This is a genomic window from Klebsiella sp. OBRC7, assembly GCF_000293135.1.
In the GTDB taxonomy this organism is placed as follows: domain Bacteria; phylum Pseudomonadota; class Gammaproteobacteria; order Enterobacterales; family Enterobacteriaceae; genus Klebsiella; species Klebsiella michiganensis.
Genome location: NZ_ALNJ01000138.1, coordinates 1 through 48675, shown reverse-complemented (window position 1 = coordinate 48675; position 48675 = coordinate 1). Strand labels below are relative to the sequence as shown.

Below are 48675 nucleotides of genomic sequence, written 5' to 3'. Positions count from 1 at the left end.
GTCGCCCCGCTCGCTTTGGCGAAGGTGTTGTCCGCCTGGGCGACTTTCGCCGGCTCGGCGGAGGTCTGATACGCCACGGTAACGTTGACCGCCTGGGCCTGGAACGCCGCGAGCGCCAGCGCGGCAATGAGTGTGATACGCGATGAAAAAACCATGTTGTCTGCTCCCCTGTCTTGTTATGGGGGCAGTATTTCGTTGCGCCTGAATTTGATAAAGGAATTAAAACATCTTGCTAAGAACAAAGCGTTTTTAGAAAAAAAGCGGCAATGCTTATACACAAAATCATTCATGCTGCATCGAGGCGGCAAGGTTGTTCGTCCCCGGGAGCTGACATAAGTCAGTGACCGGGGCGGGCAAACGAAGCCAACAAAGAGGCAGCTTGAAGGATGAAGTGTATTGCGATTTTGTTACATTCGTTGCATAACTGCGCCTGATTGATTGCCAGCGTAGCGGCGGCAGGCATCATAGAACCATGATGCGCAGAGAGAGAAGAAACATGATTCGAGTGGTGCTGGTCGATGACCATGTGGTGGTGCGTTCAGGCTTTGCGCAGTTACTCAGCCTCGAAGAGGATCTCGAGGTGGCTGGCCAGTTCAGCCGCGCGGCGGAAGCCTGGCCGGTGCTGCTGCGCGACGACGTCGACGTGGCGGTCATGGATATCGCCATGCCGGATGAGAACGGCCTGAGCCTGCTAAAGCGCCTGCGCGCGCAAAAGCCGCAGTTTCGCGCCATTATTCTCAGCATTTACGACACCCCAACCTTCGTGCAGAGCGCCCTTGATGCCGGCGCCAGCGGCTATCTGACCAAACGCTGCGGCCCGGAAGAGTTGGTCCAGGCGGTGCGTTCCGTCGGTATGGGTGGACACTACCTGTGCGCCGATGCGCTGCGGGCGCTGCGCGGCGGAGAACAACCGGCGCAGGTGCTGGAAGTGCTGACCCCGCGTGAACGCGAAGTGTTTGATTTGCTGGTTAAAGGCGACAGCGTCAAGGAGATCGCCTTTAAGCTCGAGCTCAGCCACAAGACGGTACACGTCCATCGCGCCAACGTGCTGGGCAAACTGCAGTGTCACAGCACCATTGATCTGGTCCATTTCGCCCTCGACCACCAGTTGCTGGCGGGTCATTAATGCCGCGCAGCCTTCGCCACGGGGTGATTTCGCTGTTCATCGTGCTGGCCTGGGGAAGCGGCTGGCTGATGCTGTGGACGCTCGGGTTTTACCTGACCCATAACGGCCAGCAGGCGGCGCTGTTCCTGCCGCACGGCGTCTATCTGGCGCTGCTGATCCTGCTTTCGCGCCGCTACTGGCCCGCGCTGGTGCTGCCTCCGGTGCTGATGCTGCTCTGGCTGCACGGCGAACAGCTGCTGAACGGCTATCTTCTGCTGGCTGCGCCCTTGATCGGCCTGCTCCCCGCCGGCATCGCCCAGCAGTTCTGGCATCGCTTTCCCCTTTACTGGCAGCGGCTGACGCTGCTGCTGGCGACGGTTACCGCCAGCGCATTGCTCAACACCGCCCTGCTGTCGCCGTTTGTGAAAAGCCCGGCGATGATGCTCGGCCTGGCCTCGTTTACCGGCGGGGTGCTGCTGACGCCGTTTGTCTATCTGATTTTTGAATTCCTGCGCCAGCAGCACCGCTACCATCTGCTGGGGCTGGATACCAACAATCCGCCGCTGCGCACCTCATTGATCATCTGGTGCAGCCTGTTCTTTATCATCGGCATCGGCACCCAGATGGTACTGTCGCCGGAAATCGAGCGCCTGCTGTTAATTGTGGTGTTTCTGCCCAACGTGGTGATGGCGTGGAAGTTCGGCTGGCAGGGCGGCGTCCTCTCCGGCCTGCTGGGCAGCATGATGATCACCATCGCCCGCCAGGTTGGCGTTGGATTCAGCAATTTGGTGGAGCTGGAGATTTTTCTGGCCACCCAGGCGCTGCTCGGCATCGGGCTGGGCATTGCCATCAGCCGCCAGCAGCACCTGGCGCAAAACCTGCACCACTACCGCCAGCGGCTGGAAACGGAGCTGGCGGCGCGGCGGGCGCTGGCCGAAAAGCTGATCCATACCGAAGAGGATACGCGCAAAAGCCTGGCGCGCGAGCTGCACGACGAAATCGGCCAGAACATCACCGCCATTCAGATCCAGTCGCAGCTGGTGAAGCGGGCGCGCGATCCGGCGCAAACCCAGGCCGCCGCCAGCCAGATTAACGATCTCGCCCGGCGTATTCACCACTCCACCCGCCAGCTGCTGCGCCAGCTACGCCCTCCGGCCCTCGATGAGCTGTCGTTTAAAGAGGCGCTGCACCATCTGCTCAATGAGTTTGCCTTTGCCGAGCGCGGTATCCGCTGCCGCTTTGACTACCGGCTCACCGCCACGCCGGAGAGCGAAACGGTGCGCTTCACTCTCTATCGGCTGCTGCAGGAGCTGCTTAACAACGTCTGTAAGCACGCCGACGCCAGCGAGGTCGCCATTGCCCTGTTTCAGCAGGGCGCGCTGCTGCGCCTGGAGGTAAAAGACAACGGCATCGGCCTTCGCGCCGACCAAATGGCCGGCTTCGGCATTCAGGGCATGCGCGAACGGGTCAGCGCCCTCGGCGGAGAGCTGACGCTGGAGTCGCAGCGCGGCACACGCGTAATTGTTAACTTGCCCACAAATTTGCAACAAACAGCCGGCTAACCAGGAAAAAGTCTTAGTCACTCCGGACTTTCTCTCATCCCCTTTCGATTTCACTTTCCTATAGTCAGCAAAACGGAGACGGCTATGCACGCACGCTCAGCAACCGACATTAATCACCATTACCGAACGCTGCGTCCGCAGCTGCTGATGTACATGGTCATCGGGTATGCGGCGTTTTACCTGACGCGCAAAAGCGTCAACTACGTTCTGCCGGCGCTGCAAACGGATCTGGGTCTGGATAAAGGCGACATCGGCCTGCTGGGGTCGCTGTTTTATCTGACCTACGGCCTGTCAAAGTTTGCCGCCGGACTGTGGCACGACAGCCACGGACAGCGCTGGTTTATGGGCGCGGGCCTGTTCGCCACCGGTCTGCTGAACGTGGTGTTCGCCTTCGGCGAGTCGCTGACGCTGCTGCTGGCGGTCTGGACGCTGAACGGATTTTTTCAGGGCTGGGGCTGGCCTCCCTGCGCCCGCCTGCTAACCCACTGGTACTCGCGCAACGAACGCGGCTTCTGGTGGGGCTGCTGGAATATGTCGATCAACATCGGCGGGGCGATTATCCCGCTGATTAGCGCCTTTGCCGCCCACTGGTGGGGCTGGCAGGCGGCGATGCTGGCACCGGGGATAATCAGCATGGCATCAGGCATCTGGTTAACGCTACAGCTGAAAGGAACGCCCCGCGAAGAGGGATTGCCGTCGGTGGGCGCCTGGCGTAACGACCCGCTGGAGCTGCGCCAGGAGCGGCAAAGCCCGCCGATGGGGCTGTGGCAGATGCTGCGCACCACGATGCTGAAGAACCCGATGATCTGGCTGCTGGGCGTCTCTTATGTGCTGGTCTACCTGATCCGCATCGCGCTCAACGACTGGGGCAACATCTGGCTGACGGAGAGCCACGGCGTCAATCTGCTCAGCGCCAACGCCACGGTGATGCTGTTTGAAGCGGGCGGTCTGCTCGGGGCGCTGTTCGCCGGATGGGGCTCGGATCTGCTGTTCAGTGGCCAGCGGGCGCCGATGATTTTACTGTTCACGCTGGGGCTGATGGTCTCGGTCGCCGCGCTCTGGCTGGCGCCGGTGCACCACTACGCGCTGCTGGCGGTTTGTTTCTTTACGGTGGGCTTCTTCGTTTTTGGCCCGCAAATGCTGATTGGCCTCGCGGCGGTGGAGTGCGGACACAAAGCGGCGGCGGGGTCAATCAGCGGATTTCTCGGCCTGTTCGCCTATCTGGGGGCAGCGCTGGCGGGCTGGCCTCTGTCGCTGGTCATTGAACGCTACGGCTGGTCGGGGATGTTCAGTTTACTCTCCGTCGCCGCGGTACTGATGGGTTTATTACTAATGCCGCTGCTGATGGCGAGCATTACTACCTCTGCTGCTCAAAGGATAAAATAATGAAAAAAACGCTGGTCACTACCCTGATTGCTTCCGGCATTGCGCTGGCGACGTTAAGCGGCGCGGCGCACGCCAAAGGTCGTCTGGTGGTCTATTGCAGCGCCACCAACGAAATGTGTGAGGCGGAAACTAAAGCCTTCGGCGAAAAATATGACGTAAAAACCTCGTTTATTCGCAACGGCTCCGGCAGCACGCTGGCGAAGGTCGATGCCGAGAAGAAAAACCCGCAGGCGGATGTCTGGTACGGCGGCACCCTCGACCCGCAGTCCCAGGCCGGCGAAATGGGCCTGCTGCAGCCCTATAAATCGCCCAATCTTACGCAGGTGATGGAGCAGTTCCGCGATCCGGCGAAGCTGAAAGGCAACTACTCCTCGGCGGTGTACGTCGGCATTCTCGGCTTCGGCGTGAACACCCAGCGCCTGAAAGAGAAAAATCTGCCGGTGCCAAAATGCTGGAAGGATTTGACCAAACCGGAATACAAAGGCGAAATCCAGATCGCCGACCCGCAGAGTTCCGGCACCGCCTACACCGCGCTGGCGACCTTCGCCCAGCTGTGGGGAGACGATCAGGCTTTCGATTATCTTAAACAGCTCAACGCTAACGTCTCCCAGTACACGAAATCCGGGATCGCCCCGGCGCGCAACGCCGCCCGCGGCGAAACGGCCATCGGTATCGGCTTCCTGCACGACTATTCGCTGGAAAAAGAACAGGGCGCGCCGCTGGAGCTGATCTCGCCGTGCGAAGGCACCGGCTACGAAATTGGTGGCGTGAGCATTCTGAAGGGCGCACGCAACCTCGACAACGCCAAACTGTTTGTCGACTGGGTGCTGTCGAAAGAGGCCCAGGAGCTGGCGTGGAAGAAAGGCAAGTCTTATCAGATCCTGACCAACACCACCGCCGAAACTTCGCCGAACTCGCTGAAGCTCGACGACCTGAAGCTTATCAACTACGACATGGACAAATACGGCTCAACGGACGTGCGTAAAGCGCTCATCAATAAATGGGTTAGCGAAGTGAAGATGGGTAAATAAGCCCACATTTTGCGGTTAATGCCCGGTGGCGCTCACGCTTACCGGGCCTACATACAACACCGGAAAACTTATGTCACACACACTTGCACTCCATCCCGTGAAAAAGCGGGATGCGATATTCCTTTGGGTTTTATTTGGCTGGCTGGCGTTCGCCCTGCTGCCGAGCTGGAGCCTGGATTACGGTCTGCTGGAGTCCACGCGCGATGAAATTCTCGCGGCCTACGGCTGGTCACAGTTCAATATCAGCTGGCTGTGGTATCTCCTGCCGAGCCTGCTGCTGATTCGTCCATGGCAGGAAGCCAGACGAGAGCAGCGCAGCCGCCACTACCTCGACGCCGGCTGGGCATTTTTATGTATGGCGTTTATTGTCGTCAGCGCCACCCTGGAAGGCCGTGGGTTAGGCTACGCCACCCTCGTGCTGTTTGTCGCGCTGGGCGCCATCATGACCCTGGCGCTCACCCGCCTGGAATGGCTGGGCGGCGACCGCTTTGTGATTGGTTCGCTGGTCACCATCGTGGCGTTAATCGGCGTCTTTATCGTCTGGCCGAGCATCGCCATTTTTATCCCGATGTTCACCAACGACGCCGGCGAGTTTGCCCCGCTGGCGTTTATGGCCGTGCTGTCGCAGGCGCATATTGTCCAGGTGATCCTCAACTCCATCGCCCTGTCGATTGCGGTAGGCATCGGCTGCACTTTCTTTGGTCTGGTGCTGGCGATTTACACCACCCGCATCGCGAAGCGCAGCGCGATTATCGGCCGCATTTTCTCGATTCTGCCGATCGTCACCCCGCCCTTTGTCGTCGGCCTCGGCGTTACCCTGATGATGGGCCGTTCCGGCTACGTCACCGAACTGATGGTCGACTGGTTCGGCTTAACCAACACTAACTGGCTGTACGGATTTACCGGCATCTGGCTGGCGCAGGTGCTGGCGTTCACCCCGATGGCGTTTATGATCCTCGACGGCGCGATTAAGACCATTCATCCGTCGCTGGAGGAGGCGTCGTACACCCTGCGCGCCAGCCGCTGGCAGACCTTCAATGGCGTCTTCGTCCCGCTGCTGAAACCGGCGCTGGCGAACGCGTTTTTAATCGTCATCGTTCAGTCGCTGGCCGACTTCAGCAACCCGCTGGTGCTCGGCGGCAACTTCGACGTGCTGGCGACGCAAATCTACTTCTATATCACCGGTTCGCAGCTTGATTATCAGGCCGCCAGTACCCTCGGCGCATTCCTGCTGCTGTTCTCGCTGCTGGTGTTCTGCATTCAGTATATGTGGATTGGCAAGCGCTCTTACGTCACGGTTTCCGGCAAGTCTTATCGCGGCGACGTGCAGCCGCTGCCGGTGACCCTGGTGTGGAGCGTGATCGCCATTCTGGCGGTGTGGATCGCCTTTAACGCCCTGCTCTACGGCAGCATTTTCTACGGCAGCTTTACCGTTAACTGGGGCGTGGACTACACCCTGACGCTGGATAACTTCATCAAGCTGTTCGGCCAGGGGATGAGCGACGGGGCGTGGCCTTCACTGCTTGATACCCTGCTGTATGCCGGGATCGCCGCGCCGATCACCGCCGCCTTCGGCCTGCTGATCGCCTGGATCGTGGTGCGTCAGCAGTTTAAAGGCAAAAAGACCATCGAGTTCACCACCATGCTGTGCTTCGCGGTGCCGGGCACCGTGGCGGGCGTCTCCTATATTCTCGCCTTTAACAGCGCGCCGGTGTACCTCACCGGAACGGCGGCGATAGTGATTATCTCGATGGTGATGCGTAACGTGCCGGTGGGCATTCGGGCAGGCATTGCCGGTTTAGGCCAGATCGACAAATCGCTCGACGAAGCCTCGCTCAGCCTGCGCGCGGGTTCCCTGCGCACCATCACGCACATTCTGCTGCCGCTGCTGCGCCCGGCGATCCTCTCGGCGCTGATCTACAGCTTTGTACGCGCCATTACCACCGTCAGCGCCATTGTGTTCCTCGTGACGCCGGACACCCGCGTCGCTACCGCCTATATCCTCAACCGGGTGGAAGACGGCGAATATGGCGTGGCGATCGCCTACGGATCGATTCTGATCGTAGTGATGCTGGCGATTATTTTCATCTTTGACTGGCTGATCGGGGAAGCGCGTATCTCCCGGTCAAAAGCCAAAAACCAGGCGTAATGGAGCGCTCTATGAGTCAGAAAAATTTTGTTGAGCTGCGCAACGTCACCAAGCGATTCGGCAGCAACATGGTTATCGACAATATCAATCTCACCATCCCGCAGGGGCAAATGGTGACGCTGCTCGGCCCTTCCGGCTGCGGCAAGACCACCATCCTGCGCCTGGTCGCCGGGCTGGAAAAACCGAGCGAAGGGCAGATTTACATTGACGGTGAAGACGTCACCCATCGCTCCATTCAGCAGCGCGATATTTGTATGGTGTTTCAGTCGTATGCTCTGTTCCCGCATATGTCGCTGGGGGACAACGTCGGCTACGGACTGAAGATGCTCGGCGTGCCGCGCGGCGACGTCAAAGCGCGGGTGAAAGAGGCGTTGGCGATGGTGGATCTGGAAGGATTCGAAGACCGCTATGTCGATCAGATCTCCGGCGGCCAGCAGCAGCGCGTGGCGCTGGCGCGCGCCCTGATCCTCAAGCCGAAGGTGCTGCTGTTTGATGAGCCGTTAAGTAACCTCGACGCCAACCTGCGGCGCAGCATGCGCGATAAGATCCGCGAACTGCAAAAGCAGTTTGATATTACCTCGCTGTACGTGACCCACGATCAAAGCGAAGCCTTTGCGGTTTCCGATACCGTGCTGGTGATGAATAAGGGGCATATCATGCAGATCGGCTCGCCGCAGGATCTTTACCGCCAGCCCGCGTCGCGCTTTATGGCGAGCTTTATGGGCGATGCCAACCTGTTCCCGGCCGCCTTCAGCGAGGGTTTCGTCGATATTTATGGCTATCGGCTGCCGAGGCCGCCGCATTTTGCCGCCCACGGCGAGGGCAGCGTCGGCGTCCGCCCGGAGGCGATCACCCTGAGCGATCGCGGCGATGAGAGCCAGCGCTGCACGATCCGTCACGTGGCCTATATGGGGCCGCAGTACGAGGTGACGGTAGAGTGGCACGGGCAGGAAATTTTGCTGCAGGTGAATGCGACGCGGCTGCAGCCGGACGTCGGCGAGCATTACTATCTCGAAATCCACCCGTACGGGATGTTTGTGTTAGCGGATGCCGGATGATTGATGCCGGGTAGCGCTTGCGCTTACCCGGCCTACGATTCGTGCACGTTGTCCGCCGGGTAAGGCATCAGCCGCCACCCGGCGTAAACTCAACGCCGCGCGTTCAGTTCGGCAATATCCTGCGGCGTCGTGCGGCAGCAGCCGCCAATCAGCTTCGCCCCCGCCGCCAGCCACTGGGGTAAATATTCCGCCAGCGTTGCACAGGCTTCGCCGTGGTGATGCCAGGACTTGGATACCGGGTCATAGTGCTCCCCGGAATTAGGATAAACCACCAGCGGCAGCGCCGTCAGGCTATGCAGATGCGCCAGCGCGGCGGTGGTGTTCTCCAGCGCGATACAGTTAATGCCCAGCGCCACCACCTGCGGATAGTTTGCCAGCACCCCAACCACTTCCCGCAGCGGCGTGCCGTCACTGAGATGCTGCGCATCGCGGAGGGTAAACGAGAACCACGCCCGCGCGCGCGGATAGGCGGTCAGTAGCTCCGCCAGCGCCTTCATCTCGGCGAAGTTGGGCATCGTTTCGCAGGCCAGCAGATCGGCCCCGGCATCGAGCAGCGCTTCCACGCGCGGACGATGAAACGCCTGAAATTCCTCATCGCTGCGGAGATAATCGCCGCGATACTCCGAGCCGTCCGCCAGGAAGGCGCCGTACGGCCCGACTGAGCCGGCAACCAGCAGCGCGCCCGCCAGCGGGTTTTCCGCCAGATACGCCTCCCGCGCCTTGCGGGCCAGCTCAACGCTTTTGCCGATCAGCGTTTTCGACTGCGCTTCATCAAGGCCGCGGGCGGCAAAACCTGCCGGAGTGGCCTGATAGCTGGCGGTGATCGCCACCTGCGCGCCGGCGCGGAAATAGTCGAGGTGAACTTCGCGGATAAGCTCCGGGTTGTCGACCAGCACTTTCGCCGACCACAGGCTGTCGGCAAGATTGCAGCCGCGCGCTTCCAGCTCCGTCGCCATCGCGCCGTCCAGCAGGATAAAGGGCTTTGCCTCAAGGAGGGCGGTTAACGGATTATTCTGCGACATGTTGAGGCTCCTGGGTGAATTTCCGTGAACGAGTCAGATAATACGCACCATAACACAGTGCCACGAACGGGATCCCGCACCACAGCGCAATCCTCTGACTCGGGTCAAACGCCAGACCCACACAAGCCACCAGGCAAAGCACAAATCCCAGCGCCGGCACCAGCGGATACCACGGCGCGCGGTAGTGCAGTTCGCTTAGCGCCTTCCCCTGCTGCAGATGACGGCGGCGGAACATAAAGTGCGAGGCGCAGATGCTCAGCCATACCGCCACCACCGCGAAGCCGGAAATCGCCGACAGCGCAACAAACACCGTATCCGGGGCCACGACGCTGGAGAAGAGCGCCAGCACGCCGCCGAGCATGCTCACCGAAATCGCCGTCAGCGGCACGCCGTTTTTAGTTAATTTAGTAAAACAGGCCGGCAGCGTTTTTTCATTGGAGAGCGACCACAGCATCCGCCCGGAGGCGTAGAGGCCAGAGTTGGCCGCCGACAGAATCGCCGTCAGGATCACAAAGTTAAAGATATCCGCCGCGTAAGGGATCCCCACCTTTTCGAACACCAGCACAAACGGGCTTTTCTCGACTCCCGCCTGCTGCATCGGGATCAGCGCCGCCAGCACGAAGACGGTACCGATAAAAAAGATAATCAGCCGGGCGATGGTGGTGCGAATGGCCACCGGAATGACTTTGTGCGGATTCTCCGTTTCCCCCGCCGCGATGCCGATAAGCTCGGTGCCGGAGAAAGCGAAGTTAACCGCCACCATGGTCATCAGGATCGGCAGACCGCCGTGCGGGAACCAGCCTTCGGCGGTGAGATTGCGCAGCCCCGGCGCCGGGGAGCCATCCTGCATCGGAATGATGCCGAAGATCGCCGCCCCGCCGAGAATAATAAAGGCAATAATAGTGACCACCTTCACCAGCGAGAACCAGAATTCACCTTCGGCAAAGAAGCGGGTGGAGATAACGTTGAGGGCGAAAATCACCGCGCAGAACACCACGCACCAGACCCATACCGGCACCTGCGGGAACCAGTACTGCATGCAGAATCCGGCGGCGGTGAAGCTTGAGCCAAGCGCCACGGTCCAGGTCAGCCAGTAAAGCCAGGCGACGGTGTACCCGGTCGCCGGGCCGAGATAGCGCGCGGCGTAGACGTGGAACGCCCCGGTTTCCGGCATCGCCACCGAGAGTTCGCCCAGACACTGCATCACCAGCCAGACCACCAGCGCGCCAATCAGATAGGCCAGCAGCGTACCCGCCGCTCCGGTGGTGGAGATGATATAGCCGGTATTAAAAAATAGCCCTGTGCCAATAACGCCACCCAACGACAGCATGATCAGGTGGCGGGTCTTCATGGTGCGCTTAAGCTGCCCACCTTGTTGTTGTGTTGTTTGCATTTGACCTCATGGGCGTATAGACATCTAAACATCCAGATAAGAGATTCCTTATACCCCGCCTGTCGCCAAATTGCAAAGCGGCCTGGCGCGATGGCGCAAAAAAGAAGCTGGCGCCAGTAACGCCACATTTGCGGGCAGCTGCACCACGGCGACTCTCCCGCCGGGCGCGGTCTGCACCTTTTTTGATCCTCGTTGGCGTAAACCGCCGCGTTTATCGGTGGTATGCCCTGGCATTCTCTTTGCAACCCTCCCGATATCTTTATCGGGCGAGGCAACGAACATGACAGAGCAAACCACAACGCTAAAAAGAACGCTCGGCAGTTTCCGCTTATGGGGGATCGCCGTTGGACTGGTTATTTCCGGAGAGTATTTTGGCTGGAGCTACGGCTGGTCCCAGGCCGGGACGCTGGGCTTTATGATCGTCGCGCTGGCCATCGCCGCGATGTACTGCGCCTTTATTTTTAGCTTTACCGAGCTGACCACCGCCATTCCGCATGCGGGCGGGCCTTTTGCCTACGCCTACCGCGCCTTTGGCCCGACCGGCGGATTTATCGCCGGCTTCGCGACCCTGATTGAATTCGTCTTCGCCCCGCCCGCCATCGCCATGGCCATCGGCGCCTATCTTAACGTGCAGTTTCCGGCGCTCGACCCCAAATGGGTGGCCTGCGGCGCCTACATCATCTTTATGACGCTGAATATTCTCGGCGTGGGTATCGCCGCGACCTTTGAGCTGGTGGTGACGTTATTAGCGATTTTCGAACTGCTGGTGTTTATGGGCGTTGTCGCGCCGGGCTTCTCCTGGAGCCACTTTACCGCTAACGGCTGGGCGGGCGCGGAGAGCTTCAGCGGCCTGGCGCTGCCGGGGATGTTTGCCGCCATCCCGTTCGCTATCTGGTTCTTTCTGGCGATTGAAGGCGCATCGATGGCCGCCGAAGAGGCGAAGGATCCGCAGCGCACCATTCCCCGGGCGCTGGGCGGCGGCATCCTGACCCTGACCGTGCTGGCGATTGGCGTGATGATTTTTGCCGGCGGCGTGGGCGACTGGCGAACCCTGGCCAATATTAACGACCCGCTGCCGCAGGCGATGAAAATGGTGGTCGGCAACAGCAGCGGCTGGCTGCATATGCTGGTGTGGCTGGGGCTCTTCGGCCTGGTGGCCTCATTCCACGGGATTATCATGGGCTACTCGCGGCAGATTTACTCGCTGGCGCGCGCGGGCTATCTCCCCGCCAGCCTGGCGACGCTGAACCGCCGCACCCGCACGCCGCATCTGGCGATCCTCGCCGGGGGCGTGGTGGGCATCGCCGCCATTTTCTCCGATTCGCTGATCACCATTAGCGGGATGCCGCTGACCGCCTGTATCGTCACGATGTCGGTATTTGGCGCTATTGTTATGTATATCACCTCGATGGCGGCGCTGTTTAAACTGCGCCGCAGCGAGCCGAAGCTGATTCGACCGTTCCGCGCGCCGCTCTATCCGTGGGCTCCGGCCTTCGCGCTGGCCATGGCGGTACTCTGCCTGGTGGCGATGGTCTGGTATAACACCCTGCTGGCGCTGATTTTCGCCGCCATGATGCTCGGCGGCTACCTGTGGTTTCGCAAGACCGCAGCGGCCCGCCAGCGCGCGGCGGTGGATCCGCAGCTGCGTACGGTCTCCTGAGGAGGCGACACATGTATAAAACCACGCTATCGGGCCAGGTATGGCGTTTTGATAGTCTGAAAACCTTGATGGCGAAGGCCTCTCCTGCGCGTTCCGGCGACGCGCTGGCGGGCGTTATCGCCGGCTCCGCTGAAGAGCGGATGGCGGCAAAAATGGCGCTGGCGGAGGTTCCTCTCACGGAGATTCTCGATAATCCGCTGATTCCCTACGAGCAGGATGAGGTGACCCGGCTGATCCTCGATACCCACGACGCCCGGGGCTTCGCAGCGATTCGCCATCTTACGGTCGGCGATTTTCGCGACTGGCTGCTCGACGACGCCACCGATGAAGCGGCGCTGCGCCAGGTCGCCCGCGCGATAACCCCGGAGATGGCCGCCGCGGTCAGCAAGCTGATGCGCAATCAGGATCTGATCCTCGCCGCCAGCAAATGCCGGGTCGTCACCCGTTTTCGCAACACTATCGGCCTGCCGGGGCGCCTGAGCGTGCGCCTGCAGCCCAATCATCCGACCGATGATATGAAAGGCATCGCCGCCAGCATGCTCGACGGCCTGCTGTACGGCGCCGGGGACGCGGTGATCGGCATCAATCCGGCCAGCGACAGCTTGCCGGTGCTGGCGCAGCTGAACCATATGCTTGACGATATTATTCAGCGCTTCGCCATCCCCACCCAGTCGTGCATTTTGACCCACGTCACCAACACCCTGCAGCTGATTGAGCGCCGCGCGCCGGTGGATCTGGTGTTCCAGTCGGTGGCCGGTACCGAAGCCGCCAACAGCGGTTTCGGCATTAATCTGGCGCTGCTGCAGGAAGCGCGGGAAGCGGCGCTTAGCCTGAACCGCGGCACGCTGGGCAACAACGTGATGTATTTTGAAACCGGCCAGGGCAGCTGTCTTTCCGCCAACGCCCACCACGGCGTTGATCAGCAGACCTGCGAAGCCCGGGCCTATGCCGTCGCCCGCCATTTTGAGCCGCTGCTGGTCAATACGGTGGTGGGCTTTATCGGCCCGGAGTATCTGTACGATGGTAAGCAGATTATCCGCGCCGGGCTGGAAGATCACTTCTGCGGCAAACTGATGGGGCTGCCCATCGGCTGCGACGTTTGCTACACCAATCACGCCGAAGCGGATCAGGACGATATGGATACCCTGCTGACGCTGCTCTGCGCGGCCGGGCTGACCTTTTTGATCGGCGTTCCGGGGGCTGACGATATTATGCTTAACTACCAAAGCACCTCGTTCCATGATGCCCTTTACGCCCGCCGTCTGCTGGGCTTGCAGCATGCGCCTGAGTTCGCCGACTGGCTGACGAAGATGCAAATTATTGACCGCCACGGCGCGCTGCGTCTGACCGATGCCCGCCATCCGCTGCTTTCCGTCCTGCCGCAAGGAGAACCGGTATGAATCCTCCCGACGCCTGGAACCCGCTGCGTGAATTTACCGATGCGCGGATTGCGCTGGGGCGCAGCGGCGCCAGCCTGCCGACCCGCGAAGTGCTGAATTTCGGCCTCGCCCACGCCCGGGCGCGCGATGCCATTCACCAGCCTTTCGCCAGCGACCAGTTAGTCCAGCCGCTGGCGGAGCTGGGGCTGTCGACGCTGACCGTGCGCAGCGCCGCCAGCGATCGCCATGTCTATCTGAATCGCCCGGATCTTGGGCGACAGCTGAACGAAGAGAGCCGCGCCGACCTCGCCGCCAGCGGCGCGCGTCCCGCCGACCTGCTGCTGGTGATTGGCGACGGGCTGTCGTCGTACGCCGTGCAGCGCCAGGCGGTGCCGCTGATTAGCGCCCTGCTGCCCTATCTAAAAACCCTCGGCCTGAGCCTGGCCCCGGTGGTGCTGGCGCACCAGTCGCGGGTCGCGCTGGGCGATGATATCGGCGAAACGCTGAAGGCCAGAGCGGTGGCGATATTGATTGGCGAAAGGCCCGGGCTCTCCTCGCCGGATAGCCTCGGGGTGTATTTAACCTGGCAGCCGCATCGACAGCGGCTGGAGTCGGAGCGCAACTGTATTTCTAATATCCGTCCGGAAGGGCTGAGCTTTGATGCCGCCGCATTTAAGCTGGCCTGGCTACTGGAGCAGGCCTTTTTGCGGCGGCTTACCGGAGTGCGCCTGAAAGATGAAAGCGATAATCCGGCGCTGCATGGAAAAATAAAACCGTTGAGCCAGTTAAAATAATAATTCACGCGGGCAGCAGAATAGATTTTTAATATTATCGGGCGCACCTGGATATTATATTCGGGCGCGCGCTGAAATTGCGGGTTTTCCAGGCCGGGTAAGGCGTCAGCCGCCACCTGGCAAAATGCGTTCACCGTATCAAAAACAGTATTTTCATCAGCCTTATGCCCTTTCCTGCAGGTAATAAGAATATTGCATGAGTAAAAACGAAACGGACGTTGTAAGGTAATTCTGCGCATTAAATATATCTCGTTATCTATTCAACATAACAGCCAATAATTCGCCGGATATCCTGGTGAATTATGTCTCAATGTTATGCAGTCATTGATAGTTAAAGATATACCCAAAATAATTCGAGTTGCAGGAAGGCGGCGACGCAGTGAATCCCCAGGAGCTTACTGAAGTAAGTGACTGGGGTGAGCGAGGAAAGCCAACGCACAAGCAACTTGAAGTATGAAGGGTATAAATAATCGACCGACGGTGAGGTAACAATGAACAAGTTTTCCGGGAAAGCGTCTTTAATGGCCACGCTGGTTGCCGCGTGGGTCGGTGCCAGCAGCGCGCAGGCGGCTGAAATTAAAATCGGCGTGGTATTGCCACTGAGCGGCGCGCTGAGCGGCTACGGTCAGCCGTCGCAAAAAGGACTGGATATTATCCAGAGCATTACGCCGACGTTAAAAAACGGCGACACCGTGAAGCTTATCGTGATTGACGATAAGAGCGACAAGGTCGAAGCCGCTAACGCCATGCAGCGCCTGGTCTCCAGCGATAAAGTCGACGCGGTGATCGGCGAAGTCACCTCCTCCAATACCCTGGCGATGACCAAAATCGCCGACGACAGCAAAACGCCGCTGGTCTCCTCAACCGCCACCAACGACCGCGTCACCCGCAACCATCCTTACGTCAGCCGGGTCTGCTTCTCCGACAGCTTCCAGGGCGTGGTCGGCGCTAACCTCGCCTCGCGCGATCTGAAGGCCAAAACCGCCGCCATCGTTTTCGACAGCAGCAACGACTACTCCGTCGGTCTGGCGAAGGCCTTCCGCACGCAGTTCCTGAAAAACGGCGGCACCATACCTATCGAAGTTCAGGCCCCCGGCGGCAGCAAAGACTTTAAGGCCCAGCTGGCCAGCGTGAAGGCGAAGAACGTCGACATGATCTACATGCCGATCTACTACACCGAAGGGGCGCTGATCGCCGTACAGGCGAAGCAGCTGGGGCTGAGCAAGCCGGTGGTCGGCGGCGACGGGCTGGCGGCAGATCAGGTCTTTTTTGACGTCGGCAAAGACGCGGTCAACGGCTATATGACCACCGACTACTACTCGCCGAATGCTAAAGAGCAAACGCCGGCGGGCGAGGTGTTTATCAAAGCCTGGGAAGCCAAATACCAGCAGCCGACCCACACCTGGGGCGCGATGGCGGCGGACGCCTATAACGTCATTATCAACGCCATGAACCAGTGCAGCGACCCGCACGACCGGGTTTGCGTTAACGAAAAAATTCGCGCCACTAAGGACTTCCAGGGCGTAACCGGCACGCTGACGTTACAAAACGGCGACGCTATCCGCAGCGCGGTCATCAACGAAGTGAAGGATGGCAAGCTGGCGTTTCGTACCGTGGTTAATCCTTAACCCCGTCATACTTCAAGTTGCATGTGCGCTGGCTGTGTTACTCGGCTCATCCATGAGCCTCGCTCCTATAGGGCCAGCGCAAGCGCTGTTCAAAACGGTTAACCGTTTTGTCCTGCAACTCGAATTATTTAGGGAAAATAAGAGAGATATCAGATGGATGGTGCCATTTTTCTCCAGCAAGTGGTCAATGGAATGAGCCTTGGGGGCATGTACGCCCTGATTGCCATCGGTTATACGATGGTTTATGGGGTGCTGCGCCTGATCAACTTCGCCCATGCGGACGTAATGATGGTCGGGGCGTTTACCACCCTGTTTTTGTTTTCTTCCATTGGGCTACCCTTCGGGGTAGCCGTTTTCCTGACCCTCGCGCTGTGCGGCCTGTTCGGCATGCTGATCGACCGGGTGGCCTATCGCCCGCTGCGTCAGGCATCAAAAATCTCCATGCTGATCACCGCCATCGGCGTCAGCTTCTTCCTCGAAAACCTGTTCAACGTGCTGTTTGGCGGCAGTTCGCGCTTCTTTTCCGCACCGGAATTTTTCAACAACACCCGCGCCTTTGGTGACGTGATTATCACCAACGTGGCGTGGATCGTGCCGCTGATCACCGTCCTGCTGCTGCTGGCGATCCTCTGGCTGCTGTACCGCACCCGCTACGGGATGGCGATCCGCGCGGTAGCCTTCGACGTTAATACCGTGCGCCTGATGGGCATCGACGCCAACCGCATTATCTCGCTGGTATTCGCCCTCGGCAGCAGCCTCGCGGCGCTGGGCGGGGTGTTCTACTCCATCAGCTACCCGACCATCGACCCGCTGATGGGCGTGCTGATCGGCCTGAAGGCCTTCGCCGCCGCGGTGCTCGGCGGAATCGGCAGCGTCACCGGCGCGGTGCTCGGCGGCTTTATTCTCGGCTTTACCGAGGTGGTGGCGGTCGCTCTGTTTCCCGAGCTGGGCGGTTACAAAGACGCCTTTGCCTTTATGTTCTTGATTCTGGTCCTCTTGTTCCGCCCGGTTGGCATTATGGGCGATGAACGTCTGGAAAGGAGCCGTTTCTGATGCTCAACGCTACGACTACCGCCGGGGCGCAGCTGCGCAACCTGGTCATTATTGCTCTCTGCGTCGCGCTGCTGGCCGGGATCAACGTCGTCTTCAACGACTACATTATTCGCGTCATCAGCACCATTTTCGTCTTTATGATCCTCGCGGTCAGCTATAACCTGATCAACGGCGTGACCGGCCAGCTGTCGCTGGAGCCCAACGGCTTTGTGGCGGTCGGCGCTTACGTCACCGCCCTGCTGATCCTCCCCAGCGACAGCAAGCTGGATATGTTTGAGATGGCCGCCCCCAGTCCGTGGATCCTCGTGCTGCACGCCGGGTTCCTGCCCGCGCTGCTCATTAGCGGCCTGTGCGCGGCGGCGCTGGCGGTTTGCCTTGCCCTGCCGGTCTTCCGCGTGCGCGGCGACTACCTGGCGATTGTGACCCTCGGCTTCGGCTTTATCATTAAAATCCTCGCTATCAACAATCCGCAGATCACCAACGGCGCGATTGGCCTCAACGATATTCCGCAGCAGCCGCATCTCCTGTTCTGGTGCGGGCTGTTCGCCCTGCTGGCGACCGGGATGATTTTGCAGCTGGTGTGGTCGAAGTACGGGCGAATGATGAAAGCGGTGCGCGACGACGAAGACGCCGCTATCGCCATGGGCGTGAACACGTTTCGCATTAAAACCTGCGCCTTCGCCACCAGCGCCTTCTTCGAAGGGATCGGCGGCGGCCTGCTGGCCTCGCTGCTGACCACCATCTCGCCGGGCCTTTTCGACTTTATGCTCACCTTCCAGCTGCTGATTATTATCGTGCTCGGCGGCCTGGGCAGCACCACCGGCGCGCTGCTCGGCACCGTACTGGTGGTCGGCAGCGGCGAGTGGCTGCGCTTTCTCGACCAGCCGCTCCAGTTCTTCGGTCACGATCTCGGCGCGTATCCGGGCCTGCGGATGGTGGTGTTCTCGCTACTGCTGCTGATCATCATGCTGTTCGCCCGCGAAGGTCTGCTGGGCAAAAAAGAGATTTGGCAAGTGGGTAAAAGGGGCCGCGGCTATGGCGCAAAATAAGGTCATTTTACAGGTGCAGGACGTGACCATGCAGTTCGGCGGCCTGCGGGCCATCGACAGCGTCAGTTTCCACGTCGACGAGGCGGAAATTTTTGGCCTGATTGGCCCCAACGGCGCGGGCAAAACCACAATGTTCAACGTCATCACCGCCAACTATAAGCCGACCAGCGGCAGCGTGACCCTGGCGGGAAAGTCGCTGAAGGGGCTGAAGCCGAACCGGGTGGTCAACGCCGGGATCGCCCGCACCTTTCAGAATATCCGCCTGTTCAACTCGATGACGGTATTAGAAAACGTGATGGTCGGCCTCGACAGCGCCAGCCGCTATTCGCTGCTGGAAGCGGCGCTGCATATTGGCCGCTACTTCCCCGCCGAGCGGGCAGCAAAGGCCAAAGCGATGGCGATTCTGGACGATATCGGTATCGCCCATTTCGCCAACGTGCAGGCCACCAACCTCAGCTACGGTAACCAGCGCAAGGTGGAGATCGCCCGCGCGCTGGCGACGTCGCCAAAATTGCTGCTGCTCGACGAGCCCGCCGCCGGGATGAACCCGAAAGAGACGGAGGATCTGGCGGATCTGATCTTCCGCATGCGTAACGACTATCAGCTCAGCGTACTGCTGATCGAGCACGATATGCCGTTCGTCAACAAGCTGTGCGAGCGGGTGATGGTGCTGGAGTACGGCAAACCGCTGTTTAGCGGCCTGATGTCCGAAGCCATTCAGGATCCGGACGTGATTTCCGCCTACCTGGGGGACGTTCGTTATGCTTAGCGCGCGCGAGTTAAAAGTGTTTTACGGCGTGATTCAGGGGCTGAAAGGGGTGGATATTGATATTCACGACCGGGAGATTGTGACCCTTATCGGCAGCAACGGTGCCGGGAAAACCTCCACCCTCAACGGGATCGTCAACCTGGTGCGTTCCACGGGGCGGGTCAATTTTCTCAACGAGGATATTTCCCGCAGCCAGACGCATCAGATTGTGCGTAAGGGGCTGGCGCTGGTGCCAGAAGGACGGCGCATCTTTACCAACCTGACCATCGAAGAAAATCTGCGCATGGGGGCCTACAACAATCTCGCCGGCTTTACCCGCCTGCGCGATCGCATGTACAGCCTGTTTCCCCGGCTGAAAGAGCGGCGCAGCCAGATGGCGGGAACCATGAGCGGCGGCGAGCAGCAGATGCTGGCGATCGCCAGAGCGTTGATGAGCGAGCCGGTACTGCTGATGCTCGATGAGCCAAGCCTCGGCCTGGCGCCGAAAATTGTCGGGGAGCTGTTTGCGACGATTAAGCAGCTGCGGGAAGAGAATATTACCGTGCTGCTGGTAGAGCAGAACGCCACGGCGGCGTTGACCATCGCCGATCGCGCCTATGTGCTGGAGAATGGGAAGATTATGCTCTCTGGTCCGGCGCCGGAGGTGCTGGCGAATCCGGAAATCAAACGGATGTATCTGGGGGGATAAAGCTGTTCAGGGCTGCGGCTTCGCTTCCTGCGTCGCCGCAACCGCAAACAGCCTCGCGCTACACAAAGCACACCTCGTTCCAGTAGGCTTCACGCGTCCTGCGCCGCTCAGTATGTTTTATCATGGCGAAACCACCTTGTTTCAACGTTGCCGAGCTCAATTCCGTAGAGACTGGCGACCGGTAATATTGCCTCCATGATGCGTTGGGTATCCTGCTGACCGGCTTCACCGCCGGATCCAGATAAAGAAGCCAGCCAGCCCGTTATGCGTTGCCACAGCGCCACTTTCATTTTTCTCCTCCGTCGGGAAGCATTTTTGCCTGTGTCTATTTCAACCACAGTTGACGGCGGCCGGGAAATATCAATTCCGGATTTGTAATTCTGTGGGATGCATATTGGGGCCTTTCCCGGATTGCGACGTAAACGTCTTATCCGGGCTACTTTTCCTCGGTTTGGTAGCCCGGACAGGCGCGTCAAGCGCCGCCTCCGGGAAAGCGTGCAGGGGTTCCGTTCACTATTATTCCGCAGAAAATGTCTCAACGTGGTAGGTGAACGGGTAAAGGGGGAGAAAACCGTCTCCCCCTTTACAATCCCCGCGGTCCCGCAAAGAAATCGGTGCTGCGCACTGCGCTCACCTCCCGGTCCTCAGCCTGCGGTCGGCTCAACTCGACATCGCTGTCTCGATTCGCCTCTGGCCGCCATCCCTGGCGGCCAGCCCTTGTCTTCCGACCTCCGGTTCGCCGATTTCAGCGGGCACCAGGGCATCGCTGCGAGTCTTGTAGTTTCAGAAAGACACCAATAGCTGACGGAATGTCTCCCAGTTTGGTAGCACAAAGCCAGGTAAACAATATCCACAACTTTGTTAAGTTCTTTTTCGTTATAGATAAGAACTTTTTCTTCTTTGCCGCCGACGGGCGATTTGTGGGAGCGTGATAAACACAAAACAAAACAGGGATTCAGGGGAATAACAATGCGCATTGCAAAAACAAAAATCGCGCTGGCGCTGGGCATGCTGGTGCTCGCCGCGCAGGCTCAGGCCGATCAATTAGCCGATATCAAAGCCGCCGGCGTGGTCAAAGTCGCCACCTTCGACGCCAACCCGCCGTTCGGCTCGGTAGACCCGAAAACGCATAAAATCGTCGGCTACGACGTGGACTTCGCCGAAGCGCTGGCAAAATCGCTCGGCGTCAAGCTGGAGCTGGTCGCCACCAACCCGGCCAACCGCATTCCGCTGCTGCAATCCGGTAAGGCCGACCTGATCGTCGCCGATATCACCATCACCCCGGAACGCGCCCAGGTGATTGATTTCTCAACACCTTACTTCGTGACCGGCCAGCAGTTCCTCGTCCCGGCAAAATCGCCGGATAAGCTCGATGACTACAGCAAAGCGCGCATCGGCGCGGTAAAAGGCACCACCGGGGAGCAGGCGCTGCATCAGCGTTTCCCGCAGTCGCGCGTGCTCTCTTATGACGATATTCCGCTGGCGCTGACCGCCCTGCGTAACGGCAACGTGCAGGCCATCACCCAGGACAGCACCATCCTCGCCGGACTGCTGGCAGAAGCGCCGGACAAAGCTAACTTCAAAATCATCCCCGACCTGCTGAGCAAAGAAGAGATTGGCGTCGGCGTGAAGAAAGGGGAACCGGCCCTGCTGAAAGCGGTAAATGACGAGCTGGTCAAGCTGGAAAAAAGCGGTGAAGCGGCCAAAATCTACGACGTCTGGTTTGGCCCGAGCACCAAAACCCCGCAGCCGCGCGCCTTTACTATCGAAGCGAAATAAGCAGAGAAAGATGATGTTATCGGCTCTATTTTCACGCTCCGCGGCATCGTCCGCGGATTTTTCGCATCTGCAGCGCGCCAGCATTGAGTTTCGCGATGTCGCCAAAAGCTACGGCGACCATCGGGTGCTGAACGGCGTAAATTTACAGGTTGAACCCGGCGAAGTGGTGGCGATCCTCGGCCCTTCGGGATCCGGCAAATCAACCCTGATCCGCCTGATCAATCAGCTGGAATCCCTTAGCGGCGGCGAAATACTGATCGACGGCAAACCGACGCGCCAGCTTACCGGCAGCGCCCTGCGCCAGCTACGCAGCCGGGTCGGCTTTGTTTTTCAGCAGTTTAATCTCTACGCCCATCTGACGGCGCAGGAGAATATTACCCTCGCGCTGGAACGCGTTCACGGCTGGAGCAAAAACGCCGCCCGCGAGCGCTCGCTGGCGCTGCTCAGCCAGGTTGGCCTGGCGGATAAAGCCCGGCAGATGCCTGCCCAGCTCTCGGGCGGTCAGCAGCAGCGGGTGGCGATCGCCCGCGCCCTCGCCTCCTCGCCGCAGATCATTCTATTCGATGAACCCACGTCGGCGCTGGACCCGGAGATGATCGGCGAAGTGCTGCAGGTCATGAAAACCCTCGCCCACAGCGGGATCACCATGGTGGTGGTGACCCACGAGATGCAGTTCGCCCGCGAGATTGCCGATCGGGTGGTGTTTATCGACGGCGGCGATATTCTCGAAGTCGCGCCGCCGGCCGAGTTTTTCGCCCGGCCGCAGCACGCCCGCACCCGCCGTTTCCTGCAGAAGGTGCTCGATCCGCTGCACCAGGAGAGTGAGGCGTGATCCCACATCTCGACTGGCATGGCGTGCTGAGCGGGCAGCCGCTGCAGTGGATCATCTCCGGTTTTCTCACTACCGTCTGGGTCAGCGTCGCGGGGATGATTCTGGCGACCGTGCTGGCCATCCTGCTGCTGGCGCTGCGTCTCGGGGGCGGCAGGCCCGGCCGCTGGCTGGTAGCGGCCTGGGTTTCACTGTTCCGCAATACGCCGCTGCTGGTCCAGCTGCTGTTCTGGTATTTTGCCGCCTGGAATCTGCTGCCGCTGGGGGCGCGAGATTTTATCAACGACGACCACAGCTGGTCGATTCTGCCGGGCAACGTCTGGTGGCTGACGCCGGAGTTTCTCTGCTCAATGTGGGGACTCGGGGTCTTTACTTCGGCGTTTCTGATCGAAGAGATCGCCTCCGGGCTGCGCGCCGTTAGCCACGGCCAGCGGGAAGCGGCGCTGTCGCAGGGGTTTACGCCATGGCAGGAGCTGCGCCACATTCTGCTGCCGCAGGGGCTGGCTAACGCCTGGCAGCCGATTATCGGCCAGTATCTGAACCTGATGAAGCTCTCCTCGCTGGCGAGCGGTATCGGCTTCGCCGAACTGACCTATCAGGTACGGCAAATCGAGAGCTACAACGCGCATGCGCTGGAGGCGTTTGCCGTCGGCACCGCGCTGTATCTGGCGCTTGGCGTACTCATGGGCGTGGCGCTGACGCGTCTCGGTCCGGGAAGAGATCAGCAAAGGAGAGCCGGCTATGAACGCTAACCTGGCGGTTATTGTCGATAACCTCGATTATCTGCTGTGGGGACGGCTGGCGGACGGTATTCCCGGCGGCGTGGTGCTGACGCTGCTGATGGCTATCGGCGCCGCCGCGCTGGCGCTGCCGGGCGGCGTGCTGCTGGCGGCCATTGCCTGGCGCTACGACGGGATCGTGCGGCGGCTGCTCTTCCTGTGGGCGGAGATTATTCGCGGCATCCCGCTGATCTTCGTCATTTTCTGGCTGTGGTATCTGCTGCCCATGCTCACCGGCAGCGATTTGCCGGGCGCGGTCACCGTCACGGTGGCGCTGGCGTGGTTTACCGCCGCGTCGGTGATGCACTCGGTGCTGGCGGGCCTGCAATCGCTGCCCCGCGGGCAGTATGAAGCGGCGCTGACCCAGGGGTTTTCCCCCGGACAGGCGCTGCGCCTTATTCTGCTGCCGCAGGCTCTGCGCAACGTTCAGCCGTCGCTGGTCGGGATATTTATCGGCCTGCTTAAAGACACCTCGCTGGCGTTTATCGTCAATGTGCCGGAACTGACCACCGTCGCCGGGCAGGTCAATAATCGGGTGCAGATTTACCCGCTGGCGATATTTGTCTTTACCGGCGCGGTTTATTATCTGCTGTGCTGCGGCCTGAGCCTGCTGGCGAACCGCCGCTATGCCGGGCGCGCGGCTTAGCGACGAAGCGCGAAAAAAGCTGCCCGGTTACTTCACCGGGCAGTCTTTGGTCATTTTTATAAATTTGTCGTTATAGATGATGTAGTGGTTCCCCGGTTGGCGCAGCGTGGCCTGGCGGACAACGTCCCCCGGCCGTAAATACCATGCATCCCCTTCCTCTTCCGTCGTATCGCACCCGGGTTTAATCAGCAGCTTAAACCAGGTATTTCCGGTATTGCTGACGGTGCCCGCCGCCCGATCGTAGGCCCACTTGAACCGTACCTCGCGCGGGCGCACAACCAGAATCGTGTCCATCACCACCACCGGATCCATACTCACTTCCGTCCCGCTTTGATTACGCATCACGTAATTGCGGGTGGGTATTTCACGAAAGGAGACCCGGTAATAGCGCTCACGGTCATCTTTCGGGCCGTGGTAGTAAAACTTAAAATACTCGCTCTCCCCGGCCTGCAGGGTAAGCTGACGCGGGGCAAACAGCAGCTCGCCGTCCGCCGGACGGGAGCGCACCTCTTTGCCGCCGGGGCGGTCGATAGCGACAATAGAGACCCGATACAACCGGGCGCTTTTATTGTTATTAATTACCCGCTTAGACGCGAAATTATCTTCCGCCGCCAGCGAGAAGGTTAAATTCCCCACCGAGATAGCCTGCGCTGCTGTCGCCAGTCCCAGCGACAGCAGGCAGATCAGCATCCGCAGCAAATTAGTTAATGTTACGCCACGTCGCCTGGACATGAATTTCTCCTGAAGCACTCACTTCACCAAACCAGCCGTTATCTTCCACCGTGCGCAGCGATATCGCATTATCCATCGGGATGGAAAACTTCACCGTCGTTTTGTCCATCTGTCCCACGTCGCCGGAAATATCCGTCCACGGCGTGGTTAACCACAGGGCATCGGTCATATCGCGCCAGGTATCATCGCATCCGGCGTCATACGTTTTGATAGCCCCTGTCTGGGTGGTAAACGCCAGCGTCGCCGGGAACGGCACCTTCGCCGTGCCGTCGGGTGAACTAAAAATACAGTATGAGCGCCCGCCAATAACCTGTGCCGGGCCGGTAACTTTAATCAGCACCTCGTCGGCGGCGGTCTTACCGCTGGTCGTCACAATATAGCCGAAATCCAGCGACGGCTCGCCGCTGCCCACGTAGCCCTCGCGGGTCGGCGCCGAGGTGTACTCATCGGAAATAATGCTGATGCTGAAATCGCGCGGTTTAATAATCAGCGTGTTGGACGTGGAAAACTCATACCAGCCTGACTCCGGCGAGGTGGTGTTATAGAAACGGAAATTAAACAGGTCTTTGGTATTCACGTCGCTGATTCCGAGATCCACCATCCGCTTAAAAAAGTTGCTTGAGAAGAATACGTAGATTGAATCAGAGGACTTCATCTCATTAAACGTATAGTACTGAGAGATGCCGCTCACCGGCTTCCATGAGTTGCCGTTGAGGCTGAACTGCATATCGTAGCTATTCACCGAAGACGCCAGCGACGCATTGCTGATCGCCGGAAAAATATGAATGGAGACATTACTCAGGCCATTGTGCTGCAAATTGTAGTTCACCATTTTACAAGCCAGCCCGGAGCGGGCACCGATGGTCTGCGTGCGGCAGTCGGCGTTGCCCTCGCCCAGCGTCGGGACCCCGTCGCTGTTGATAAACACTTCCGCCAGCGCATGGGTGTTAATCAGCTTCAGGTTTGCCGCTTTGGTATGGGTGACTTTACGCACGTACCAATAGCCGGAGTTTTGATCTTTGCAGCGACCACCGCTGCTGGCATCGTAGACTGCCGGGGTCATGCAGGAGTTGATGGTCATCGAGAAGCTGCTGCCCACCGACATCTGCTGCAGATACTGGTAGAAAGAGTCGGACATCATCCCGTGCATCCACTTTTGCCCGCCGCTGGTCACCGTAGCGCCGTAGAAGCCGTTGGCGTCGGTAGTTTGCGGCTGAATCAGGCTGGTGGCCATATCGCAGCCCGCATACCAGTTGATACAGCGCAGGCCGAGTAAAGGGTGCGAAGCCGGCGAATTTTCCAGCCACATATCGTAAAGCCAGTTAGCGTACATCCCGGAATTGTAGCCATTATCGATATAGCCAAGGCTCTGCTGATAAATGGTGCCCGAGCCGTTATATTTCAGCCCGGTCCAGCGGTTGGCTCCGGTCATGCGCGGGTCCAGCGCGCCGCCCGGGGTGACGAAGAAGTTATCGTCCGAGTTGTTTTCCACGAAAACAAACTGCATGGCCGCCGCATCGGGCCAGACGGTTTTATTCGGCATCGCGTACAGCGATGCCGTGAACATCACTAAGCATGCCAGCCATTTAGCTTTCATTACCTTCTCCTGTCTGCTGCGTGCGGGCATAGGTGGAGAGGCCGCTACAGACCACATCGCCCACCCACACCGCGCCGCGCGCCTGGCTCAGCTCCAGCGCCACTTCGCAGCTCTGGTTTTTACCGTAACTGAAATCGATGGTGGGATATTTTTTATCCACGTCCATCACAAACTCACCGTTCTCATCGGTGCGGGTACGACCGATATGGTTATTAATCCGCGCGTTAGCCAGCAGCGTGCCGTCTTCCGCGCGGATACGCCCGGAGACCGTCACCATCTGCTTCACTTCCGGCTCAATCACCGCCACGTTGCCCGGATAAAGGGTCAACTGGCTCTTACGCCCGGTCACGATATCGTAGCTGTCGAGCGAGTTTTTACTGTTCTGCAGCTCCACTTCATAGCGGCTGTACGGCGACAGCGGCAGGTAATTACGGTTACCGGAGAGCTGAACAATACGGCCGTTCACCTTAGCGCTCAGCTTGCCGTCGTCTTCAAGACCGGTTTTGAAAATCACCCCGGCATTGCCGTCGGTACGGCCGCTGGCGGCAATATTTTTCCCCTGCCAGCCCACGCTGCCGTTGGCGGTCAGGTTGGTGTTCACATAGCCATCCACGCCGCTATTCACATTCAGCGTACCGGTGGAGTAGCGGGTATCAAACTGGGCATACGCGCCGCCGCTGAGGGTTTTGTCATCACCGGTGTCGCCGGAAATCGCTCGTGAAACGTTGGCGCCGATGGTGCGAATGCTGCCTTCATCAAACTGTTTACGCGCCGACAGGTTGGCCATGGTGTAACCGTTCTGGTGCGTCATCCCGGCGCTGAACCAGTTGCCGAGCGGCAGCGAGAAATCGAGCGCAATATATTTCCCGGTGCTGGCGCTGCTGTCGCCGTTATTAAAGCGCTGTACGCCCGCGCGCAGGCCCAGCGATCCCCATGAGCCGGTGTAAAGCGTCTGGTAGTAATCCGCCGTGTAGTAGTGGCTGTTATAGCGGCGGTCGTCGTTATAGCTAATGCTGAAGGTACCCAGCTTTGACCAGAGTGAATTGAGGTTCAGCGTGCCGCCGATGGCCCGGTTGTCGGCATTACTGCGCCGTATCCGGTCGCCAATCTGCGTTTTTTCCTGGTTGACCCACACCGAACTAAAGCCGCCGGGCAGCGTGGCGCTGATACTGCCGATGCTGCTCCAGGAGCTGTCGCTGGCCAGCATATTCTGCAGGTTCACGTTAATGGACTCGGTGATCGGCAGGGTCAGGCGCGTCTCGGCGACGGCGTTGTTATCGTAACCGTAGCCGGTCGCCGCCCAGCTTAAGGTGCTGAGCGACCCGGAGGCCGATGCGCCCGCCAGCCAGCTGTCTTTTGCCGGCAGCGTCTTTTTACCGCTTTCGGACCAGCGGTCCATATGGAAGCTACCGCCCCAGAACTGCCAGGCCAGCGGCGCGCCGGCGCCGCGTCCGCGGCTGAACAATTTATTGACCCGCTGGGTACGCTTGCTGACCACCCGGCCGTTCACAATCACTTCAACATCGACATCATAAATCCCGTACGGCAGGCCGCGGGTGTCCACTTCATGGTTACCCATGGCAAAGTTCTGCACGCTCATCAGGCGTCCGTCGCGGGTCAGATGGACTTCCCCGGCGGCGGGTAAAAAGGCGACCACCGGCGTGGCCGACTGGGTGTTATCGAACACCGTCGAACTGGCCTGGTTGCCCCAGGAAGCGCCGTAGATCTTCCCTGCCGAAACGGCGGTCATCGGGCCCAGGGACTGTAAATTCCAGGTATCCAGCATCCCGCCCGCAAAGCGGTGACCGGCAAAGTCGCGTTCATACATCGCTTTATAGACGTCGCTGTCCTGATTGCCGGAGCCAATACCGTAAAGTGAGCCGTCCAGCACCACGTGGTGCTCGCGCAGCGCGGTGACGTTGTTCAGCGACAGATAGCTGGAGGTGTTATTGCCGCCGTTGCGCATCTGGTTGTTATAGACCCCGAGGTTATAGTTCAGGGTGCTGCTAAGGGTGTTGACGCTGGACTGACCGATATCTTCGCTGCGCGAGCGCAGCACCGTACCCAGCGCCTCTTTTTTTACCACCAGCTGCAGAAGCAGCTGGCGCAGGCTGAGCTGTAGCCGGGCATCATCCGTCAGGCTAATGTTAAGATCTTTGCTGAAAGCTTCATTGGCCAGCGCGGTCAGCTGTTTGCGGGTCTGCTCGCTGACGGTGGCGTTATTATCGTTTTCTTCCAGCTGAATCTGGCGAACGCGCAGTACGCCATTATCCAGCCAGATAAAGGCATTGCCGATCCGCTGATCGTCCTGGGTACCGGTGCTGCCTTCAAGATGAATAAACAGTGGGATGCTCATTCCGTCCTGCAGCGCCTGGCTGAAGGCCTGAGGGATAATCACGCCGCCGATTTGCTGTACTTTGTCGGTGGCGGCAGTGACGCTAAACGGAACCAGCAAAATGACCATGCCGGAGGCAAGGAGTGTTTTTAATCCTGGAGCGTTCCCTGGTAGAGCCATAATGTTGATCCGTCAGAAGAAATGTCTATTTCACGGGAACAAACTGCTCGCCCTGCCAGAGCGCGACCCGTCCTTTTTTATCCGCTACATTCACGCGCGTGAAGCGCCGCTCTTTTCCCGGCATCAGGAAATAATTTTCCTTGCACTCTTTACCGTCAGCCGGCTTCAGACACGGGCCGTAGGCAAGAATCCGCAACGTCGCGTTACCGGTATTGACCAGCGTGCCGTTGGCGTACTGATATCGGAAGTTGGCTTTTCTTGGCGCGACCACCAGGATGGTGCCGATCCGCGCCGAGGCCGTCGCTACCGCGCTGCGGGTCGAGCCATTGCGCTGAGCATCGCTGAGCGCCTGATCGAACCAGACAATGCGGTAATAGCGCTCTTTATCGTCCGCCGGGCCTTTGTAGAAAAAGCGGATCACGTCGCTGGCCTTCGCGGGCAGCAGCAGACTGGCGGGGGTCAGTAAAATCTCGTCCTGCTTATCCATCGGGATCACCTTGCCACCGTCCAGCGGCGAAGAGAGGCGTTCCATATGGATGTTTATTAAGCGACCGCTGTCGGTCGTGTTCTTGATCTCTTTGCTCAGCGTGCTGCTGCCGCTGTTCATAAATGAAGAGATATCGCCCACATCCAGCGCCAGGGCTGGCGTCATTGTGCTGAGCAACAGGCTGATGGCCAGAATGTGTTTTTTCATATGAATTCAATCCGTGAAATAAGGCAGGGGGAGCCCCCCTGCCTGGTGCTACGAGAGGATCAGCTGGTCCAGGTCGCGTCGAACTGTACGCTGACGTCGCCGCTCCAGATACCTTCCGGCAGCGTGCTGTAGTCAGTAACGGCAGTGGTGCCATCGGTGGTGCCGCTGATGATGGAGAACGTGAAGCCGTCCTGAGCGGTGGTGCGACCGGCGACGTTATAGCCGTTAGACAGCGCGCTGAGGTTGCCGCCCAGGGTGCCCGCCGCGGTGTCGATCATGGTGGTGTCAGCCGTTTTTTCGACCGCTGCGCCGTTGTAGTCAACGCCCACGCTCAGGGTGGAACCAGAGGTATCCAGCTGAGTCAGGGTGTTGGTGATCAGACGAGAGGTCAGCTTGAATGCGGTCGCGGTGGCGTCACCTTCGATAGCCACATCAAACAGGCCTTTCTGTGAGTTAAAGCCTTTAACCCCTTCGGCATACTGGAAAGCCAGGCTGCCCAGCGGGGTCACCACCAGCTTGCTGGTAGTGTCTTTTTTGGCGGTTGCGGACCAGGTAGCGACTGCCTGAGCAGTAACGTCAGCTGCCTGAGCGACACCCATACCGGCAAACGCGGTTACCAGAGCAATTGCAAGAACCTTTTTTTTCATAGCTTTTTCATCCTGAGTTTATTAAGGGACCTGATGTCCCACGTCTGTGTGCATTCCCGCCATAGTTCAGGCCGCATCATTATTATCTGCGACGCAAATTATTTTGGGTGTTACGACCTGGTGCACAATTTTAAAAACAACGTTTATTACCAATTACAGCGCTAACTTATATATCTTTGAATACAGTTTTGCCTCGGCATTTCGCCGATGGGTATAAACCGTTTTCACACTACAATTTTCAATCTTGGCAATAGATTTCGGGTGCATTCCCTGTGCCGTCATCCGAATTATTTGCATTTCCCTGTTGGTAATTTTGTCTTTCTTTATATCTTTACGTAGAAAACGGCCGTTGATAACGTATGCCAGCTCCTGACGAATATCCTTGGCTAAGTCCACATAGACCACGCCACGAATAGCACCATTGTAATACCAGTAGTTGGCCAGCGCTTCCGAGCGCCTCGCGGCAATTAATACAATTTGCTTGCCTTTCATTTCAGCCAGCCACTCGCTATCGCGGCGAATAAAATAATTGAGTGAACTGGCGCTAAGATTAATAAATATAAACTCCCGGCGTACCTTTTCAAGCGACAGGTAAATCAGGTCATCAATATCAATAATTAGCTCAGCGAGTCCTTTTAAAAAATAGCTGTCATGCGCTGGCCAGATGCACTGGTCCAAAGAATATTTATAATCCATATAAAGTTAAACCCCATAGTCCTGGAAATCTTGAACTTATCACAACACTGCTGATAGCCCAGGCCTGCAAAGTCTAAGTCAGCAAATTCCCTCTTTAATATATTCAATCAAAATTCAAAATAGTATTGCCACAAACAAAGAACACTAAATGACTTGCTTGTTTCTTGTGTTACCAAATTTAGGATTTTTCGCTATGTGTGTCAATAAGTGCGCAAAGGGCTAATTACCGGCCAGGTCAATTTAAGTCAGAAGAATAAAAATAAGGATATTGAGTTAAACACAAAAATCATTGTTTTTCATATGGTTATTGGGGGGATATGCGTAGATTCTTAAGTGAATATTATATGTTCCAGGATCTTAGCCATTAGTTGTTAAGACTATTCTTAACCGCACTTTTATTTTAAAAAGCGAAAAAACCGAGTAAATTCAAAAAATAAGAACATAAAACCAATAAACAACACAAAATCAGTGGTTAATTTCATTAATTAGCGGAAATAATGGAATTACACGCCGCACAAAAGGGATGGTCACCGACTAAAAATTTCCCGCCGCGGATCGTAATCAAACACGAAAAGATTATCTATTCGCTTAAACCGACTCAGATATAAGAGTTGCACGAGCGTCCAGAGACGTCCCGTTGTACCCGCGGCGATAGCGTTCCCCGGCTAATGTCGCATAGAACGCGTCATCTTTATCAGAGGGAATACGTATCATTATTAATCTCATGCGCTATCGCGTATTAAAGGTAGGCAGAGTATTCACAGACGCCCGATTGCCGATGCAAAAGTGTGATCCATGACGAACTTTTTTTCCAATAAATCGGCCAACTTTCGCATCCGTTCACTATTTGTTCGCCTTACTGTCATCCGGCAGTCATATAAAACACCATTAATAGTGCCCAGTTTACTGACGAACCTGGACGCATTTATGAACAGTTCCCTGGCTGCGGTGGCAGAAACCGATTATCAACCGTTTACGCCGCCCTTTACCGACCGGCAGCGTAAGGTCCTGAGCGTACGCAACCTGAGCAAATCCTACAGCGCGCAGCAAACCGTACTGGACGGCATCAGTTTCGATCTTCATGCGGGCGAGCTGGTTGGCGTCATTGGCCGCTCCGGCGCCGGAAAGTCAACGCTGCTGCACGTACTGAACGGTACCCACAGCGCCAGCGGCGGCGAGATCCTCAGCTATCCGGAAGTGGGTACGCCGCAGGACGTATCAAAGCTGTCGGGCCGCGCGCTAAACGCCTGGCGCAGCCAGTGCGGCATGATCTTTCAGGATTTCTGCCTGGTCCCGCGTCTCGACGTTTTGACCAACGTGCTGCTGGGTCGCCTGAGCCAGACCTCCACCCTGAAATCATTATTCAAAGTTTTCCCCGACGCGGACCGCGCCCGCGCGATCTCCCTGCTGGAATGGATGAATATGCTGCCGCACGCGCTACAGCGGGCGGAAAACCTCTCCGGCGGCCAGATGCAGCGCGTGGCGATTTGCCGGGCGCTGATGCAAAACCCGGGTATTTTGCTGGCCGATGAACCGGTCGCTTCTCTCGACCCGAAAAATACGCAGCGGATTATGAATGTCCTTCGCGAAATTAGCGAACAGGGTATCAGCGTGATGGTAAACCTGCATTCGGTGGAACTGGTGCGTGAATATTGCACGCGGGTCATCGGCGTAGCCAAGGGCAAGATTATTTTTGACGATCATCCCACGCAGCTGAATCAGGATATTCTGCATCGGCTGTACGGCGATGAAATTAGCCAATTGCATTAAATTTCACTCACACGGGCAAAATAATGAAAAAGTACATCACTGGCGCAGTTCGTTTATCCGCAGCGGTTGCAGGCATTATGATGGCGTGGCAGGCAAGCGCTGCTGAACAACCGAAGGAATTAAATCTGGGCATCCTTGGCGGTCAGAACGCAACCCAACAAATTGGTGATAACCAGTGCGTTAAACAGTTTCTTGATAAGGAGCTGAAGGTCGATACAAAATTACGTAACTCTTCCGACTATTCCGGCGTGATTCAGGGATTGCTGGGCGGAAAAGTTGACGTGGTCTTAAGTATGTCGCCGTCATCATACGCTTCCGTTTATATTAACAACCCTAAAGCCGTCGATATTGTCGGGATTGCCGTAGATGATAAAGATCAATCCCGCGGCTATCACTCGGTGGTGATTGTCAAAGCCGACAGTCCGTATAAAAAGTTAGAAGATCTGAAAGGCAAAGCGTTTGGCTTCGCCGATCCGGACTCCACTTCCGGCTTTTTAATTCCCAACCACGCCTTTAAACAGCAGTTCGGCGGCACGTCGGATAATAAATATAATAACTTCTTCTCCAGCGTGACCTTCTCCGGCGGCCACGAGCAGGATATTCTGGGCGTGCTGAACGGTCAGTTTGCCGGCGCGGTGACCTGGACCTCGATGGTGGGTGATTATAATAGCGGCTACAGCGTCGGCGCCTTCAACCGACTGATTCGCATGGATCATCCGGATTTGATGAAGCAAATCCGCATTATATGGCAATCGCCGCTGATCCCGAACGGCCCAATCCTGGTCAGCAATTCCCTGCCTGCTGACTTTAAGGCCAAAGTCGTCACCGCGATTAAAAAGCTGGATACCGACGATCACGCCTGCTTTATCAAAGCGATGGGCGGCACGCAGCATATCGGCCCGGGCAGCGTAGCCGATTTCCAGCAAATCATTGATATGAAACGCGAACTGGTTACCGCGCGTTAATCCCGCCCTGACGCCGTCGTCCGGCCAGTCTCGCGGGCGGCGGCGACTCGTTGAAGACACAGCGACGCATGAATAATACCCATACCGAATTCGAACGCTATTACCAGCAGGTCCGCTCGCGGCAAAAGCGCGACACCTTTAGCTGGTCCCTGCTGCTGCTGGCGCTCTATTTTGCCGCGGGCAGTATGGCCGAGTTTAATCTCTTTACTATCTGGCACTCGCTGCCCAATTTTCTCGATTACATGTTCGAGACGCTGCCGACGCTGCACGTCACCGACCTGTTTGCCGATTCGCACACTAAAGGCTCTCTGGCTTACTGGGGCTATCGTCTGCCCATTCAGCTGCCGCTTATCTGGGAAACGCTGCAGCTGGCGCTGGCGTCCACGCTGGTGGCGGTGGCGATTGCCACCCTGCTGGCGTTCGTTGCGGCCAACAACGCCTGGTCCCCTGCCCCGCTGCGTTTTGCCGTCCGCGTGCTGGTGGCTTTTCTGCGCACTATGCCGGAGCTGGCGTGGGCGGTGATCTTCGTGATGGCTTTTGGTATCGGGGCGATCCCCGGCTTTCTGGCATTAATGCTCCATACCATCGGTAGCCTGACCAAGCTGTTCTATGAAGCGGTAGAGAGCGCCCAGGATAAACCGGTACGCGGCCTGGCCGCCTGCGGCGCGTCGCATCTGCAGCGTATCCGCTTTGCCCTGTGGCCGCAGGTGAAACCCATCTTTCTCTCCTACGGCTTTATGCGCCTCGAAATTAACTTCCGCTCCTCAACGATCCTCGGGCTGGTGGGCGCGGGCGGCATTGGCCAGGAGCTGATGACCAATATCAAACTGGACCGGTACGATCAGGTCAGCATTACGCTGCTGTTGATTATTATCGTGGTATCGCTGCTGGATATGCTATCCGGCCGCCTGCGGCAGTGGGTTCTGGAGGGGAAAAAATGAGTCAGTGGCAAAATCAACCGGATATCGCCGCCAGCCGTCGCCAGCATCGGCATTTATACCAGACCCAGGGGCGCTATCTGCGCTACGTCGGCCTGCTTGCGCTGGCCAGCGTCCTCTACTATGTCTGGTTCTTTATGCAGTTCGGCATCAGCGGCGAGCAACTCACCACGGGGCTGCAGCAAATCAGCCGCTATCTGCTACGGATGTTCGTCTGGCACGACTTTTTCAACTGGCCGTTTCGCTATTACTTCACGCAAATCGCCATTACCCTGGCGATTGTTTTCGCCGGGACGCTTACCGCGACGGTCATCGCCCTGCTGCTCTCGTTTCTGGCGGCGCGTAATATTATGCGCGGCCTGATTCCGGGAACGATCGCTCTGCTGATGCGCCGCTTGTTCGACGTGCTGCGCGGTATCGATATGGCTATCTGGGGGCTGATTTTTGTCCGCGCCGTGGGGCTCGGGCCACTGGCCGGGGTGCTGGCGATAATTATGCAGGATACCGGGCTGCTGGGCCGACTGTACGCTGAGGGGCACGAGGCGGTTGACCGCTCGCCGGGACGCGGCCTGACGGCGGTGGGGGCGAACGGTTTGCAGAAGCACCGTTTCAGCATTTTTACCCAGTCTTTCCCAACGTTCCTGGCGCTGAGCCTGTATCAGATTGAATCGAATACCCGTTCCGCCGCGGTGCTCGGCTTTGTCGGCGCGGGAGGCATTGGCCTGATTTATGCGGAAAATATGCGTCTGTGGAACTGGGACGTAGTGATGTTTATTACCCTGCTGCTGGTGGCGGTGGTGATGGCGATGGATACGCTGTCCGCCTGGCTGCGCCGCCGCTATATCGGCGGCAGCGTGGTGCCGCTGTTTAAAGCTGATTAGTTTTTTCCCCGGAGGCGGTGCTGCGCACCTGTCCAGGCTACCCAAACGGCACGAAAAGTAGCCCGGGTAAGGCGTTTACGCCGCGACCCGGGGGAAAAATCACAGCCGCCACGCCAGCACCGGCCACCGGTGCTGCGCGTTCGCCGCCGCCAGCTGCGGGCACGGATTGACCAGCCGTACGCGATCGGCATGCAGGCACAGCGGCAGGTCGTTGATCGAGTCGGTGTAAAAGGTCACCTCCCCCGAGTATTCAGGATGCGCCTGTTGCCACTGCGCCAGGCGCAACACCTTCCCCTGCTGATAGCTTGGCGTACCGGCAATCACGCCGCTATAGCCGCCGTCGGCCATCTCAACGTCAATCCCCAGCGCCTGTTCGATACCCAGCTGCGCCGCCACCGCCTGCACCAGCAGGCTGACCGAGGCCGAGATCACCAGCATCTGCTCGCCCTTAGCCTGTAAAGTCCGAATCAGATCCCACGCCTGGGGATACACGCGCGGCATAATCTCGTCGCGCACGCAGCGCGCCAGCAGCGCGTCCACGTCCCGCTTTGCGACGCCAATCAGCGGCGCCTGAATCAGAGCCACATAATCGGCAATATTCATTTCGCCGCGGTCGTAGTCGTCCATCAGCCTCGCTTCCCGCGCCAGGTAATCGGGATCGTTTACCCAGCCTTCGCGCACCATAAAGCGGCTCCATAGCGTACTGCTGTCGCCCTTAATTAACGTATTATCCAGATCGAAAATGGTCAGCGTTTTACCCATCGTTTATTTTCCCTTATCGGCCACGGTGCCTCGCGAGAGCATGCGCAAGAAAAATGACAGCAGAATGACCCGGGCTACTCTCGGATGGATGCGCAGCGCCGCGTCCCTCATTATCCCCACACGCTCATCACCAGCAGCACGGCAATCAGCAATAGCGGATAAATTCGCACATGCCAGCGGTCCGGTAAACGCGCCAGCCAGCGGGAGGCGATTTTTAACCCCAGCCAGCTTCCCACCACCAGCTGCGCCGCCGCCGACAGCCAGATATTGCCGACAAACCCATTCGGTAACGCCACCGGCGACAGCCAGGCCATCAACAGCCAGGTTAGCGTCGCCGTTGCCGCCAGCGGCAGCGTCAGCGCGTTGGCCATCCCCGCCGCTTCAGCCATCAGCACGCCGCGACGGCGCATCAGAGGGACGGTCATCACGCTTCCACCCACGCCGAGAAAAGAGGCGATCAGGCCAATGATCCCCCCTACCGTTAGCTCATGCGGCACCGTCGGTATCACCCGGCGGGATGGCGGGGTCATAAATCCGGCGCGAAGGTAGCAATCGGCAACGGTTGCCAGCAGGTAGATAACGAACAGCCAGCGGATCCACGCCCCGCTCGCCTCAAGCGCCAGCAGCGCGCCCGCCGTTCCGCCAACGGCAATGCCGGTGAGCATGGCCCATAAGCGGCGCCAGCAGAGGGTACCGGTACGCGCGTGTTGCCAGCTCGCCAGCAGCGCGGAGCAAAGCATGACCAGCGCCGAGGTGGCGACGGCGATGTGCATCGCCTGTTGCCCGACGACGCTTTGCGCGCCCCACGCGCCGGTCACCAGGAGATAGAGCAGCGGGACGGTGACGAAACCGCCGCCGAAGCCAAAGAGCCAGGTGGTCACGCCGGAAAGTATGCCGCACAGAAAAAGCCAGTCGCTCATTCGCACTCCTCCACAAAAGGAGGTAACGATATAGAATAACGCCGTGGCCGGCTTACGCTTTAAAGCCAATCTATTACGAATTTCAGCCAGGGCTATCTTCATGCGCAACGTTGCGATTAATGACGTCGACCATCTTCCTCGCCGGGTGCTGGCGCTGGGCAGCGACTATCCGCCCAACACGCTTCTGGAGCGACATAGCCACCGCCGGGCGCAGTTTCTGTACGCCATGCACGGATTAATGAAGGTCGAAACGGACGACGGCCAGTGGCTGGTGCCGCCGTTCAGCGGGGTCTGGATCCCGGCGACGAAACCGCATCGCGTCTGGATGCCCGGCGTCAGCACCCACAGCCTGTATATTGACGCGCGGGTCGCCCCGCGGGAAAGCGAACGCTGCGAAGTCTTACAGGTTTCTCCGCTGACCCATCAGCTGCTGCTGGCCGCCTGTCAGCTACCGCTGCTGTATGACGAGAGCGGGCGCGATGCCGCCCTGATTGCGCTGCTGCTCCATGAACTGCGCGCCGCCGCGCCGCTGCCGATGTTTACGCCACTTCCGCAGAACAGCCACCTCGCGGCGCTATGCGGCGATTTTCAGCGCCAGCCGAGCATCCGCAGTACGCCGCAGCAGTGGGCGCAAAAACTGAGTAAAAGCGTACGCACGTTTAATCGTCTGTTTCGCCGGGAGACCGGGATGGCGTTTTGTGACTGGCGCCAGCAGGCATGCCTGATGTACGCCATGACGGCGCTGCGTGAGGGGCGTTCGGTTACCGAAGTCGCGCTCAGTCTGGGCTATGAGTATCCGGCCGCCTTTACCGCGATGTTCCGCAAAGCGATGGGCTATTCGCCGATGGCGTTTATCCGCCAGATAAACGGCGGACCGGCACACGCCAGCCCGCCGTAGTCGCCAGATCCTGATGCAGAGCCAGCCAGTTATCAATCTGAAAGCGCACCCTCGCCTGCGGCAAAAGCGGTGAAACTCGCCGATGGCGGTCGGAATCAGCCTCACGGCGGGGGCCGGGCAGCAGCTTTTGCCTGTGCAGGGTGAGCGTCGGTAGCTTGCTCTGGCGATCGAATAACGGATGGCCGACGCTCTGCTCCAGCGCCTGAATGCTGCGGCTGAACGCCGACTGCGACAGGCACACCGCCTCCGCCGCGCGATTAAAACTGCCGTATTCAACTAACGCGACAAAGTTGCGCAGTTGGCGAAAATCCGGATGCATTAGCCCGCCCCACTCTCTTTTTTAGGGTACAAAAGTACTGGAGGGCAGCGTGGCGGCGCAATGGCGGGATGATGAGGATCTTTCACCTTGCGCTGAAGCGGAACAGACGCGCGACGCGTGGATGTTTGTGAAATATTGTTTCACAGAGAAAAAATTTATTAATGGCAAATGAGGCGCTCCCGGCCAAAATAAAGACCGCCGATGTTCACCGCGTATCCGACCTATATTATTTACGTAAGGTTTCGTAAATTTTGCTTTTGGTCATTCTGAGGCCGTAGCGAATCGGCTATAAAATATCACGGCCCGTTTTCAGTGACGAAAAACAATGATATGAAGCCCAGACTCTCTCACGCGCTATTATTGGTTCCTTTTTTGCTTTTGGCAGGATGTTCATCCTCATCGAAACCGCATAAAACCGCCGCCCAGAGTAGCCACGCGACCATCGACGGAGGTTCTGACGATCTGATCCCGGTGATCGCCGCGCTGCACGATCAGATGCATACCTGGGAGGGAACGCCCTACGAGTGGGGCGGGACGGAGCAAAGCGGGGTCGACTGCTCCGGGTTTGTCTGGCGTACGCTCAAAGATCGCTTCAACCTGCCGATGGAGCGCATCACCACCCGCGAACTGCTGCATATGGGAGAACGCGTGAGCCCGCGGCAGCTGCGGCCGGGAGATTTGGTTTTCTTCCGCATTAAAGGCGGCATGCACGTCGGCTTCTATGATACCGACCGTAATTTCCTCCATGCCTCCACCAGCCAGGGCGTGATGCGCTCTTCGCTGGATAATCCGTACTGGCAATCGGTATTTTATCAGGCGCGCCGCCTGCCGAAGGAATATAACGCGCAGATCACGATGAATAACGATAATTTGCATCTGGCGAAAAACCGTTAATCAGCAAGAATAAAGCCGCCCTGTCACCACGGCGGCTTTATTGTTTTTTACCGGCGACAGCTTAGAACTGGTAGGTCATACCGACAGCGACGATATCGTCATCGTTGATCCCGAGCTTATTATCGCTCTTCAGCTGGTTGATTTTGTAATCCACAAAGGCGTTCATGTTTTTGTTGAAGTAATAGGTCACGCCAACGTCAATGTAGTTGACCAGGTCTTCGCTCCCCACGCCCTCAATATCCTTGCCTTTTGACAGCACGTAGCCCAGGGACGGACGCAGGCCGAAATCGAACTGGTACTGCGCCACGGCTTCAAAGTTCTGCGCTTTATTGGCAAAACCGCCGCTGATTGGCGTCATTTTGCGGGTTTCTGAATACATGGTCGCCAGGTAGATATTATTGGCGTCATATTTCAGGCCGGTCGCCCAGGCTTCCGCTTTTTTACCCGTGCCGCGGGCCAGCAGGTTCTGATCGTTCGTGCGATCGGAGCTGGTGTAGGCCGCGCTGACGGCGAAGTCGCTGCCGCCGAAATCGTAGCTTAAGGCGGTACCGAAGCCGTCGCCGTTCTGTTTCTTGGCTTCACGGCCTTCGTTTTTCCCCTGATATTGCAGGGTCAGGTCCAGGCCATCCACCACGCCGAAGAAGTCGGTATTGCGGTAGGTTGCCAGGCCGCTGGCGCGTTTGGTCATAAAGTTATCGGTCTGCGCGGAAGAGTCGCCGCCGAATTCCGGGAACATATCGGTCCAGGCTTCAACGTCGTACAGCGCGCCGAGGTTACGACCATAGTCAAATGAACCGTAGTTTTTGACTTTCACGCCGGCGAACGCCAGACGCGTTTTCTGCGAAGAGTCGCTTTCAGTTTTGTTGCCGGAGAACTCCGATTCCCAGCGGCCGTAGCCGGTCAGATCGTCGTTAATCTGCGTTTCGCCTTTGATGCCGAAACGAACGTAGGTCTGGTCGCCATCTTTGCTGTCATAGTCGCTCATATAGTGCATCGCTTTGACTTTGCCGTAGACGTCCAGTTTATTGCCATTTTTATTATAAACTTCTGCCGCCTGCGTAGCCGAAGAAGCAATAAGACCCATCATCATTAATGCCAGTGAGCTCTTTTTCATTATTCAGTCCTGGTGATTTATTTATACGCGCTAATCAATTCCGGGCGGAAGCCCCGTCAAAAACTGCAGGTTTTTTAACGCTCTAATATTAAAAATTTATGACAATATGGAACTTTTTCTAAAAAAGGGTATTAAATTATTTCCGTCATGAATTTGTCACACTTCCCCGCCAGAATGCCCGATCCGCGCAAGGAAGTGGTTCGTCCACCACGCCAGGTGTTGGCAAGCGGGCTGACTCCTGTTACAACATCAACTCGATATCGAAACTCCTTTTTGAACGGCAGAGAATCATGAGTGATAGCCAGACGCTGGTGGTAAAACTGGGCACCAGTGTTTTAACGGGCGGATCCCGCCGCCTGAACCGCGCCCATATCGTTGAATTAGTGCGCCAGTGCGCGCAGCTGCACGCGATGGGTCATCGAATTGTGATAGTCACTTCCGGGGCGATCGCCGCCGGACGTGAGCACCTCGGCTACCCGGAACTGCCTGCGACCATTGCGTCGAAACAGCTGCTGGCGGCGGTCGGCCAGAGCCGTCTTATCCAGCTGTGGGAACAGCTGTTTTCTATTTATGGTATTCACGTCGGCCAGATGCTGCTGACCCGCGCCGATATGGAAGACCGCGAGCGTTTTCTCAACGCCCGCGATACCCTGCGCGCGCTGCTGGATAACAATATCGTGCCGGTCATTAATGAAAATGACGCCGTGGCGACCGCCGAGATTAAAGTCGGCGATAACGATAATCTTTCGGCGCTGGCGGCGATCCTCGCCGGCGCCGATAAACTGCTGCTGCTGACCGATCAGCAGGGCCTGTTCACCGCCGACCCGCGCAACAACCCGCAGGCCGAGCTGATTAAAGACGTTTACGGCATCGATGACGCCCTGCGCGCCGTCGCGGGCGATAGCGTGTCCGGTTTAGGTACCGGCGGTATGGGTACCAAACTGCAGGCGGCCGACGTCGCCTGCCGCGCGGGCATCGATACCATTATCGCCGCCGGTAGCCGTCCGGGGGTGATTGGCGACGTGATGGAGGGCATCTCCGTCGGGACCCGCTTCCACGCCCAGGAATCGCCGCTGGAAAACCGCAAGCGCTGGATTTTCGGCGCGCCGCCGGCGGGCGAAATTACCGTGGACGCCGGCGCGACCCAGGCAATTCTCGAACGCGGCAGCTCCCTGCTGCCGAAAGGGATTAAAACCATCACCGGCAACTTCTCGCGCGGTGAAGTGATCCGCATTCGCAGCCTTGAAGGCCGCGATATCGCCCACGGCGTCAGCCGCTATAACAGCGATGCGCTGCGCCGCATCGCCGGGCAGCACTCGCAGCAGATCGATGCCATTCTGGGCTATGAATACGGCCCGGTCGCCGTCCACCGTGACGACATGATTATCCGTTAAGGAGCTGAAAATGCTGGAACAAATGGGCATTGCTGCCAAAGCGGCCTCGTACAAACTCGCGCAGCTTTCCAGCCGCGAAAAGAACCGGGTGCTGGAAAAGATTGCCGACTATCTTGAAGCGCAGACCGACGCGATCCTGCGGGCTAACGCTGAGGATCTGGCGGAAGCGCGCGCCAACGGTTTGAGCGAGGCGCTGCTTGACCGCCTGGCGCTCAACCCGGCGCGCCTGAGCGGGATTGCTAACGATGTTCGTCAGGTCTGCAGCCTGGCGGACCCGGTCGGTCAGGTGATCGACGGCGGTCTGCTGGACAGCGGCCTGCGCATTGAGCGTCGCCGCGTGCCGCTGGGCGTGGTGGGCGTAATTTATGAAGCCCGTCCGAACGTGACCGTCGACGTCGCCTCTTTGTGCCTGAAAACCGGCAACGCGGCGATTCTGCGCGGCGGTAAAGAGACCTGGCGCACCAACGCCGCCACGGTGAAAGTAATTCAGCAGGCGCTGCAGGAGTGCGGCTTACCGGCGGCCACCGTGCAGGCGATTGAGAGCCCGGATCGCGCGCTGGTCGGCGAGATGCTGAAGATGGATAAGTATATCGATATGCTGATCCCGCGCGGCGGCGCAGGTTTGCATAAGCTTTGCCGCGAGCAGTCGACGATCCCGGTGATCACCGGCGGTATCGGCGTCTGCCATATTTATATCGACCACTCCGCCGACGTGGCCGAAGCGCTGAAGATTATCGTTAACGCCAAAGTGCAGCGCCCGAGCGCCTGTAACTCGGTCGAAACGCTGCTGGTGCATCAGGATATCGCCGAACGCTTCCTGCCCGCGCTGAGCAAGCAGATGGCGGAAAGCGGCGTTAGCCTGCACGCCGATGCGGCCTCCCTGCCCGCGCTGCAAAACGGCCCGGCCAGCGTAGAGCCGGTGAAAGCGGAGCAGTATGACAATGAGTATCTGTCGCTGGATCTGAACGTGAAGGTGGTGGCCGATCAGGATGAAGCGGTAGCGCATATTCGCGAGCACGGCACCCAGCATTCCGACGCCATCCTGACGCGCACCCTGGGCAACGCGAACCGCTTTATCAACGAGGTGGATTCCTCGGCGGTGTACGTCAACGCCTCTACCCGCTTTACCGACGGCGGCCAGTTTGGCCTCGGTGCGGAAGTGGCGGTCAGCACCCAGAAGCTGCACGCGCGCGGCCCGATGGGCCTGGAAGCCCTGACAACCTATAAGTGGATTGGTTTCGGCGACGATACCATTCGTTCTTAATGCCAATTGGGTGATGCAAAAGTAGCCGTTTGATTCGCAAGGGCATTGACGCATCACCCACTTAGTTTTAACCTTCTATCCCGTGCTTACGCTCGTCAGCACATCTTGCAGGGCCGATATAGCTCAGTTGGTAGAGCAGCGCATTCGTAATGCGAAGGTCGTAGGTTCGACTCCTATTATCGGCACCATCCTACCTATTTTAACGTCTCCCTAAGTCTACTCAAACACCCTTTAAATCCTTATAATACGCCGTTTCACGGCCCTTGTTGTCTCTGCTCGTCTACTCACGTTCACGAAAATCTACGGTGAGTTGGGGGCATCGGTGGGGGCATGTTGTATTCGGTCTAGAGGAGATGCCCCCAAATGAAGCTCAATGCCAGACAGGTCGAGACTGCCAAGCCTAAAGATAAACCCTATAAGTTAGCAGATGGTGGGGGCATGTATCTGGAGGTGTTCCCTAACGGCACCAAAAGCTGGCGCATGAAATACCGTATCGCAGGTAAAGAAAAACGTGTGGTGTTTGGTGTTTACCCGACCATTACCTTAGCTGATGCCAGAAGCAAAAGAGATGATGCTAAAAAGCTGCTGGTTAATGGCGTTGATCCGAGTGCGTTTAAGAAAGAAAGCAAACTAGCCCAAATCGAAGAAGTAAAAAACACCTTTCAGCAAATTGCGCTCGAATGGCACAACATGAAAGTGAAGAAATGGTCTGCGGGATATGCCTCTGACATTCTTGAAGCCTTCAACAAAGATGTCTTCCCGTTCATCGGTCAACGTCCTGTTGCAGACATCAAGCCGTTGGAATTGCTTAACGTGCTTAAAAAGATGGAAGAGCGAGGTGCGACTGAGAAAGCTAAGAAAGTACGTCAGCGGTGTGGTGAAGTGTTTCGCTACGCCATAGTTACAGGCAGAGCCGAGTATAACCCCGCACCAGATCTCACCAGTGCTATGCAGGGGCATGAGTCTAAACATTATCCATTCCTGACCATTGAGGAGCTTCCAGCCTTTTTTAAAGCCCTTGCTGGCTACTCTGGTAGTGAGTTGGTAGTGTTAGCCGCCCGACTAATGATCATCACTGGTGTTCGAACGGGTGAATTACGTGGTGCGTTATGGTCTGAAATTTATACTGATAAAGGGTTATGGGAAATTTCTGCCGAACGCATGAAAATGCGGCGTCCTCATATTGTTCCGTTATCCGTGCAGGCATTGGAAATTATTGAAAAAATCAGGGCAATGACTGGTAATTTTCATCTAATGTTCCCCGGTCGTAATGATCCAAGTAAAACAATGAGCGAAGCCAGTATCAATCAGGTGTTTAAGCGAATTGGCTATACCGGCCGCGTTACGGGGCATGGATTCCGTCATACCATGAGCACCGTTCTTCATGAACAAGGCTACAACACCGCATGGATTGAAACCCAGCTTGCGCATCTTGATAAGAATGCTATCCGTGGTACCTATAACCATGCGCAATATCTTGATGGCAGACGTGAGATGCTGCAATGGTATGCTGACTATATGGATAGCCTTGAGAATGGTGGCAATGTGATGCATGGGACGTTTAATCGACGTGCATAGAGGAAGCTGATGCTGAACTAAGGGCTATGTCTCGGTAGAGCGTAGCTCTTTTTTATGACTGCATTTTTTATAATTATTGCTTCTGGTCGCTCAGATGAGTTCAACTATCCATTTCTGAATGGAATAACAAAGGCACCAAATGGCAATCATGAGAAACTGGTCAACGGAACACACCAAAGAAGTTAAAAAATGGTTGGATATCAATACCTATCGAGGATTTGAAGATCTGACTCTCATACAGCTTTACCATGAGCTGCTTGCAAGGACACTGTTCTTTAAGCCTTATCATGAGGAATTCGAAGCGAAAGCCGTGAACCTCTATATTGACCGAATTTTCAGCGGAAAACCGTTTCTTATTACAGAGCAACATCTCGGATACCTCACGAGAGAGGACACCCTTTACCAACCCCCACATTTCTTTTTGACCACGACAGAACGGCTGGCTCAGCTCAGCATCGTTGGATTACGGAATTCATTATTTTTCTGGGATGGAAGTGATGAGTATTCGGTTAACCGTGAATTTCTCGATAGCCCTGTATCCGAAGCTCTCCCTAAGCTGTTCAGAGATACTGTCATGGTCGAAATAGACCTTGCGAATGGAACTGATGAGGAAATAGCTGAATCTTTGAAAGCCGCGCTACCTCAATGGCGTAAAGTACGGGGCATTGAAGCCGATACATCTGATTCGATCAGGTTTGGCTATGGAACCATCAAGAAAATCATCAACTACAGACTCATACCCATGATTGACATCCTTGTATGGTCTACTCTGCACAAGGTTCGCATATCAGAAGATCGACTTTCACGCCTCCTTTACACCGACGATGATGATGAAGAACAGACCCGCCTCAATCACCAAATTCGGGACACAGACAGACCACTGGCGATAAAAGCAGCCAGTATACCTTTCATCCGTCAGTTCCATCTGTTCATCAACAAAAACAGTCATCTCAAAAACATCAGAGTTTCAGACGTGATGAAAATCGCGGATTCTGATAAAGACTGATATCCATACCCTTGGCGATCTGAAGGTCGCTCTTTTTGCTGGTGATTCAATCGTATATTCATTTCCGTCAACATAGATGAGGGAAATACCATGAATCAGCCATGCACACGTCTTATCCGCCTGTCAGAAGTGATGAATAAAACCGGATTTGGTAAGGCTTGGATTTATCGTCTTATCAGCCAAAATCGGTTTCCACAGCCTGTAAAGATCGGTATTCGTGCTATTGCTTTTATCGAAAGCGAAATCGATGAATGGATTCAATTAACTATAGAGAATTCAAGAAAGCATGTTGCTTAAGAGGAATGTTGCTACATCGATCTTTTAACTTTTAATAATATTAAGAAAATAAATTTATAGGCCTTATAAGTTCACTGACTGAGTTTCAAAAAAAACGAGGTTTTGTAAAGTTTAAATCTAAAAAATTACTATATTTAACGGAATTCTTTACTTTTTTTCTGGCAGAGCTTTTGCTATAAGGTTTAGAGATGGTTTTCTTAATATCGGGTATGGATACTTTTTACTAGCCGTACCTGTTTATTTGACGTCAAATATTTTTTTTCAAGCCATTAATATATATACCAAATAAACTAAAGTCATTGTAAAAAATTTGAATTATTTTGAATTGGAATATATTTAATAAGTGAGAGTGATATTAATTTGTAAAGAATGAGGTCAAAATGGGATATAAAGTAAAGAAATTCATCATGAGTAATGGGGAGCGAGGATGCCTGATCCTTGATAAAAATAGTAATTTACCAGCTTACTATCAAAATCTATTTCTTACTACAGACATAAGAAATAGAGGCGCAACCGCCTCAACTATGGAAATAGTTGCAACTAACTTACTAATTTTTAGTAATTTCTTAGATAGTAGGAAAATTAATATAGTTGAGAGAATTGAGCTTAAAAAGTATCTCAGTGTTGCAGAAATAGATGATCTGGTAAGATATGCGAAACAAAGATTCGATAGACAAAAAATTATAAATATAAAATCAGCAAGTAATAAGTTTATTGCGAAGAGAACCTTTAGTTATAGAGTACACGTTTTTTCACGCTACCTTAAGTGGTTATGTGGATTAGTTCATTCGTCAAAGGGGATTCATGCAAAGTATGAAGTAGAAGTATTTATTGAAAGTATCAGAGCACATATTCCAAGAAACAGTTCATTGAATATGAATGAAATATCTGAAAAATCGTTAAACGAAGAAGAGATCAATGTGCTTTTCCGTCTATTGGAAATTGGCGGGATTGAAAACCCTTTCCATAAGGAAGTACAGGTCAGGAACAGACTAATATTTACCTTGCTCTTAAATTTAGGTTTAAGGGCTGGAGAGTTGCTCAATCTTAAAATAGATGATTTTGATCTCAGAGACAACACTTTAAGTGTAGTCAGAAGACATGATTCAAAAGAAGATGGAAGATCTTATCAACCATTAGTAAAGACTGGAGAAAGGGTTATTCCGTTATCTGATGAGTTAGCCAGTGAAATTTTTGATTACATAAGCAATAGCAGGGAAAAAATGACAAAAAGGAAAAAGCATAATTTCTTATTGGTGGCTCATTGCACCGGAAAAAACGCAGGAGAACCCTTAAGCATTTCAGCTTATGAGAAGGTGATATCAACACTGAAACGAGCAAGTCCAAAGCTATATAATCTTTCAGGTCATAGGTTAAGGCACTCTTGGAATTATATGTATTCTAAAGGAATAGAAGGCGCTGAATTAGAATATAGTAGAAGGAAAGATTTAAGGAATTATCTAATGGGTTGGTCAAAGGAGTCAATCATGTGTGATAGATACAATTTTAAATATATATCCCAACAAGAGAAGGATGTCGTCCTAAAGGTCTATAAATCAGTAAGTAAAATAATTAGTGGGGTTTAATGTGGAAATCAAATGTATTGAAAGTGAGCAAATTTTTTTTGCTAAGATGAATAGATATAGTTTCAAACTGTCAGATAAGAAATGGCAACTTGATAAAGAAAACTGCGTATACCCTCATAAAGTTGTAGATATAATGCCTACAAAAATGAAACTTAGCTACTTAAAAACATTAGCTTACTATGCGTCTGAATATAGTTCTTTTTATATACAAAATATTAACACTCTATTTTATAAGTGGTTTGGTGCAATAACCATCGATACGATTGATGACAAAGCAATATATCAATTGAATGTTTATTTAGGTTCAGAAAGAAACTACAAACTAAACTTAATTAAGGCTTTCATCATTAAATGGAAAAATCTCAATTACCCTGGGGTAGAAGCGACTGCCATTAGAATGCTGGAGAAAATAAAAATCATTCCAAACCAAACAGGAGATGCAGTTAAAAGACGAGATCCAAATAAAGGACCTTTAACTGAAACGGAATTCAATAACATCATTAACGCCGTTGGAAAATTTTATCATGAGAAGAAAATTCAATGCTTTTTGTATTGTTATATCCTTTTGCTGGCAATAACAGGAAGAAGGCCATTACAATTAATATCTCTAAAAGCTAAAGATCTCATTAAAAATGAGAGAGGGTGCTTTTTGAATGTACCAAAAGTAAAACAAAGAAAATGTTTCAGAAAAGAATTTAACATGGTTATGATAGAACCGTTCTTATATGACAGCTTATCAATGCTAATTAATCAAAATCAGGCGTTTGTTGAAGATAAATTCAGTGTTGGGATTAGTAACTATAGAGGCGAATTACCAATCTTCATGAATTTAGATAAGATTACGGAAACAAAAAGGATTGAGGATTTTTTATATGATTTAACAACAGATTTTTTCCATATGAAAAATTCAGTTATGTCAAAACTATTAAAACACTTTCCGTCAAAATTCGATGTTAGGTCAGAAAGGACTAACAGCTATATAGAACTTAATGCTAGAAGATTCAGATATACGTTAGGAAGTCGACTGGCTAATGAAGGAGCCTCAATTGAGGTGATTGCTAAAGCGTTAGATCATAAATCAGTAAACTCTTCTATGATATATATAAAAAATAATCCTGACAACGTTTATGACATCGATAAGAGACTAAGTGCGTTTTTTAACCCCTTATCTAATATACTTATGGGCATAGAGATTGAAGAAAACAAGAACTTTTTTATCAAGTATGTTTCAGATGCATTTTTCTTATTGGAAGATACGAAAGAGGATTTGAAATGTTTAACGTGTAAAAAATTCAATCCCTGGAGAGCATTATGAACAATATATTTATTTTTGAACCAAGCAATAAAAACAACCCTCACGATAATGTTATTAAGTTTATCGAGTTTTGTAAGAGTACTATTTCTAATAATAATTTAACAACTTCATGGGAAAGCAATAAATGGAAAGGT

The 48675-nt window shown here is 55.8% G+C and carries 43 protein-coding genes, 1 tRNA gene and 4 pseudogenes; 33 read left to right on the top strand and 15 right to left on the bottom strand.

Annotated elements, in window-relative coordinates:
• Positions 1–155, bottom strand: a pseudogene (gene tauA, locus HMPREF1144_RS26110) (taurine ABC transporter substrate-binding protein); the annotation flags it as partial.
• Between the two features lie 341 nt (positions 156–496).
• Between tauA and HMPREF1144_RS26105 the strand changes: the two are divergent.
• The 6 genes from HMPREF1144_RS26105 (at position 497) to fbpC (ending at position 8291) form a co-directional block, all read left to right on the top strand.
• Complete coding sequence (locus tag HMPREF1144_RS26105) at positions 497–1126, top strand: response regulator transcription factor (RefSeq protein WP_004848132.1); 630 nt, start codon at positions 497–499, stop codon at positions 1124–1126.
• Positions 1126–2667, top strand: coding sequence for an MASE1 domain-containing protein (locus HMPREF1144_RS26100; RefSeq protein WP_009654518.1), 1542 nt, complete (start codon positions 1126–1128; stop codon positions 2665–2667). The genes HMPREF1144_RS26105 and HMPREF1144_RS26100 overlap by 1 nt, the downstream gene beginning before the upstream one ends.
• 60 nt (positions 2668–2727) lie before the next feature.
• Positions 2728–4053, top strand: coding sequence for an MFS transporter family glucose-6-phosphate receptor UhpC (gene uhpC, locus HMPREF1144_RS26095; RefSeq protein ID WP_224250390.1), 1326 nt, complete (start codon positions 2728–2730; stop codon positions 4051–4053).
• Positions 4053–5084, top strand: coding sequence for an ABC transporter substrate-binding protein (locus HMPREF1144_RS26090; protein ID WP_004133724.1), 1032 nt, complete (start codon positions 4053–4055; stop codon positions 5082–5084). Before uhpC ends, HMPREF1144_RS26090 begins: the two co-directional genes overlap by 1 nt.
• 70 nt (positions 5085–5154) lie before the next feature.
• Positions 5155–7233, top strand: coding sequence for an ABC transporter permease (locus HMPREF1144_RS26085; protein WP_004848127.1), 2079 nt, complete (start codon positions 5155–5157; stop codon positions 7231–7233).
• A gap of 11 nt (positions 7234–7244) precedes the next feature.
• A complete protein-coding gene (gene fbpC, locus HMPREF1144_RS26080; RefSeq protein ID WP_004848124.1) occupies positions 7245–8291 on the top strand; it encodes a ferric ABC transporter ATP-binding protein in 1047 nt (348 codons plus the stop codon).
• An 89-nt stretch (positions 8292–8380) separates the two neighbouring features.
• On the opposite strand, the gene mmuM is transcribed toward fbpC, so the two are convergent.
• A complete protein-coding gene (gene mmuM, locus HMPREF1144_RS26075; protein WP_009654511.1) occupies positions 8381–9313 on the bottom strand; it encodes a homocysteine S-methyltransferase in 933 nt (310 codons plus the stop codon).
• Positions 9300–10706, bottom strand: a complete 1407-nt coding sequence (mmuP, locus tag HMPREF1144_RS26070; RefSeq protein WP_009654516.1) for an S-methylmethionine permease — start codon at positions 10704–10706, stop codon at positions 9300–9302. Before mmuP ends, mmuM begins: the two co-directional genes overlap by 14 nt.
• 280 nt (positions 10707–10986) lie before the next feature.
• On the opposite strand from mmuP, the gene eat reads away from it, so the two are divergent.
• The 3 genes from eat to eutC are packed head-to-tail and all read left to right on the top strand — an operon-like array spanning position 10987 to position 14539.
• Positions 10987–12366, top strand: a complete 1380-nt coding sequence (eat, locus tag HMPREF1144_RS26065; RefSeq protein WP_004129501.1) for an ethanolamine permease — start codon at positions 10987–10989, stop codon at positions 12364–12366.
• Positions 12367–12377: 11 nt separating this feature from the next.
• A complete protein-coding gene (locus tag HMPREF1144_RS26060) occupies positions 12378–13766 on the top strand; it encodes an ethanolamine ammonia-lyase subunit EutB (protein WP_009654513.1) in 1389 nt (462 codons plus the stop codon).
• On the top strand, positions 13763–14539 hold the full coding sequence (gene eutC, locus HMPREF1144_RS26055) for an ethanolamine ammonia-lyase subunit EutC (protein WP_004848116.1): 777 nt from the start codon (positions 13763–13765) through the stop codon (positions 14537–14539). The genes HMPREF1144_RS26060 and eutC overlap by 4 nt, the downstream gene beginning before the upstream one ends.
• A gap of 260 nt (positions 14540–14799) precedes the next feature.
• Here the strand turns inward: eutC and HMPREF1144_RS33840 are convergent.
• Positions 14800–14877 (bottom strand): annotated as a pseudogene (locus HMPREF1144_RS33840) (hypothetical protein); the annotation flags it as partial.
• A 183-nt stretch (positions 14878–15060) separates the two neighbouring features.
• Between HMPREF1144_RS33840 and HMPREF1144_RS26050 the strand changes: the two are divergent.
• The 5 genes from HMPREF1144_RS26050 to HMPREF1144_RS26030 all read left to right on the top strand — a co-directional run bounded on the left by HMPREF1144_RS26050 (position 15061) and on the right by HMPREF1144_RS26030 (position 19726).
• Positions 15061–16167: an ABC transporter substrate-binding protein gene (locus HMPREF1144_RS26050; protein ID WP_024359092.1), complete on the top strand. Its 1107-nt coding sequence runs from the start codon at positions 15061–15063 to the stop codon at positions 16165–16167.
• 153 nt (positions 16168–16320) lie between these two features.
• On the top strand, positions 16321–17220 hold the full coding sequence (locus HMPREF1144_RS26045) for a branched-chain amino acid ABC transporter permease (protein WP_004099333.1): 900 nt from the start codon (positions 16321–16323) through the stop codon (positions 17218–17220).
• Entirely contained in the window at positions 17220–18269 is a 1050-nt protein-coding gene (locus HMPREF1144_RS26040) for a branched-chain amino acid ABC transporter permease (protein WP_004848115.1), read from the top strand. The genes HMPREF1144_RS26045 and HMPREF1144_RS26040 overlap by 1 nt, the downstream gene beginning before the upstream one ends.
• The gene (locus HMPREF1144_RS26035) at positions 18256–19038 is read left to right on the top strand and encodes an ABC transporter ATP-binding protein (protein ID WP_004848113.1); all 783 of its coding nucleotides are present in this window, start codon (positions 18256–18258) and stop codon (positions 19036–19038) included. Before HMPREF1144_RS26040 ends, HMPREF1144_RS26035 begins: the two co-directional genes overlap by 14 nt.
• Entirely contained in the window at positions 19031–19726 is a 696-nt protein-coding gene (locus tag HMPREF1144_RS26030; protein WP_004848112.1) for an ABC transporter ATP-binding protein, read from the top strand. Before HMPREF1144_RS26035 ends, HMPREF1144_RS26030 begins: the two co-directional genes overlap by 8 nt.
• Before the next feature lie 107 nt (positions 19727–19833).
• Here HMPREF1144_RS26030 and HMPREF1144_RS26025 read toward each other — a convergent pair whose 3' ends face one another.
• Entirely contained in the window at positions 19834–20016 is a 183-nt protein-coding gene (locus HMPREF1144_RS26025; protein WP_004129481.1) for a hypothetical protein, read from the bottom strand.
• 679 nt (positions 20017–20695) lie between these two features.
• Between HMPREF1144_RS26025 and HMPREF1144_RS26020 the strand changes: the two genes are divergently transcribed.
• From HMPREF1144_RS26020 to HMPREF1144_RS26005, 4 genes are read left to right on the top strand one after another with little or no spacing between them, the layout of a single operon-like run.
• On the top strand, positions 20696–21505 hold the full coding sequence (locus HMPREF1144_RS26020; protein ID WP_004099328.1) for an ABC transporter substrate-binding protein: 810 nt from the start codon (positions 20696–20698) through the stop codon (positions 21503–21505).
• A 13-nt stretch (positions 21506–21518) separates the two neighbouring features.
• Entirely contained in the window at positions 21519–22337 is an 819-nt protein-coding gene (locus HMPREF1144_RS26015) for an amino acid ABC transporter ATP-binding protein (RefSeq protein WP_004848104.1), read from the top strand.
• Positions 22334–23086 carry an amino acid ABC transporter permease gene (locus HMPREF1144_RS26010; protein ID WP_004848103.1) on the top strand — a complete coding sequence of 251 codons (753 nt, stop codon included), beginning with the start codon at positions 22334–22336 and terminating at the stop codon, positions 23084–23086. Before HMPREF1144_RS26015 ends, HMPREF1144_RS26010 begins: the two co-directional genes overlap by 4 nt.
• Positions 23076–23759, top strand: coding sequence for an amino acid ABC transporter permease (locus tag HMPREF1144_RS26005; protein WP_009654512.1), 684 nt, complete (start codon positions 23076–23078; stop codon positions 23757–23759). The genes HMPREF1144_RS26010 and HMPREF1144_RS26005 overlap by 11 nt, the downstream gene beginning before the upstream one ends.
• A gap of 27 nt (positions 23760–23786) precedes the next feature.
• Here HMPREF1144_RS26005 and HMPREF1144_RS26000 read toward each other — a convergent pair whose 3' ends face one another.
• From HMPREF1144_RS26000 to ecpR, 6 genes are all read right to left on the bottom strand, one after another.
• Positions 23787–24491, bottom strand: coding sequence for a molecular chaperone (locus HMPREF1144_RS26000; protein WP_004848099.1), 705 nt, complete (start codon positions 24489–24491; stop codon positions 23787–23789).
• On the bottom strand, positions 24460–26088 hold the full coding sequence (gene ecpD, locus HMPREF1144_RS25995) for a fimbrial adhesin EcpD (RefSeq protein ID WP_009654522.1): 1629 nt from the start codon (positions 26086–26088) through the stop codon (positions 24460–24462). Before ecpD ends, HMPREF1144_RS26000 begins: the two co-directional genes overlap by 32 nt.
• Positions 26078–28603 (bottom strand): fimbrial biogenesis outer membrane usher protein, encoded by a 2526-nt coding sequence (locus HMPREF1144_RS25990; RefSeq protein WP_032748159.1) that lies wholly within the window; start codon positions 28601–28603, stop codon positions 26078–26080. Before HMPREF1144_RS25990 ends, ecpD begins: the two co-directional genes overlap by 11 nt.
• Positions 28604–28628: 25 nt before the next feature.
• A complete protein-coding gene (locus HMPREF1144_RS25985; RefSeq protein WP_004848094.1) occupies positions 28629–29297 on the bottom strand; it encodes a hypothetical protein in 669 nt (222 codons plus the stop codon).
• A 59-nt stretch (positions 29298–29356) separates the two neighbouring features.
• Positions 29357–29944 carry a common pilus major fimbrillin subunit EcpA gene (gene ecpA, locus HMPREF1144_RS25980; RefSeq protein WP_004848092.1) on the bottom strand — a complete coding sequence of 196 codons (588 nt, stop codon included), beginning with the start codon at positions 29942–29944 and terminating at the stop codon, positions 29357–29359.
• Between the two features lie 153 nt (positions 29945–30097).
• On the bottom strand, positions 30098–30640 hold the full coding sequence (ecpR, locus tag HMPREF1144_RS25975; RefSeq protein WP_004848088.1) for an ECP biosynthesis operon DNA-binding transcriptional regulator EcpR: 543 nt from the start codon (positions 30638–30640) through the stop codon (positions 30098–30100).
• A gap of 927 nt (positions 30641–31567) precedes the next feature.
• Here ecpR and phnC point away from each other — a divergent pair.
• The 4 genes from phnC to phnE (HMPREF1144_RS25955) all read left to right on the top strand — a co-directional run bounded on the left by phnC (position 31568) and on the right by phnE (HMPREF1144_RS25955) (position 35194).
• Positions 31568–32410, top strand: a complete 843-nt coding sequence (phnC, locus tag HMPREF1144_RS25970) for a phosphonate ABC transporter ATP-binding protein (RefSeq protein ID WP_009654517.1) — start codon at positions 31568–31570, stop codon at positions 32408–32410.
• A 23-nt stretch (positions 32411–32433) separates the two neighbouring features.
• Positions 32434–33375 (top strand): phosphonate ABC transporter substrate-binding protein, encoded by a 942-nt coding sequence (gene phnD / locus HMPREF1144_RS25965; protein WP_009654530.1) that lies wholly within the window; start codon positions 32434–32436, stop codon positions 33373–33375.
• 68 nt (positions 33376–33443) lie between these two features.
• The gene (gene phnE / locus HMPREF1144_RS25960) at positions 33444–34316 is read left to right on the top strand and encodes a phosphonate ABC transporter, permease protein PhnE (protein ID WP_004848084.1); all 873 of its coding nucleotides are present in this window, start codon (positions 33444–33446) and stop codon (positions 34314–34316) included.
• Positions 34313–35194 carry a phosphonate ABC transporter, permease protein PhnE gene (phnE, locus tag HMPREF1144_RS25955; protein WP_009654520.1) on the top strand — a complete coding sequence of 294 codons (882 nt, stop codon included), beginning with the start codon at positions 34313–34315 and terminating at the stop codon, positions 35192–35194. The genes phnE (HMPREF1144_RS25960) and phnE (HMPREF1144_RS25955) overlap by 4 nt, the downstream gene beginning before the upstream one ends.
• Before the next feature lie 99 nt (positions 35195–35293).
• On the opposite strand, the gene HMPREF1144_RS25950 is transcribed toward phnE (HMPREF1144_RS25955), so the two are convergent.
• Positions 35294–35956 (bottom strand): HAD family hydrolase, encoded by a 663-nt coding sequence (locus HMPREF1144_RS25950; protein WP_004848080.1) that lies wholly within the window; start codon positions 35954–35956, stop codon positions 35294–35296.
• 110 nt (positions 35957–36066) lie between these two features.
• The gene (locus HMPREF1144_RS25945; protein WP_009654527.1) at positions 36067–36876 is read right to left on the bottom strand and encodes a sulfite exporter TauE/SafE family protein; all 810 of its coding nucleotides are present in this window, start codon (positions 36874–36876) and stop codon (positions 36067–36069) included.
• 100 nt (positions 36877–36976) lie between these two features.
• On the opposite strand from HMPREF1144_RS25945, the gene HMPREF1144_RS25940 reads away from it, so the two are divergent.
• Positions 36977–37774: an AraC family transcriptional regulator gene (locus tag HMPREF1144_RS25940; protein WP_009654519.1), complete on the top strand. Its 798-nt coding sequence runs from the start codon at positions 36977–36979 to the stop codon at positions 37772–37774.
• Here HMPREF1144_RS25940 and HMPREF1144_RS25935 read toward each other — a convergent pair.
• Positions 37773–38093 (bottom strand): annotated as a pseudogene (locus HMPREF1144_RS25935) (LysR family transcriptional regulator); the annotation flags it as partial. The gene HMPREF1144_RS25940 and the pseudogene HMPREF1144_RS25935 overlap by 2 nt on opposite strands.
• A 330-nt stretch (positions 38094–38423) precedes the next feature.
• Here HMPREF1144_RS25935 and HMPREF1144_RS25930 point away from each other — a divergent pair.
• Entirely contained in the window at positions 38424–38987 is a 564-nt protein-coding gene (locus HMPREF1144_RS25930; protein ID WP_004848069.1) for a C40 family peptidase, read from the top strand.
• A 61-nt stretch (positions 38988–39048) separates the two neighbouring features.
• Here HMPREF1144_RS25930 and phoE read toward each other — a convergent pair whose 3' ends face one another.
• Positions 39049–40101 (bottom strand): phosphoporin PhoE, encoded by a 1053-nt coding sequence (phoE, locus tag HMPREF1144_RS25925; RefSeq protein WP_004129421.1) that lies wholly within the window; start codon positions 40099–40101, stop codon positions 39049–39051.
• A gap of 290 nt (positions 40102–40391) precedes the next feature.
• On the opposite strand from phoE, the gene proB reads away from it, so the two are divergent.
• The 9 genes and pseudogenes from proB to HMPREF1144_RS33835 all read left to right on the top strand — a co-directional run.
• Entirely contained in the window at positions 40392–41495 is a 1104-nt protein-coding gene (gene proB / locus HMPREF1144_RS25920; protein WP_004848066.1) for a glutamate 5-kinase, read from the top strand.
• A gap of 10 nt (positions 41496–41505) precedes the next feature.
• Positions 41506–42759 (top strand): glutamate-5-semialdehyde dehydrogenase, encoded by a 1254-nt coding sequence (gene proA / locus HMPREF1144_RS25915; RefSeq protein ID WP_004848065.1) that lies wholly within the window; start codon positions 41506–41508, stop codon positions 42757–42759.
• 112 nt (positions 42760–42871) lie between these two features.
• Positions 42872–42947, top strand: a tRNA-Thr gene (locus HMPREF1144_RS25910).
• Positions 42948–43122: 175 nt separating this feature from the next.
• Positions 43123–44337: a tyrosine-type recombinase/integrase gene (locus tag HMPREF1144_RS25905; protein WP_001412614.1), complete on the top strand. Its 1215-nt coding sequence runs from the start codon at positions 43123–43125 to the stop codon at positions 44335–44337.
• 148 nt (positions 44338–44485) lie between these two features.
• Positions 44486–45343, top strand: a complete 858-nt coding sequence (locus HMPREF1144_RS25900) for a DUF6387 family protein (RefSeq protein ID WP_001412615.1) — start codon at positions 44486–44488, stop codon at positions 45341–45343.
• Positions 45344–45433: 90 nt separating this feature from the next.
• Positions 45434–45640, top strand: a complete 207-nt coding sequence (locus HMPREF1144_RS25895; RefSeq protein ID WP_001075424.1) for a helix-turn-helix transcriptional regulator — start codon at positions 45434–45436, stop codon at positions 45638–45640.
• 380 nt (positions 45641–46020) lie between these two features.
• Positions 46021–47226, top strand: coding sequence for a site-specific integrase (locus tag HMPREF1144_RS25890; RefSeq protein WP_009654528.1), 1206 nt, complete (start codon positions 46021–46023; stop codon positions 47224–47226).
• A 1-nt stretch (position 47227) separates the two neighbouring features.
• Complete coding sequence (locus HMPREF1144_RS25885; protein WP_042928550.1) at positions 47228–48541, top strand: tyrosine-type recombinase/integrase; 1314 nt, start codon at positions 47228–47230, stop codon at positions 48539–48541.
• Positions 48538–48675 (top strand): annotated as a pseudogene (locus HMPREF1144_RS33835) (hypothetical protein); the annotation flags it as partial. The gene HMPREF1144_RS25885 and the pseudogene HMPREF1144_RS33835, both read left to right, overlap by 4 nt.

Coding starts and splice junctions, on each gene's coding strand:
- HMPREF1144_RS26060 (WP_009654513.1), top strand. CDS start 12,378: ATGTATAAAACCACGCTATCGGGCCAGGTATGGCGTTTTGATAGTCTG.
- HMPREF1144_RS25930 (WP_004848069.1), top strand. CDS start 38,424: ATGAAGCCCAGACTCTCTCACGCGCTATTATTGGTTCCTTTTTTGCTT.
- HMPREF1144_RS26020 (WP_004099328.1), top strand. CDS start 20,696: ATGCGCATTGCAAAAACAAAAATCGCGCTGGCGCTGGGCATGCTGGTG.
- mmuM (WP_009654511.1), bottom strand. CDS start 9,313: ATGTCGCAGAATAATCCGTTAACCGCCCTCCTTGAGGCAAAGCCCTTT.
- HMPREF1144_RS25895 (WP_001075424.1), top strand. CDS start 45,434: ATGAATCAGCCATGCACACGTCTTATCCGCCTGTCAGAAGTGATGAAT.
- phnE (WP_009654520.1), top strand. CDS start 34,313: ATGAGTCAGTGGCAAAATCAACCGGATATCGCCGCCAGCCGTCGCCAG.
- ecpR (WP_004848088.1), bottom strand. CDS start 30,640: ATGGATTATAAATATTCTTTGGACCAGTGCATCTGGCCAGCGCATGAC.
- HMPREF1144_RS26090 (WP_004133724.1), top strand. CDS start 4,053: ATGAAAAAAACGCTGGTCACTACCCTGATTGCTTCCGGCATTGCGCTG.
- phnE (WP_004848084.1), top strand. CDS start 33,444: ATGAATAATACCCATACCGAATTCGAACGCTATTACCAGCAGGTCCGC.
- proA (WP_004848065.1), top strand. CDS start 41,506: ATGCTGGAACAAATGGGCATTGCTGCCAAAGCGGCCTCGTACAAACTC.
- phnD (WP_009654530.1), top strand. CDS start 32,434: ATGAAAAAGTACATCACTGGCGCAGTTCGTTTATCCGCAGCGGTTGCA.
- eat (WP_004129501.1), top strand. CDS start 10,987: ATGACAGAGCAAACCACAACGCTAAAAAGAACGCTCGGCAGTTTCCGC.
- HMPREF1144_RS26045 (WP_004099333.1), top strand. CDS start 16,321: ATGGATGGTGCCATTTTTCTCCAGCAAGTGGTCAATGGAATGAGCCTT.
- HMPREF1144_RS26035 (WP_004848113.1), top strand. CDS start 18,256: ATGGCGCAAAATAAGGTCATTTTACAGGTGCAGGACGTGACCATGCAG.
- HMPREF1144_RS26105 (WP_004848132.1), top strand. CDS start 497: ATGATTCGAGTGGTGCTGGTCGATGACCATGTGGTGGTGCGTTCAGGC.
- HMPREF1144_RS26025 (WP_004129481.1), bottom strand. CDS start 20,016: ATGAAAGTGGCGCTGTGGCAACGCATAACGGGCTGGCTGGCTTCTTTA.
- HMPREF1144_RS25900 (WP_001412615.1), top strand. CDS start 44,486: ATGAGAAACTGGTCAACGGAACACACCAAAGAAGTTAAAAAATGGTTG.
- ecpD (WP_009654522.1), bottom strand. CDS start 26,088: ATGAAAGCTAAATGGCTGGCATGCTTAGTGATGTTCACGGCATCGCTG.
- HMPREF1144_RS25940 (WP_009654519.1), top strand. CDS start 36,977: ATGCGCAACGTTGCGATTAATGACGTCGACCATCTTCCTCGCCGGGTG.
- HMPREF1144_RS26005 (WP_009654512.1), top strand. CDS start 23,076: ATGAACGCTAACCTGGCGGTTATTGTCGATAACCTCGATTATCTGCTG.
- phoE (WP_004129421.1), bottom strand. CDS start 40,101: ATGAAAAAGAGCTCACTGGCATTAATGATGATGGGTCTTATTGCTTCT.
- eutC (WP_004848116.1), top strand. CDS start 13,763: ATGAATCCTCCCGACGCCTGGAACCCGCTGCGTGAATTTACCGATGCG.
- HMPREF1144_RS25945 (WP_009654527.1), bottom strand. CDS start 36,876: ATGAGCGACTGGCTTTTTCTGTGCGGCATACTTTCCGGCGTGACCACC.
- HMPREF1144_RS26000 (WP_004848099.1), bottom strand. CDS start 24,491: ATGTCCAGGCGACGTGGCGTAACATTAACTAATTTGCTGCGGATGCTG.
- HMPREF1144_RS25990 (WP_032748159.1), bottom strand. CDS start 28,603: ATGGCTCTACCAGGGAACGCTCCAGGATTAAAAACACTCCTTGCCTCC.
- HMPREF1144_RS26100 (WP_009654518.1), top strand. CDS start 1,126: ATGCCGCGCAGCCTTCGCCACGGGGTGATTTCGCTGTTCATCGTGCTG.
- HMPREF1144_RS26030 (WP_004848112.1), top strand. CDS start 19,031: ATGCTTAGCGCGCGCGAGTTAAAAGTGTTTTACGGCGTGATTCAGGGG.
- ecpA (WP_004848092.1), bottom strand. CDS start 29,944: ATGAAAAAAAAGGTTCTTGCAATTGCTCTGGTAACCGCGTTTGCCGGT.
- HMPREF1144_RS26040 (WP_004848115.1), top strand. CDS start 17,220: ATGCTCAACGCTACGACTACCGCCGGGGCGCAGCTGCGCAACCTGGTC.
- HMPREF1144_RS26050 (WP_024359092.1), top strand. CDS start 15,061: ATGGCCACGCTGGTTGCCGCGTGGGTCGGTGCCAGCAGCGCGCAGGCG.
- proB (WP_004848066.1), top strand. CDS start 40,392: ATGAGTGATAGCCAGACGCTGGTGGTAAAACTGGGCACCAGTGTTTTA.
- HMPREF1144_RS25905 (WP_001412614.1), top strand. CDS start 43,123: ATGAAGCTCAATGCCAGACAGGTCGAGACTGCCAAGCCTAAAGATAAA.
- HMPREF1144_RS25985 (WP_004848094.1), bottom strand. CDS start 29,297: ATGAAAAAACACATTCTGGCCATCAGCCTGTTGCTCAGCACAATGACG.
- HMPREF1144_RS25950 (WP_004848080.1), bottom strand. CDS start 35,956: ATGGGTAAAACGCTGACCATTTTCGATCTGGATAATACGTTAATTAAG.
- fbpC (WP_004848124.1), top strand. CDS start 7,245: ATGAGTCAGAAAAATTTTGTTGAGCTGCGCAACGTCACCAAGCGATTC.
- HMPREF1144_RS26085 (WP_004848127.1), top strand. CDS start 5,155: ATGTCACACACACTTGCACTCCATCCCGTGAAAAAGCGGGATGCGATA.
- HMPREF1144_RS26015 (WP_004848104.1), top strand. CDS start 21,519: ATGTTATCGGCTCTATTTTCACGCTCCGCGGCATCGTCCGCGGATTTT.
- HMPREF1144_RS25890 (WP_009654528.1), top strand. CDS start 46,021: ATGGGATATAAAGTAAAGAAATTCATCATGAGTAATGGGGAGCGAGGA.
- mmuP (WP_009654516.1), bottom strand. CDS start 10,706: ATGCAAACAACACAACAACAAGGTGGGCAGCTTAAGCGCACCATGAAG.
- phnC (WP_009654517.1), top strand. CDS start 31,568: ATGAACAGTTCCCTGGCTGCGGTGGCAGAAACCGATTATCAACCGTTT.